Origin of the sequence: Pseudomonas sp. HMSC065H01 (genome assembly GCF_001815235.1) — a bacterium.
In the GTDB taxonomy this organism is placed as follows: domain Bacteria; phylum Pseudomonadota; class Gammaproteobacteria; order Pseudomonadales; family Pseudomonadaceae; genus Pseudomonas; species Pseudomonas aeruginosa.
In genome coordinates, this window is record NZ_KV819859.1 from 1 (window position 1) to 54,800 (window position 54,800).

Annotated in this window: 52 protein-coding genes and 1 pseudogene (1 of these 53 running past the window's edge); 33 read left to right on the forward strand and 20 right to left on the reverse strand. The window is 66.1% G+C overall.

Features of this window, described 5'->3' with window-relative positions; translation table 11 throughout:
• The 3 genes from HMPREF3014_RS07700 to HMPREF3014_RS07710 all read left to right on the forward strand — a co-directional run.
• A partial coding sequence (locus tag HMPREF3014_RS07700; protein ID WP_177344181.1) for a cbb3-type cytochrome c oxidase subunit I occupies positions 1–393 on the forward strand: 393 nt, incomplete at its 5' end.
• A gap of 2 nt (positions 394–395) precedes the next feature.
• Positions 396–617 (forward strand): hypothetical protein, encoded by a 222-nt coding sequence (locus tag HMPREF3014_RS07705; RefSeq protein ID WP_003098206.1) that lies wholly within the window; start codon positions 396–398, stop codon positions 615–617.
• A gap of 91 nt (positions 618–708) precedes the next feature.
• Complete coding sequence (locus tag HMPREF3014_RS07710; protein WP_003113608.1) at positions 709–1,866, forward strand: CBS domain-containing protein; 1,158 nt, start codon at positions 709–711, stop codon at positions 1,864–1,866.
• Here HMPREF3014_RS07710 and HMPREF3014_RS07715 read toward each other — a convergent pair.
• Positions 1,854–2,717, reverse strand: coding sequence for a LysR family transcriptional regulator (locus HMPREF3014_RS07715; protein ID WP_023087571.1), 864 nt, complete (start codon positions 2,715–2,717; stop codon positions 1,854–1,856). The genes HMPREF3014_RS07710 and HMPREF3014_RS07715 overlap by 13 nt on opposite strands.
• Positions 2,718–3,001: 284 nt before the next feature.
• Between HMPREF3014_RS07715 and HMPREF3014_RS07720 the strand changes: the two genes are divergently transcribed.
• A complete protein-coding gene (locus HMPREF3014_RS07720; protein ID WP_003098204.1) occupies positions 3,002–3,277 on the forward strand; it encodes a hypothetical protein in 276 nt (91 codons plus the stop codon).
• A gap of 48 nt (positions 3,278–3,325) precedes the next feature.
• Here HMPREF3014_RS07720 and HMPREF3014_RS07725 read toward each other — a convergent pair whose 3' ends face one another.
• Positions 3,326–4,531 carry a GGDEF domain-containing protein gene (locus HMPREF3014_RS07725; RefSeq protein WP_003098203.1) on the reverse strand — a complete coding sequence of 402 codons (1,206 nt, stop codon included), beginning with the start codon at positions 4,529–4,531 and terminating at the stop codon, positions 3,326–3,328.
• Between the two features lie 248 nt (positions 4,532–4,779).
• Here HMPREF3014_RS07725 and HMPREF3014_RS07730 point away from each other — a divergent pair, with 248 nt between their 5' ends.
• From HMPREF3014_RS07730 to HMPREF3014_RS07740, 3 genes are read left to right on the forward strand one after another with little or no spacing between them, the layout of a single operon-like run.
• On the forward strand, positions 4,780–5,784 hold the full coding sequence (locus HMPREF3014_RS07730; protein WP_003113607.1) for a GlxA family transcriptional regulator: 1,005 nt from the start codon (positions 4,780–4,782) through the stop codon (positions 5,782–5,784).
• Between the two features lie 22 nt (positions 5,785–5,806).
• On the forward strand, positions 5,807–6,049 hold the full coding sequence (locus HMPREF3014_RS07735) for a DUF1272 domain-containing protein (RefSeq protein WP_003088038.1): 243 nt from the start codon (positions 5,807–5,809) through the stop codon (positions 6,047–6,049).
• Positions 6,050–6,053: 4 nt separating this feature from the next.
• On the forward strand, positions 6,054–7,223 hold the full coding sequence (locus HMPREF3014_RS07740) for an MFS transporter (protein WP_023087572.1): 1,170 nt from the start codon (positions 6,054–6,056) through the stop codon (positions 7,221–7,223).
• Positions 7,224–7,281: 58 nt separating this feature from the next.
• On the opposite strand, the gene nfuA is transcribed toward HMPREF3014_RS07740, so the two are convergent.
• Both nfuA and HMPREF3014_RS07750 read right to left on the reverse strand, forming a co-directional pair.
• Entirely contained in the window at positions 7,282–7,866 is a 585-nt protein-coding gene (gene nfuA / locus HMPREF3014_RS07745; RefSeq protein WP_003088034.1) for a Fe-S biogenesis protein NfuA, read from the reverse strand.
• Between the two features lie 122 nt (positions 7,867–7,988).
• Complete coding sequence (locus tag HMPREF3014_RS07750) at positions 7,989–10,277, reverse strand: fatty acid cis/trans isomerase (protein WP_023087573.1); 2,289 nt, start codon at positions 10,275–10,277, stop codon at positions 7,989–7,991.
• 361 nt (positions 10,278–10,638) lie between these two features.
• On the opposite strand from HMPREF3014_RS07750, the gene tsi1 reads away from it, so the two are divergent.
• The 4 genes and pseudogenes from tsi1 to HMPREF3014_RS07770 all read left to right on the forward strand — a co-directional run bounded on the left by tsi1 (position 10,639) and on the right by HMPREF3014_RS07770 (position 16,015).
• Positions 10,639–11,157, forward strand: coding sequence for a type IV secretion system immunity protein Tsi1 (gene tsi1, locus HMPREF3014_RS07755; RefSeq protein WP_003132761.1), 519 nt, complete (start codon positions 10,639–10,641; stop codon positions 11,155–11,157).
• Positions 11,158–11,198: 41 nt separating this feature from the next.
• The gene (tse1, locus tag HMPREF3014_RS07760; RefSeq protein WP_003088027.1) at positions 11,199–11,663 is read left to right on the forward strand and encodes a type VI secretion system effector peptidoglycanhydrolase Tse1; all 465 of its coding nucleotides are present in this window, start codon (positions 11,199–11,201) and stop codon (positions 11,661–11,663) included.
• Between the two features lie 274 nt (positions 11,664–11,937).
• Positions 11,938–15,638 (forward strand): annotated as a pseudogene (gene metH / locus HMPREF3014_RS07765) (methionine synthase).
• A 14-nt stretch (positions 15,639–15,652) separates the two neighbouring features.
• On the forward strand, positions 15,653–16,015 hold the full coding sequence (locus HMPREF3014_RS07770) for a YggL 50S ribosome-binding family protein (RefSeq protein WP_017002533.1): 363 nt from the start codon (positions 15,653–15,655) through the stop codon (positions 16,013–16,015).
• A gap of 51 nt (positions 16,016–16,066) precedes the next feature.
• Here HMPREF3014_RS07770 and HMPREF3014_RS07775 read toward each other — a convergent pair whose 3' ends face one another.
• Positions 16,067–16,564 (reverse strand): prolyl-tRNA synthetase associated domain-containing protein, encoded by a 498-nt coding sequence (locus HMPREF3014_RS07775; protein WP_003122823.1) that lies wholly within the window; start codon positions 16,562–16,564, stop codon positions 16,067–16,069.
• Positions 16,565–16,577: 13 nt separating this feature from the next.
• Complete coding sequence (locus HMPREF3014_RS07780; protein ID WP_003122824.1) at positions 16,578–16,940, reverse strand: DUF1883 domain-containing protein; 363 nt, start codon at positions 16,938–16,940, stop codon at positions 16,578–16,580.
• 37 nt (positions 16,941–16,977) lie between these two features.
• Between HMPREF3014_RS07780 and HMPREF3014_RS07785 the strand changes: the two genes are divergently transcribed.
• The 4 genes from HMPREF3014_RS07785 (at position 16,978) to HMPREF3014_RS07805 (ending at position 20,860) form a co-directional block, all read left to right on the forward strand.
• Positions 16,978–18,018, forward strand: a complete 1,041-nt coding sequence (locus tag HMPREF3014_RS07785; RefSeq protein ID WP_023087574.1) for an RNA methyltransferase — start codon at positions 16,978–16,980, stop codon at positions 18,016–18,018.
• A gap of 64 nt (positions 18,019–18,082) precedes the next feature.
• The gene (locus HMPREF3014_RS07790) at positions 18,083–18,310 is read left to right on the forward strand and encodes a DUF2970 domain-containing protein (protein WP_003098182.1); all 228 of its coding nucleotides are present in this window, start codon (positions 18,083–18,085) and stop codon (positions 18,308–18,310) included.
• Positions 18,311–18,720: 410 nt separating this feature from the next.
• On the forward strand, positions 18,721–20,379 hold the full coding sequence (locus HMPREF3014_RS07800) for a nitrite/sulfite reductase (RefSeq protein ID WP_003098180.1): 1,659 nt from the start codon (positions 18,721–18,723) through the stop codon (positions 20,377–20,379).
• Positions 20,363–20,860, forward strand: coding sequence for a DUF934 domain-containing protein (locus HMPREF3014_RS07805; RefSeq protein WP_017002532.1), 498 nt, complete (start codon positions 20,363–20,365; stop codon positions 20,858–20,860). The genes HMPREF3014_RS07800 and HMPREF3014_RS07805 overlap by 17 nt, the downstream gene beginning before the upstream one ends.
• Before the next feature lie 64 nt (positions 20,861–20,924).
• On the opposite strand, the gene HMPREF3014_RS07810 is transcribed toward HMPREF3014_RS07805, so the two are convergent.
• Positions 20,925–21,506, reverse strand: a complete 582-nt coding sequence (locus tag HMPREF3014_RS07810; RefSeq protein ID WP_003098179.1) for a TetR/AcrR family transcriptional regulator — start codon at positions 21,504–21,506, stop codon at positions 20,925–20,927.
• A gap of 122 nt (positions 21,507–21,628) precedes the next feature.
• Between HMPREF3014_RS07810 and HMPREF3014_RS07815 the strand changes: the two genes are divergently transcribed.
• Both HMPREF3014_RS07815 and HMPREF3014_RS07820 read left to right on the forward strand, forming a co-directional pair.
• Positions 21,629–22,066: a hotdog fold domain-containing protein gene (locus HMPREF3014_RS07815; protein WP_003098177.1), complete on the forward strand. Its 438-nt coding sequence runs from the start codon at positions 21,629–21,631 to the stop codon at positions 22,064–22,066.
• Between the two features lie 94 nt (positions 22,067–22,160).
• The gene (locus HMPREF3014_RS07820; RefSeq protein WP_003117684.1) at positions 22,161–23,036 is read left to right on the forward strand and encodes an alpha/beta hydrolase family protein; all 876 of its coding nucleotides are present in this window, start codon (positions 22,161–22,163) and stop codon (positions 23,034–23,036) included.
• Here HMPREF3014_RS07820 and HMPREF3014_RS07825 read toward each other — a convergent pair.
• Together HMPREF3014_RS07825 and sohB are read right to left on the reverse strand one after the other, a co-directional pair.
• A complete protein-coding gene (locus HMPREF3014_RS07825) occupies positions 23,023–24,015 on the reverse strand; it encodes a YhdH/YhfP family quinone oxidoreductase (RefSeq protein WP_003087998.1) in 993 nt (330 codons plus the stop codon). The two genes, HMPREF3014_RS07820 and HMPREF3014_RS07825, sit on opposite strands and share 14 nt — an antisense overlap.
• Positions 24,016–24,073: 58 nt before the next feature.
• Positions 24,074–25,099, reverse strand: a complete 1,026-nt coding sequence (sohB, locus tag HMPREF3014_RS07830; RefSeq protein WP_003098174.1) for a protease SohB — start codon at positions 25,097–25,099, stop codon at positions 24,074–24,076.
• A gap of 233 nt (positions 25,100–25,332) precedes the next feature.
• On the opposite strand from sohB, the gene HMPREF3014_RS07835 reads away from it, so the two are divergent.
• From HMPREF3014_RS07835 to HMPREF3014_RS07850, 4 genes are all read left to right on the forward strand, one after another.
• Positions 25,333–26,043 (forward strand): histidine phosphatase family protein, encoded by a 711-nt coding sequence (locus HMPREF3014_RS07835; RefSeq protein WP_003098172.1) that lies wholly within the window; start codon positions 25,333–25,335, stop codon positions 26,041–26,043.
• A 60-nt stretch (positions 26,044–26,103) separates the two neighbouring features.
• Positions 26,104–26,418 carry an SCP2 sterol-binding domain-containing protein gene (locus HMPREF3014_RS07840; protein ID WP_003087993.1) on the forward strand — a complete coding sequence of 105 codons (315 nt, stop codon included), beginning with the start codon at positions 26,104–26,106 and terminating at the stop codon, positions 26,416–26,418.
• Between the two features lie 257 nt (positions 26,419–26,675).
• On the forward strand, positions 26,676–27,746 hold the full coding sequence (locus HMPREF3014_RS07845) for a phosphotransferase family protein (RefSeq protein WP_003098170.1): 1,071 nt from the start codon (positions 26,676–26,678) through the stop codon (positions 27,744–27,746).
• Positions 27,747–27,770: 24 nt separating this feature from the next.
• On the forward strand, positions 27,771–28,538 hold the full coding sequence (locus tag HMPREF3014_RS07850) for an SDR family oxidoreductase (RefSeq protein ID WP_003087987.1): 768 nt from the start codon (positions 27,771–27,773) through the stop codon (positions 28,536–28,538).
• A gap of 160 nt (positions 28,539–28,698) precedes the next feature.
• Here the strand turns inward: HMPREF3014_RS07850 and HMPREF3014_RS07855 are convergent, their stop codons facing one another.
• On the reverse strand, positions 28,699–29,460 hold the full coding sequence (locus tag HMPREF3014_RS07855; protein ID WP_003113599.1) for an SDR family NAD(P)-dependent oxidoreductase: 762 nt from the start codon (positions 29,458–29,460) through the stop codon (positions 28,699–28,701).
• Between the two features lie 131 nt (positions 29,461–29,591).
• Between HMPREF3014_RS07855 and HMPREF3014_RS07860 the strand changes: the two genes are divergently transcribed.
• The gene (locus tag HMPREF3014_RS07860; protein ID WP_003098166.1) at positions 29,592–30,497 is read left to right on the forward strand and encodes a LysR family transcriptional regulator; all 906 of its coding nucleotides are present in this window, start codon (positions 29,592–29,594) and stop codon (positions 30,495–30,497) included.
• On the opposite strand, the gene HMPREF3014_RS07865 is transcribed toward HMPREF3014_RS07860, so the two are convergent.
• The gene (locus HMPREF3014_RS07865; protein ID WP_003087981.1) at positions 30,494–31,138 is read right to left on the reverse strand and encodes a hypothetical protein; all 645 of its coding nucleotides are present in this window, start codon (positions 31,136–31,138) and stop codon (positions 30,494–30,496) included. The two genes, HMPREF3014_RS07860 and HMPREF3014_RS07865, sit on opposite strands and share 4 nt — an antisense overlap.
• A 100-nt stretch (positions 31,139–31,238) precedes the next feature.
• Here HMPREF3014_RS07865 and HMPREF3014_RS07870 point away from each other — a divergent pair, with 100 nt between their 5' ends.
• Positions 31,239–32,018: a TSUP family transporter gene (locus tag HMPREF3014_RS07870; protein ID WP_009876259.1), complete on the forward strand. Its 780-nt coding sequence runs from the start codon at positions 31,239–31,241 to the stop codon at positions 32,016–32,018.
• Here HMPREF3014_RS07870 and nudC read toward each other — a convergent pair.
• Genes nudC through HMPREF3014_RS07885 form a run of 3 tightly spaced genes read right to left on the reverse strand, consistent with a single transcriptional unit; the run spans position 31,986 to position 35,362 of the window.
• Positions 31,986–32,822, reverse strand: a complete 837-nt coding sequence (nudC, locus tag HMPREF3014_RS07875; RefSeq protein ID WP_003132805.1) for an NAD(+) diphosphatase — start codon at positions 32,820–32,822, stop codon at positions 31,986–31,988. The two genes, HMPREF3014_RS07870 and nudC, sit on opposite strands and share 33 nt — an antisense overlap.
• Positions 32,822–34,510: a type IV pilus/biofilm regulator FimL gene (gene fimL / locus HMPREF3014_RS07880; RefSeq protein WP_003098159.1), complete on the reverse strand. Its 1,689-nt coding sequence runs from the start codon at positions 34,508–34,510 to the stop codon at positions 32,822–32,824. The genes nudC and fimL overlap by 1 nt, the downstream gene beginning before the upstream one ends.
• 39 nt (positions 34,511–34,549) lie before the next feature.
• Positions 34,550–35,362 (reverse strand): crotonase/enoyl-CoA hydratase family protein, encoded by an 813-nt coding sequence (locus tag HMPREF3014_RS07885; protein ID WP_003087972.1) that lies wholly within the window; start codon positions 35,360–35,362, stop codon positions 34,550–34,552.
• 223 nt (positions 35,363–35,585) lie between these two features.
• Between HMPREF3014_RS07885 and nhaB the strand changes: the two genes are divergently transcribed.
• Positions 35,586–37,088 carry a sodium/proton antiporter NhaB gene (gene nhaB, locus HMPREF3014_RS07890; RefSeq protein ID WP_003113594.1) on the forward strand — a complete coding sequence of 501 codons (1,503 nt, stop codon included), beginning with the start codon at positions 35,586–35,588 and terminating at the stop codon, positions 37,086–37,088.
• Here nhaB and HMPREF3014_RS07895 read toward each other — a convergent pair.
• Together HMPREF3014_RS07895 and ldcA are read right to left on the reverse strand one after the other, a co-directional pair.
• Positions 37,072–38,427, reverse strand: coding sequence for an amino acid permease (locus tag HMPREF3014_RS07895; RefSeq protein ID WP_003117687.1), 1,356 nt, complete (start codon positions 38,425–38,427; stop codon positions 37,072–37,074). The two genes, nhaB and HMPREF3014_RS07895, sit on opposite strands and share 17 nt — an antisense overlap.
• A 23-nt stretch (positions 38,428–38,450) precedes the next feature.
• Positions 38,451–40,706 (reverse strand): lysine-specific pyridoxal 5'-phosphate-dependent carboxylase LdcA, encoded by a 2,256-nt coding sequence (gene ldcA, locus HMPREF3014_RS07900; RefSeq protein ID WP_003087961.1) that lies wholly within the window; start codon positions 40,704–40,706, stop codon positions 38,451–38,453.
• A gap of 193 nt (positions 40,707–40,899) precedes the next feature.
• Between ldcA and HMPREF3014_RS07905 the strand changes: the two genes are divergently transcribed.
• Entirely contained in the window at positions 40,900–41,289 is a 390-nt protein-coding gene (locus HMPREF3014_RS07905; protein ID WP_004349250.1) for a nuclear transport factor 2 family protein, read from the forward strand.
• A gap of 27 nt (positions 41,290–41,316) precedes the next feature.
• On the opposite strand, the gene dnaQ is transcribed toward HMPREF3014_RS07905, so the two are convergent.
• The 3 genes from dnaQ to HMPREF3014_RS07920 form a co-directional block, all read right to left on the reverse strand.
• A complete protein-coding gene (gene dnaQ, locus HMPREF3014_RS07910; protein WP_003087958.1) occupies positions 41,317–42,057 on the reverse strand; it encodes a DNA polymerase III subunit epsilon in 741 nt (246 codons plus the stop codon).
• 64 nt (positions 42,058–42,121) lie between these two features.
• Complete coding sequence (rnhA, locus tag HMPREF3014_RS07915; protein WP_003087954.1) at positions 42,122–42,568, reverse strand: ribonuclease HI; 447 nt, start codon at positions 42,566–42,568, stop codon at positions 42,122–42,124.
• Between the two features lie 2 nt (positions 42,569–42,570).
• On the reverse strand, positions 42,571–43,332 hold the full coding sequence (locus HMPREF3014_RS07920) for a methyltransferase domain-containing protein (RefSeq protein WP_003087952.1): 762 nt from the start codon (positions 43,330–43,332) through the stop codon (positions 42,571–42,573).
• A 101-nt stretch (positions 43,333–43,433) separates the two neighbouring features.
• Here HMPREF3014_RS07920 and gloB point away from each other — a divergent pair, with 101 nt between their 5' ends.
• The 8 genes from gloB to fabI all read left to right on the forward strand — a co-directional run bounded on the left by gloB (position 43,434) and on the right by fabI (position 54,300).
• Complete coding sequence (gene gloB / locus HMPREF3014_RS07925) at positions 43,434–44,210, forward strand: hydroxyacylglutathione hydrolase (RefSeq protein ID WP_003160059.1); 777 nt, start codon at positions 43,434–43,436, stop codon at positions 44,208–44,210.
• A 77-nt stretch (positions 44,211–44,287) separates the two neighbouring features.
• Positions 44,288–45,892, forward strand: coding sequence for a lytic transglycosylase domain-containing protein (locus HMPREF3014_RS07930; protein WP_003120244.1), 1,605 nt, complete (start codon positions 44,288–44,290; stop codon positions 45,890–45,892).
• A gap of 190 nt (positions 45,893–46,082) precedes the next feature.
• The gene (locus HMPREF3014_RS07935) at positions 46,083–47,912 is read left to right on the forward strand and encodes an extracellular solute-binding protein (RefSeq protein ID WP_009876257.1); all 1,830 of its coding nucleotides are present in this window, start codon (positions 46,083–46,085) and stop codon (positions 47,910–47,912) included.
• Positions 47,909–49,756, forward strand: a complete 1,848-nt coding sequence (locus HMPREF3014_RS07940) for an extracellular solute-binding protein (RefSeq protein ID WP_003098136.1) — start codon at positions 47,909–47,911, stop codon at positions 49,754–49,756. Before HMPREF3014_RS07935 ends, HMPREF3014_RS07940 begins: the two co-directional genes overlap by 4 nt.
• 6 nt (positions 49,757–49,762) lie before the next feature.
• Positions 49,763–50,845 carry a microcin C ABC transporter permease YejB gene (locus HMPREF3014_RS07945; protein WP_003098134.1) on the forward strand — a complete coding sequence of 361 codons (1,083 nt, stop codon included), beginning with the start codon at positions 49,763–49,765 and terminating at the stop codon, positions 50,843–50,845.
• Between the two features lie 4 nt (positions 50,846–50,849).
• Positions 50,850–51,869 (forward strand): ABC transporter permease, encoded by a 1,020-nt coding sequence (locus HMPREF3014_RS07950; RefSeq protein ID WP_003087942.1) that lies wholly within the window; start codon positions 50,850–50,852, stop codon positions 51,867–51,869.
• Position 51,870: 1 nt separating this feature from the next.
• Positions 51,871–53,481: an ABC transporter ATP-binding protein gene (locus tag HMPREF3014_RS07955; RefSeq protein ID WP_003087940.1), complete on the forward strand. Its 1,611-nt coding sequence runs from the start codon at positions 51,871–51,873 to the stop codon at positions 53,479–53,481.
• A gap of 21 nt (positions 53,482–53,502) precedes the next feature.
• The gene (gene fabI / locus HMPREF3014_RS07960) at positions 53,503–54,300 is read left to right on the forward strand and encodes an enoyl-ACP reductase FabI (RefSeq protein WP_003087936.1); all 798 of its coding nucleotides are present in this window, start codon (positions 53,503–53,505) and stop codon (positions 54,298–54,300) included.
• A gap of 97 nt (positions 54,301–54,397) precedes the next feature.
• On the opposite strand, the gene HMPREF3014_RS07965 is transcribed toward fabI, so the two are convergent.
• Positions 54,398–54,800, reverse strand: partial view of a SurA N-terminal domain-containing protein gene (locus HMPREF3014_RS07965; protein ID WP_023087575.1) — the final stretch only. 1,463 nt of this gene lie beyond the right edge of the window; 403 of the gene's 1,866 nt are visible here — the last part of the coding sequence; its start codon lies off the right edge, out of view — the gene reads right to left on this strand; it ends in the stop codon at positions 54,398–54,400.

Sequence of the window (54,800 nt, forward strand, 5' to 3'; positions counted from 1 at the left end):
CACGCCGGCGCCCTCGGCTGGGTGGCGATGATCTCCATCGGCACGCTCTACCACATGATCCCGAAACTCTGGGGCCGCGAGCGGATGCACAGCGTCGGCCTGATCAACGCGCACTTCTGGCTGGCCACCATCGGTACCGTGCTTTACATCGCCTCGATGTGGGTCAACGGCATCACCCAGGGCCTGATGTGGCGGGCGATCAACGAGGACGGCACGCTCACCTACTCGTTCGTCGAGGCACTGGTGGCCAGCCATCCGGGCTACGTGGTGCGCCTGCTCGGCGGCGCCACCTTCGCCAGCGGCATGCTGCTGATGGCCTACAACACCTGGCGGACCCTGCGCAGCGCGCAGGACCAGCGGCAGCCGGTCCTGGCGGCCGGCCAGGGGGCCTGAACATGCTGTTGTCCCTGCTGTGCCTCTCCACCCTGGCGCTCGGCCTCGCCCTCAGCCTCGCCGGCAGTACCCGCGAGGAACGCGAGCAGGCCGCCCTGCTGCCGTTCGCCGACGATCCCGAGGCCGCCCGCCGGGTCGCCCGGGATACCGGCAAGATCTGCCGGCAGGTGGTCCGCCCCCTCGAGGAATCCCGCGAGGCCGCCGGCCCGCCGTTCCTCGCCTGAACCGACTCCATCATCCAGGGATGGATGCCTCCAGCACGAAAGTGCCTTACGGGGCCGGCAACGGCCCCTTTCTTTCGCTTCGAAGAGTTCCATGAACGACTCCCCCAGCACCGCCGTACGCACCTGGCTGAAAGGCTTCCGCCCCCTGACCCTGAACGCTCGACCGCGCGACTGCCTGCGCGCCGGACTCGGTGCCTGCATCGGCGCGCTCGCCGCGGTATTCGCCTGCCAGGCGTTGTTCGGCAGCGAACTGGCGCTGCGCCTGGCAGCGCCGCTCGGCGCATCCGCCGTACTACTGTTCGCCCTCGCCTCCAGCCCCCTGGCGCAACCCTGGTCGATGCTCGGCGGCAACCTGGTCGCCGCCCTGGCCGGCGGCCTCAGCGCCTATTGGTTCGGACACGATCTGGCCCCGGCCCTGGTCGGCATGGCCCTCGGCATGCTGCTGATGTTCGCCCTGCGCTGCCTGCATCCGCCGAGCTGCGCGCTGGCCCTGAGCGTGGCCCTCAACCCGTCCCTGAGCGAACTCGGCATCGACGTGGTCTGGCCGATCCTGCTCTCCACCCTGGTGCTGATCGGCTGCGCGCTGCTCTACAACAACCTGATGCGCTCTCCCTACCCGCGCCCCTACCAGTCGCCGCGGGCCAATCTCCATGGCACCCGCGACCTGGCGCCGAGCGCGCGTACGGACTTCTCCGCCCGGGACCTGGACCAGGCGCTGCAGGACTTCGGCGAATACGTCGACATCACCCGCGACGACCTCGAGCGACTGATCCACCATACCGAGCGCTACGCCTTGCGCCGGCGCATGGGCGAGCTGACCGCGGCACGGATCATGTCCCGCGACGTGCAGACCGCCAGCACCGAGACCTTCATCGACGACGCCTGGAAGCAGTTGCAGGAACACCGTCTGAAGGCCCTGCCGGTGCTCGACGAGCATCGGCGGCTGGCCGGCATCGTCACCCAGAGCGACCTGCTCAAGCACTTCCGCCCCGACGGCAGCCCGTTCAAGCGCCTGCGCTTCCTGCGCGGGACCAAGCTGAAGACGATCATGACCACCCCGGTGGTCTGCGTACAGGCCGACACCCACGCCGTCGAACTGGTCTCGCTGCTATCCGACGAAGGCCTGCACTGCCTGCCGGTGCTCAACGAGGCCGGCTACCTGGTCGGCATCGTCAGCCAGACCGACCTGATCGCCGCGCTCTACCGCAACTGGCTGCAGCACCTGGGCCAGGCCGATCAGATCACGTAGTCCCAGCGCTGCGACCAGTCGCTGTCCTCGCGGACCACTTCGCGCAGCAACTGGAACGCATGGTGCAGGGTCGGCGACAGGCGCTCGCGGGAGTACACCAGGTAGGTCGGGTAGGCGAACTCCGGCGCCTGCTCGACCCGTTGCAGGGTGCCGCCATCCAGGTAGCTGCTCACCACCCGGGTACGGAAATAACCGCTGCCGCCGTTCTGCATGATGTACTGCAGGGCCAGCGGACCGAGGTTGCAGGCTAGCGCGGCCTTGGCCCGGTCCGGCAGCGCGGCATCGTGCTGGCTGCGGAAATCCGGGCCCCAGTCGACATACAGATAAGGCTCCGCGGATAGCACGGAACGCACCATCACCAGCTTTTCCTCCAGCAACTGCTCGACCTGCAGCCCCGGCCAGTATTCCGGCTGGTAGACCAGCGCGGCGTCCAGCGCGCCCTGCTCCAGTTGCTTGAGCAGGTCGGCACCCTGGCCGATCTCGACCCGCACGGCGTGGCCGGGAATCGCCTCGCGCAGGCGCCGCATCCAGTTAAGCAGCAGCGGATTGCACAGGCTGACCTCGCCGCCGAGGTTGAGCAGGTTGCGGAAGCCGTCCGGCAGCGGCAGGTCGCGTCGCGCCGCATCCCAGGTCTGCACCAGTTGGCTGGCGTAGCCGAGGAAGTGCTCGCCGTCGGCGGTCAGGCGCGCGCCCGCGCGGTTGCGCACGAACAGCCGGCAGCCGAGTTGCCCTTCGAGGTTCTGGATGCGCGCGGTGACGGCGGTCTGGGTCAGGTGCAGGCGTTCCGCGGCAGCGACGAAGCTACCGCTGCGGGCGATCTCCAGGAAGGTACGGGCGAGGTCGATATCCATGCGAAGCGGTCCGCTGCCACAGGTGGGCCGCCATTCTAGGCTGTGCAGGCGCGGGCGGCGAGCGCAAGGCGGCCTGGCCGCCCTCCTGGAGTTCTGCGACAAAACACCGCGCCTAGCCGCTTCGGCACGCTAAAACCCTTCGAAAAAGCGACAACCTGTTGCACAAACGCGCCACGCCGTGACTTTTTCGCTTTCGAAAGCATCAGTTAGCGTGACCGAACACGGTGGAGCCGGGAAGCGCCACCCATGTTCCACACAGACATGAACGAGAGAGACCGACTCCCATGAACGCTACGCTCCGTTTCAACGAGGCTTTGCTGATCACCGGGCGCGCCTTCCAGCCATACCAGTGCGTTGCCTGGTCCGAGCTAGGCAGTGACGGCGGCCTGAGCCTGTCCGTAGTCGATCGCACCGGCACCCGCCTGCTGGGCCGTGCGCGCATTCCGAGCTCCGCCTACTCCGATCCGGAGCAGCTTGCCGGCCTGCTGCAACAGGCACGCGAAGAACTCAGCCACAACGGCTACAACCTGCAGGACTGGAGTATGCCCAGCCAAGGCTGAGCCGCTCCATACGACGAAAGGCGCCCATGGGCGCCTTTTTCGTTTCCTCTATTCGAGGCGGTCGTGCTGCCGGAACGCCACGCGCACCGCGTTGCGCCCTGCATCCTTGGCCTCGTAGAGCGCGCGGTCGGCCTCGCGATAGAGCGCGTCCAGGCCCATGCCGGAGGTCGAATAGGCCACGCCCAGGCTGATGGTCAGGCAGGGGCCGGCGCTGGAGCCCAGGTGCTCGATGCCCAGCGCCTCCACCGCCTGCCGCAGGCGCTCGGCGATGGCCAGGGTGTTGCCCTCCTCGCTGTCGTAGAGCAACACGGCGAACTCCTCCCCGCCCAGGCGCGCGGCGATATCCAGCGGCCGCCGCGCGCCCTGCCGGAGCACGACGCCAAGCTGGCGCAGGGCGGCATCGCCGGCCGGATGCCCGTAGTGGTCGTTGTAGGCCTTGAAGTCGTCGACATCCACCAGGATCAGCGCCACTCCCTTTTCTTCGCGGGCGCCCTGCTCCAGGGCCCGCTGGGCGAGCAGCTCGTAGTAGCGTCGGTTGACCAGGCCGGTGAGGCTGTCCTGTTCGGCCATCATGCCCAGCAGCCGCCGGCCGAGGAACTGCTCGCGCTGGGCGTAGTCCTGCAGGTACAGGGCGAACGAACAGATCAGCACCACCAGGCCGTTGTAGAGCGTATTCAGCAGGTTGGTACGCAGGTTCTCTTCGCCGCCGAAAAGCAGGAATACCGCCAGGTTCAGGGCCAGGCACAGCAACGCCAGGCGCACGCAGGCCCAGAACGCCAGGCCGAGCGGGAAGAACACCGCGAGGATGCCCAGGGTCGCGCCCAGTTGGGTGAAGCGCGGCACCCCATGCCACTCGAACAGCACGTCGCAGGCCAGCACCGCCAGGTTGATCAGCAGCAGGCAGTAGGGCGCGATGGCATCGCCGACCTTGCGCAGGCTGGGCAGGAAGGCCGCCGGCCAGACCACCAGCAGCAGGCCGATCATTCCCAGGCGCACGCCCAGCAGTTGCTCGAACAGGCTGGGGTGCAGGCGGATGTCCACCATCATCCAGTCGGCCACGATGAACAGCGCCCAGATCAGGAACGCCACCCCGATGGCAGCGCGCCGCTGCATCAGCGAGTTCCAGCTGAGAAACTCGCGAAACTCGTTTTCCAGCTCCTTTTCGAACCGCAACCAACGAAAGCCGTTGCGCAACTGGCGCGCATACGGATTATCCGGCAGACCAGCCTGTACCAGGCTGTCGCGTGCAAGCATGCTGACTCCCCTACCTCGGACCGAACGCTGAAACAGGCCTGGACGACAATACCCTGGCGCCTCTGCAGCGATGAGTCAAAAAGCCATCACCCGTTACCAGACAATAGGGCATGCGGCGTGCCGAGGCGATACCAACCATCGGCGCAGCGGGACGCCCCGGCGAGCGAATGGCAAGATCCGTGGGCCGACTGGCATTGCGGCCAGGCCCGAAGGACGCCAGACTGCCGCCATCGCCATGAGGTTGTGCCATGCCCGAACCGCGCCTGATTGCCTGCCTGATCTATCCCGACGTGATGAGCCTGGACGTGACCGGACCGCTGCAGGTATTCGCCTCGGCCAACGTCGAACGCCAGCGCCAGGGCCTGCCGCCTTTCTACCGGATACAGGTGCTCGGCGAGCGTAGCGAAGCGGTGCCCAGTTCCGCGGGCATCCGCATCTGCGCCGACCTCGCCTGGCGCGACTGTCCGCCGGAAAGCCTGGACACCCTGTTGGTGCCCGGCGGCCTCGGTGTCGAGGCGCAGACCCGCAACGCCGACCTGCTCGCCTGGCTGAAAGCCGCCGAACCGTGCATACGGCGGCTCGGCTCGGTGTGTTCGGGAGCGCTGATCCTGGCCGCCGCCGGGGTTCTCGACGGGCGCCCGGCGACCACCCACTGGGCCGACGTGGCGACGCTGCGCCAGGGGTTTCCCGGCGTCCATGTGCAAGGCGACCGCCTGCACACCTACGACCCGCGGTGCCGCGACGGCGACGCCCACATCTTCACCTCGGCCGGCGTCACGGCGGGAATCGACCTGGCCCTGGCGCTGGTCGAGGCCGACCTCGGCCGCAGCCTGGCGCTCAGCGTCGCGCGACGCCTGGTGATGTTCCTCAAGCGTCCTGGCGGCCAGGCCCAGTTCAGCGCCTGGCTGACCCCGGAACCGAGCCGCACCCCGCGCCTGGCCGCGCTGCTGGAGTGGATTCCCGCCAACCTCGCCGGCGACCTGTCCCTGGAAGCCCTCGCCGACCAGGCCTGCATGAGCCCGCGTACGTTGTCCCGGGTATTTCTCCAGGAACTGGGCGTGGCGCCCGGTCGCTACGTCGAGCGGGTTCGCCTGGAGGCCGCGCGCGCCCTGCTGCAGGACGCCCAGGCGTCGATCGCCACGGTGTCCCGGCTGTGCGGCTTCGGCCATCCGGAAAACCTCCGGCGGACGTTCCACAAGCATCTTTCGGTCAGCCCCCAGGAATACGCCGAACGCTTCGGCATGCTGGCCTGACGCTCCCACCGAGGACCTTCCCATGCTGGAACTGCGCCCCAACTGCGAGTGCTGCGACCGCGACCTGCCCGGCGACAGCGGCGACGCGCTGATCTGCACCTTCGAGTGCACCTTCTGCCGCGATTGCGCGACGACCCGCCTGGGCGGCCAGTGCCCGAACTGCGGCGGCGAACTGCTGGCCCGGCCAAGGCGTCCGCGGGATGCGCTGGTCCGTCAGCCGGCCTCCAGCCGACGCGTCGTCAGGCCCGGCGGTTGTCCGGAGTGACGCCATGCTGCTACGCAACCCGACCCTGCTCCTGCTGTTCTGCGGCCAGGCCCTGTACTGGTCCTGCTCGCTGATCGGCATAACCCTGACCGCCCTGGTCGGCGTCCAGCTGGCGCCGTTGAACAGCCTGGCCACCCTGCCCCTGGCCCTGCTGGTGCTGGGCAACCTGCTGGCGGTGCAGCCGTTGTCGCACTTCATGCAGCGCCACAGCCGACGTCCCGGGCTGATGCTCGGCGCCGGCGGCGGCGTGCTCGGCGGCCTGGTCTGCGCCGCCGGTGTCTGGACTGGCGATTTCCTCTGGTTCTGTCTCGGCGCGCTGGGCATCGGGGTCTACCAGGCCTCGGCCATGTACTACCGGTTCGCCGCGCTGGAGGCGGTGGATGCCGGGCGGAAAGGCCGCGCCAGCGCCTACGTGCTCGCCGGCGGAGTACTCGCCGCGCTGCTGGCGCCGAGCCTGGCGCTGTGGTCGCGCAACGCGCTGGCCCAGCCCTTCGTCGGCGCCTATCTGCTGATCGCCGTGCTGGCCCTCGCCGGCCTGCTGCTGATGGCCCTGCTCCGCGAAGGCCAGGCGCCACGCCCGGCACGACTCGCCTGGCGCGACATAGGCGGCCTGTTGCGGCGGCCGGTGGTCCGCGCGGCCATCGCCTGCACCGCGACCGGACACGGATTGATGATCCTGATCATGAACGCCACGCCGCTGGCCATGAGCTTCTGCGGCCTGCCGCTGGAACAGTCGAGTCGGGTCATCCAGTGGCACGTGCTGGGAATGTTCCTTCCGGCGTTCTTCGCCGGACCGCTGGTCGACCGCATCGGCAACCGTCGCGTCGCCCTGCTCGGCGCGTTCCTGCTCGCCGCAAGTGCCGGCATCGCCCTGGACGGGCAGTCGGTCACGCATTTCCTGCTCAGTTCGCTGGCCCTGGGCAGCGGCTGGAACCTGATGCTCATCGCCGGCACTACCCTGCTCGGCGAGGGCCACGCCGAAAGCGAGCGCGGCGCCGCGCAAGGATTGATGGAGCAAGGCAACAGCCTGGTGGCGGCGCTGATGTCGTTCGGCTCCGGCGCCCTGATCACCAGCCTTGGCTGGAACGCGGTGAACCTGCTGGTCTGGCCGGCGCTGCTGGTTGCGCTGGCACTGCTCTGGCCGGTACGACGAACGCGGACGCTGTCGCGCTGAAACGCCGGCAACGAGAAAGGCGACCTTGCGGTCGCCTCTTCTGCCTTACGGAAACGCCTCAGTAGTAGGCGTTCTCCTTGTTGCTGTGGTCGGTCACGTCACGCACGCCCTTCAGTTCGGGAATACGCTCGATCAGGGTCTTCTCGACGCCATCCTTGAGGGTCATGTCGACCATCCCGCAGCCCTGGCAACCGCCGCCGAAACGCAACACGGCGATGTTGTCCTCGACCACGTCGACCAGGCTCACCTGTCCGCCGTGGCTGGCCAGCCCGGGATTGATCTCGGTCTGCAGGTAGTAGTTGATGCGTTCGGTGATCGGGCTGTCCTCGTTGACCATCGGCACCTTGGCGTTCGGCGCCTTGATGGTCAACTGGCCGCCCATGCGGTCGGTGGCGTAGTCCACCACCGCATCTTCGAGGAAGGGCTCGCTGACCGCATCGATCCAGGCAGTGAAGTCCTTCAGGGCGATGGCGGTGTCCTCGACCTTTTCCTCGCCCGGCTTGCAGTAGGCGATGCAGGTTTCCGCGTACTGGGTACCCGGCTGGGTGATGAAGATACGAATGCCGATACCCGGGGTGCTCTGCTTCTCCAGCAACTCGGCCAGATACGCTTGGGCAGCTTCGGTAATGGTGATGGCGCTCATGGCAACTCCTCGCAAATATGCCGACAGTTTACGCCAATCGGTACTTGCGGATAAAGCCCTAGTAAATTAGTAGGAATAATTCGCGATAACCGACCCGCCCCTTGTGGAGCGGGTCGCGAGACTCAGAGGTTCTCGTAGCGGTTCATGTCCAGTGCGCCCGCCTCGACCGGCTCGGTTTCGCGGATGTACGCCTCGAGATCGTGGAAGTAGCTCCAGAACTGCGGATTGCTGCGGCGCACGCCCCAGCGTTCGACCACCTTGTCGAAGTCCTCGCCGCTCTTCGCCGCCTCCAGGGCGCCGACGAAGGACTCGGCATCCGTCGCCGGCAGATCGAACATGAAGTTCGGGTAGCTGGACAGCACGACCGGGTAGATCGTCAGGGTGTCCAGGCCCGGCTGGTAGCGCAGCGACTCGCCGAGCATGAAGGCGACATTGCTGTGCGCGCGGTTGCGCAGCACGGTATAGACCTCGCGCTTGCCGCTGGACGTACGTATCCGCAGCATGGTCGCCTCGGGGAAGCGCTCGATGACCTTGAGGCCGGCCGCCGGCCGGCTCACCAGGCGACTGAAGGCCTGCTCGGCGTCCTGCAGTTCGCGGTCGATGCCCGGTCGATAGCAGTTGCCGTCCAGGCAGCGGTTGATCGGGTCGGGACGCGCATTGAGGTCGCCGTAGCGACGCAGCAGTTCTTCGGCGAAGGCCTTCTTCGGCTGCTTCTCCGGCAATCCCAGCGCGCTCGGCGTGTCGTCGTCGAAGGCCTGGTAGTCCATCCACATCTTCAGCTTGCCGCTGTTCTGGTACCAGTCGTCGAGCAACGGCTGGCGCGCGTCGACCGGCATCAGGCGGAGGAAGTTCTGCTCGGCGCCGTTGCGGATCAGGTCGAAGTACAGCCGCGTCTGCGCCTGGTGCGAGACGTTGCCGAAGACATCGAAGTTCACCACCAGCCCGTAGTAGGTTCGCTCGAACAGCGGATAGTCCATCAGCCACAGGGTCTGCGGTACCTCGCCAAGCAGGCCCTTGCGCACCGAGGCGCTGTCGAACTGGCGGAAGATGCTCAGCAGGGCGTTGTCGTTGCCGTGCCAGAGCGTGTTCCAGGTCGGCGGCGGCGCGTCGGCGTAGACGTCCTGGCGCAGGTCTTCGTACTCGTTGCGCTTGTCCCGGTAGGCGCTCCACAGGCCGAGCAGGTTCTTCAGCTCGTCGATCTGCCCCGGCAAGGCCAGCAGCGGCTCGCTCTGCGCGCGGAAGTTGGCGTCGGTGACGAACAGGTCCTGATCGGGGTCCTGGAATACCACCCAGAAGTTGTCGCGGATCACGTCGGTGGCGATCTGTCCACGGCACACCGGCCCGCGGATGAAGGTACGGGTGAAGTATTCGGCGTTATCCAGCATGAACTGGTAGCGCGCCCGTGGCGGGATCGCGGCGAAGGTGGCGAACGGGTTGGCGCGGCTCTGCACGCCGTAGCCGGGAACCTTGTCGGTGTTCCACTGGGTGCCGAAGAACAGCTCCTGGACGCGTTCCAGCTTCTTCGCCGTCAGCGGATAGGTGATGTGCGTCTTGTGTACGATCACGCCCTGGATCGGCCAGAGGCGGTAATAGAAGCTGTTGCCCGGATCGTCGTTGGGACGCCGGGTCGGGATCGGGTCGATCGGCTGGCCGCTGGGCGTGCGCGAACGCACCAGCTGGAAGAAGTGGCCGGGCGCGCCCTGCTCCGGGAAATACAGGTGCGCCAGGAACAGGTGCTCGTAGAGCCAGCGCGAGACCAGGCTCTGCTTGGCCCCAGGCTGGTTGAGGAAACGCTCCCAGCTGGCCACCTGGCGCGCCTCGGCGGCGGTCGGCCGCAACGGCTGCTGGTCGACCGGGGCGCCCGCGGCCAGCCACTTCTGCAAGGTGGCGTATTCGTCGTCGCTCAGCCCGGCCACCGCGAAAGGCATGCCGGAACCTGGGTTCTTGCGGATGAACGCATCGATGCTGGCCGGCGTCGGGCACTGGTTGGCGCGGTTGATCGAAATGTCCAGGCCTTCGGGGATCTTCGCATTCGGCTGCAACGGCTGGCTGTGGCCAAGCTCGAGCATCCGCGCCATCAGTGCGGCCTGGCCGTCCTGCGATTCGAGCACCGACCAGAAGTCCTTGCGCCGCCAGGCGTCGGCACCGTGCGCATCGAGGTACAGGCGGGTGGTTTCCTGCGCCTTGGTCCGAGTGCCGTCGTAGACCGGCAGCTGGTTGGCGCCGCGCTGCGCGCCCTCGGCGCTGCTCAGGTTGAGCTGGCAGGGCGAATCGTAGCAGGCGTGGCAGGCGACGCATTTGGCGGTAAAGATCGGCTGGACGTCACGGCTATAGGAAATTTCAGCAGCGGAAACAGACTGGATAAAAGACGACAAAACGAAGGCCAACCCAACCAACGGTCTTGGCAACATGAACCACTCCTCACTCGGCGACGGGCGATTCTAGCAAACCCGCCTCTCTGCGCCGCACTTTCACAACGGCGGGCGAACTCGCCCCGGGCCTGAGCCGCCATTTCGCCAGCATTCCACCGGCTTCGGCCGCCACGTATGCTAGCCGGGCTCCCAGGCCCGCCCTGGCGATCAAGGACGATGACTTCGAGGAAACAGGGATATGTTTCGACTCGCCGCGCCCCATCCGCGCCCGTTCGCGTGCGCCCCACGTCCCCTCTTCGCCGCTTTCCGCCTGCTGTCGCCAGGCGGCGCTTCCGTTCGCGCCCGGCGCGGCCTGGTCCATCCTTTCGCCGCCCTGGCGGCCCAACGGAGAACCCGCCCCATGAAACTGCTCGCCGGCAGCTTCGCCGCTCTCTTCCTGAGCCTTTCGGCCCAGGCGGCGGACTGTACTTTCACCCAGCTGGAAATCGTGCCCCAGTTCGGCTCGCCGAACATGTTCGGCGGCGAGGACGAGCACGTCCGCGTGATGTTCAGCAACGAGGATCCCAACGACGACAACCCCGATGCCTTTCCCGAACCGCCGGTCTACCTGGCCGACCGCGACAGCGGCAACGATTGCCGCATAGAGGACGGCGGCATCTGGTCGCGCGGCGGCGTGTTCCTGAGCCAGGACGGCCGGCGCGTGCTGATGCATGAATTCAGCGGCTCCAGCGCCGAGCTGGTGTCCTACGACAGCGCCACCTGCAAGGTGGTGCACCGCGAGGACATCTCCGGCCAGCGCTGGGCGGTGGACAAGGACGGGCTGCGCCTGGGTGAGAAATGCTCGGGCGAATCCGTCGACAGCTGCGCGAAGATCGTGAAGCGTTCGCTCGCGCCGTTCTGCCAGACCGCAAAGAAATGATCCGGGCCGGAGCGCCCCTTATCGACACGCATAGGTGATACATGGACAGTCTCGATCAATGCATCGTCAACGCCTGCAAGAACAGCTGGGACAAGAGCTACCTGGCCGGCACCCCGAACAAGGACAACTGTTCCGGCTTCGTCCAGTCGGTGGCCGCCGAGCTGGGCGTACCGATGCCCCGCGGCAACGCCAACGCCATGGTCGACGGCCTGGAGCAGAGCTGGACCAAGCTCGCCTCCGGCGCCGAGGCCGCGCAGAAGGCGGCCCAGGGCTTCCTGGTGATCGCCGGCCTGAAGGGCCGCACCTACGGGCACGTCGCGGTGGTCATCAGCGGTCCGCTGTATCGGCAGAAGTACCCGATGTGCTGGTGCGGCAGCATCGCCGGCGCGGTCGGCCAGAGCCAGGGCCTGAAGTCGGTCGGCCAGGTATGGAATCGCACCGACCGCGACCGCCTCAACTACTACGTCTACTCCCTGGCCAGTTGCAGCCTGCCCAGGGCCAGTTGATTCAGGCCGTGCTGCGAATGAGCCAGACTCATTCGCAGCACGATTCCCCACGAGCATCCCGACTCCACTCGCCCGCCCCTTCGCCACCCGCCTGCGCACTCCGACCTCCGCATTCCGCCCGTATGCTGCGACAAAACGGCGCCTGCGGCTTTTCCGGCCCGCGGATGAACATCTTTCAACTTGAATGAAATTCATGGTCCAGCCACCCCCGGTCGGAAAGCCCCTGCCTTTGTTATGCTTTTCACCTTTCCGCCCACTGACGTCAGGTCCATCCATGTCCAGCCCGCTCACCGATCGCAGCGCCCGCCTGCAAGCCCTCCAGCACGCCCTCAGGGAACGTATCCTGATCCTCGATGGCGGCATGGGCACCATGATCCAGAGCTACAAGCTGGAAGAGGCCGACTACCGCGGCGAGCGCTTCGCCGACTGGCCGAGCGACGTGAAAGGCAACAACGACCTCTTGCTGCTCAGCCGCCCGGACGTGATCCAGGCCATCGAGAAGGCCTACCTCGACGCCGGCGCCGACATCCTCGAGACCAATACCTTCAACGCCACCCAGGTGTCCCAGGCCGACTACGGCATGCAGTCGCTGGCCTACGAACTCAACGTCGAAGGGGCGCGCCTGGCTCGCCAGGTGGCGGACGCGAAGACCGCCGAGACCCCGGACAAGCCGCGCTTCGTCGCCGGCGTGCTCGGCCCGACCAGCCGCACCTGCTCGATTTCCCCGGACGTGAACAACCCCGGCTACCGCAACGTCACCTTCGACGAGCTGGTGGAGAACTACGTCGAGGCGACCCGCGGCCTGATCGAGGGCGGCGCCGACCTGATCCTGATCGAGACCATCTTCGACACCCTCAATGCCAAGGCGGCGATATTCGCCGTCCAGGGCGTGTTCGAGGAACTCGGCGTGGAGCTGCCGATCATGATCTCCGGGACCATCACCGACGCCTCCGGCCGCACCCTGTCGGGCCAGACCACCGAGGCCTTCTGGAACTCGGTGCGGCATGCCCGGCCGATCTCGGTAGGCCTGAACTGCGCCCTCGGCGCCAAGGAATTGCGGCCGTACATCGAGGAACTGTCGACCAAGGCCGACACCCATGTCTCGGCCCACCCCAACGCCGGCCTGCCGAACGCCTTCGGCGAATACGACGAATCGCCGGCGGAAATGGCCGTGGTGGTCGAGGAATTCGCCGCCGCCGGCTTCCTCAATATCGTCGGCGGCTGCTGCGGCACCACCCCGGCGCACATCGAGGCGATCGCCAAGGCAGTGGCCAAGTACCCGCCGCGGGCCATCCCGGAGATTCCCCGGGCCTGCCGCCTGTCCGGTCTGGAGCCGTTCACCATCGACCGCAGCTCGCTGTTCGTCAACGTCGGCGAGCGCACCAACATCACCGGCTCGGCCAAGTTCGCCCGGCTGATCCGCGAGGAAAACTACGCGGAAGCTCTCGAGGTCGCCCAGCAGCAGGTGGAAGCCGGCGCCCAGGTGATCGACATCAACATGGACGAAGGCATGCTGGACTCGAAGGCGGCCATGGTCACCTTCCTCAACCTGATCGCCTCCGAGCCCGACATCTCGCGCGTGCCGATCATGATCGACTCCTCCAAGTGGGAGGTGATCGAGGCCGGCCTCAAGTGCATCCAGGGCAAGGGCATCGTCAACTCGATCTCGATGAAGGAAGGCGTCGAGGCCTTCAAGCACCACGCCCGCCTGTGCAAGCGCTACGGCGCCGCGGTGGTGGTGATGGCCTTCGACGAGGACGGCCAGGCCGACACCCAGGCGCGCAAGGAAGAAATCTGCAAGCGCTCCTACGACATCCTGGTCGACGAAGTCGGCTTCCCGCCGGAAGACATCATCTTCGACGCGAACATCTTCGCCATCGCCACCGGCATCGAGGAACACAACAACTACGCGGTCGATTTCATCAACGCCTGCGCCTACATCCGCGACCACCTGCCCTACGCCCTCAGCTCGGGCGGGGTGTCCAACGTGTCCTTCTCGTTCCGCGGCAACAACCCGGTACGCGAGGCGATCCACTCGGTGTTCCTCTACTACGCGATCCGCAACGGCCTGACCATGGGCATCGTCAACGCCGGCCAGCTGGAAATCTACGACGAGATTCCGAAAGCGCTGCGCGACCGGGTCGAGGACGTGGTGCTCAACCGCACGCCCGAGGCCACCGAGGCCCTGCTGGCGATCGCCGACGACTACAAGGGCGGCGGCGCGGTCAAGGAGGCAGAGGACGAGGAATGGCGCAGCTACAGCGTCGAGAAGCGCCTCGAGCATGCGCTGGTCAAGGGCATCACCACCTGGATCGTCGAGGACACCGAGGAATGCCGCCAGCAGTGCGCGCGCCCCATCGAGGTCATCGAAGGTCCGCTGATGTCCGGGATGAACGTGGTCGGCGACCTGTTCGGCGCCGGCAAGATGTTCCTCCCGCAGGTGGTCAAGTCCGCGCGAGTGATGAAGCAGGCGGTAGCCCACCTGATTCCCTTCATCGAGGCGGAGAAAGGCGACAAGCCGGAAGCCAAGGGCAAGATCCTGATGGCCACGGTGAAGGGCGACGTGCACGACATCGGCAAGAACATCGTCGGCGTGGTGCTCGGCTGCAACGGCTATGACGTGGTCGACCTCGGCGTGATGGTGCCGGCGGAGAAGATCCTGCAGACCGCCATCGCCGAGAAATGCGACATCATCGGCCTGTCTGGCCTGATCACGCCGTCGCTGGACGAGATGGTCCACGTCGCCAAGGAAATGCAGCGGCAGAATTTCCAGTTGCCGCTGATGATCGGCGGCGCCACTACCTCGAAGGCGCATACCGCGGTGAAGATCGATCCGCAGTACAGCAACGACGCGGTGGTCTACGTCACCGACGCCTCGCGCGCGGTAGGCGTACCAGCCTGCTGTCCAAGGAGCTGAAGGCCGACTACGTGGCCCGCACCCGCGCCGACTACGCGGTGGTCCGCGAACGCACGGCCAACCGCAGCGCCCGCACCGAGCGGCTGAGCTACGAACAGGCGATCGCCAACAAGCCGGCGTTCGACTGGGCCGGCTACCAGGCGCCGACGCCTTCCTTCACCGGCGTCAGGGTGCTCGACGAGATCGACCTCGCGGTGCTCGCCGAGTACATCGACTGGACGCCGTTCTTCATTTCCTGGGACCTGGCCGGCAAGTACCCGCGCATCCTCACCGACGAGGTGGTCGGCGAGGCCGCCACCTCGTTGTTCAACGACGCCCAGGCGATGCTGAAGAAGCTGATCGACGAGAAGCTGATCAAGGCCCGCGCGGTGTTCGGCTTCTGGCCGGCCAACCAGGTCGAGCACGACGACCTGGAGGTCTACGGCGCCGATGGCGAGACCCTCGCCACCCTGCACCACCTGCGGCAGCAGACGATCAAGCCGGACGGCAAGCCGAACCTGTCGCTGGCCGATTTCGTCGCGCCGAAGGAAAGCGGCGTGCGCGACTACATCGGCGGCTTCATCACCACCGCCGGGATCGGCGCCGAGGAAGTGGCCAAGGCGTACGAAGCCAAGGGCGACGACTACAACAGCATCATGGTCAAGGCGCTCGCCGACCGCCTCGCCGAAGCCTGCGCCGAGTGGCTGCACGAGCGGGTGCGCAAGGAGTACTGGGGCTACGCCCGCGACGAGCACCTCGACAACGAGGCCTTGATCAAGGAGCAATACGTCGGCATCCGCCCGGCACCGGGCTACCCGGCCTGCCCCGACCATACCGAGAAAGGCACTCTGTTCGAACTGCTCGATCCGCAGGGCCTGTCCGGCGTCAGCCTGACCGAGCACTACGCGATGTTCCCGGCCGCGGCGGTCAGCGGTTGGTATTTCGCCCACCCGCAGGCGCAGTACTTCGCGGTCGGCAAGATCGACAAGGACCAGGTGGAACGCTACAGCCAGCGCAAGGGCCAGGAAGCCAGCGTCAGCGAGCGCTGGCTGGCGCCGAACCTTGGCTACGATGACTGACCAGGAAGGCGACGATGAAATTCCTCACTCCCGAGCAGATGGAAAAGCCGCGCAAGCGCCGCCTGCGCAAGAAACTGCGCCTGGGCGAGTTCCAGGAGTTCGGCTTCAGCTTCGAACTGACCTACGACCGCAACGCCCTCTCCCACGACGATGCGCTGGACCATCTGATCGACTTCGTCGAGGCCCAGGGCTGGGTGTTCGGCGGTGGCGGCTCGCCGGAACAGGCGGAGATCAGCGGCTACCTGTGCCTGGCGCGGGTCGGCAGCCTGGACGAGGCGGACCGGGAAAGCGCCCGCCTGTGGCTGGAAGCCCAACTCTGGTGCAAGACCTTCGAGGTCGGCCCGTTGAGCGACTGCTGGCACAACTTCTTCGAGTGAAACCGGCGCCGGCATGACCTGGCCTGGCGCCGGCAGGCGCGAAGCTGCGACCTACACCCGGATCAGGCGCGGTTCATGCCCCGTGTGGGCGAGGAAAGCCAGCAGGTCTGCGTAGCGGATGCACTCGGTGGCGGTATTCACCAACGGGTGGAAACCGAGCAACTGGTCCTGGCGGATGGCATCGTCGAGCAACACCTCGACCCTGTGCTGCGGATCGTTGACCAGCGCGAAAGGCGTCACGCAGCCCAGTTCAACGCCGAGGTATTCACGCAGGCGCTCGACCGAGGCGAACGACAGGCGGCTTTCGCCGATCTGTTCGGCGATGCCCGGCAGGTCGGCCTCCTTGCGCTCGTCGAGCAGCACCAGGTAGTGGCGAGTACCCTTGCGGTTGCGCAGGAACAGGTTCTTGATGCCCTGGTCGGGCAATTCGATGCCCTGCGCGTAATATTCCTCGATGGAGGCGATCGCGGGATGCTCGACCCGCTGGCTGTCGATGGCCAGCTCGCGGAGCAACGCCAGAAGCGCCTGCTCGTCCATTTTCGCACTCATGGGACGCGCGCCCTCAGGTGAACTGCGAACCGGAACGGCGCACGAACTTGATCGACCACTTGAAGTTCGGCTTGCGCGTCACGCTGATCGGGCGCCGGGTCACGGTATCGATGGTGATGTTCCAGAACCCGGTGCTGGGCACCTTGATCTTCGCCGGGAAGCGGTCGAAGGCGCCGCCATGGTAGCTATGCCGCCCGCCATTCTTGAAACTGCGGAAATTGGCGTCGTTCATCAGGCGGATATTGCATTGCTGCGAGCACTCGATGACCACGATGTCGTCTTCGTTGAGGTGTTCGCGCTGGTGGACGAATTTCATGGAACGGTTCCGTTGCTGCGGTGGAGCGGAGCGCAACGATAGCACGTCGGCGCCGGCCATACCGCCTCATGACGGGCAATGGTAGGATGCGCGCCCCATGCGTAGCCAAGACCTCCACCAGCGCCTCGCCGATCTCGGCGCCAAGCCCCTGCATTGCGGGAGGATCGTCCGCGCCTGGCTGCAGGGCCGCGCCCTCGATGCCTGCACCGCCCGCCAGCGGGCCGAGGACTTCCTGCCGCTGGGCGTACGCCATGGTCTGCCCCAGGTAGCAGCGGAACTGGAAGGCATCGCCCGCCTGCACAGCGAGCATCCGGCGAGCGACGGCTCGTCGCGCCTGCTGGTGGAACTGGCCGACCGGCAGATGGTGGAAAGCGTGCTGCTGCCGCGCGGTGGGCTGTGCGTCTCGACCCAGGTCGGCTGCGCGGTCGGCTGCGTGTTCTGCATGACCGGCCGCAGCGGCCTGCTGCGCCAGGTCGGCAGCCTGGAGATGGTCGCCCAGGTGGTCCTGGCGCGCCGTCGGCGAGCGGTGAAGAAAGTGGTGTTCATGGGCATGGGCGAGCCGGCGCACAACCTCGACAACGTCCTCGAAGCCATCGACCTGCTCGGCACCGATGGCGGCATCGGCCACAAGAACCTGGTGTTCTCCACCGTCGGCGATCCCCGCGTGTTCGAGCGCCTGCCCCGGCAACGGGTGAAGCCCGCCCTCGCCCTGTCCCTGCACAGCACCCGCGCCGAACTGCGCCGGCAACTGTTGCCCAAGGCGCCGCCGCTGAGCCCGGAAGAACTGGTGGAAGCCGGCGAGGCCTACGCCCGCCGGGTCGACTATCCGATCCAGTACCAATGGACCCTGCTCGAAGGGATCAACGACAGCCTGGAGGAAATGGACGGCATCCTGCGCCTGCTCAAGGGCCGCTTCGCGGTGATGAACCTGATCCCCTACAACAGCATGGACGGCGACGCCTACCGGCGCCCGAGCGGGGAGCGGATCGTCGAGCTGGTGCGCTACCTGCACAGCCGCGGCGTGCTGACCAAGGTGCGCAACTCGGCCGGCCAGGACATCGACGGCGGCTGCGGGCAACTGCGCACCAGGGCCACGCAGGGCACGGTGGAACGGCGCATCCCCGCCCGCCAGGCCTGAAGCCACCCTCCTCCCGCCAAGGGTCTAGACTCTCAGGGCAGGTATGGAAAAGGGAGGACCACCGATGGGTATCGAGACGGAAGAACCGAACCAGAAGCCGCCGACCTTCTGGCAGATGCTGCATAGCGTGATGGCTGCCGCCTTCGGCGTACAGAGCGGGCGAAACCGCGCCCGCGACTTCACCCACGGCAAGCCCGTGCACTTCATCATGCTGGGCCTGCTCTTCACCCTGGTGTTCGTGCTGTTGCTGGCCGGGATCGTGAAACTGGTGCTGAGCCTCAGCGGCCTGTGACCTCTGCGCCGCCGAGGCGGGCTTTCACTGGTGGCTGACCCAGAACACCGCGGTAGCCACCACCAGCAGGATCAGGACGAAGGCCGCGCGGGCGTCGACCACGCTGTCGCGGTTTTCCTGGGTTTTGCTCGGCTCGCTCATGACTCCCCCTGTTTCTTGTGGGTATCGGGACGAAGACATCGAAAGGCACTCTCCAGTTAAGACCAGCGCCGCCCATCGCTCAAGAAAGGCGCCGTTGCGAAGCGGTTATGCTTGCCTGGCGACTTAGTCTTTTTGGTTCTTACCATATACTCAAACATCACTTTTACGCATAAATATGAACTGGTATCGTGCGCCCACTCCGCGTGGAGCGCGTAGCCGTGCGCGCTGGTTAACGCAGTAAGCCGCATAGCCTGACAGCAGGAATATTCATGTACGTATACGACGAGTACGACCAACGGATCGTCGAGGACCGCGTCAAGCAGTTCCGCGACCAGACCCGCCGTTACCTGGCGGGTGAATTGACCGGTGAGGAGTTCCGCCCGCTGCGCCTGCAGAACGGTCTCTATATCCAGCGCTATGCCCCGATGCTGCGCATCGCCGTTCCCTATGGCCTGCTCTCCTCGCGCCAACTGCGCAAGCTGGCGCAGATCGCCCGCGACTACGACAAGGGCTACGCCCACATCAGCACCCGGCAGAACGTGCAGTTCAACTGGCCGGAGCTGGAAGACGTGCCGGAAATCCTCGCCGAGCTGGCCACCGTGCAGATGCACGCGATTCAGACCAGCGGCAACTGCATCCGCAACACCACCACCGACCAGTTCGCCGGCGTCGCCCGCGACGAGCTGGTGGACCCGCGCCCCTGGTGCGAGATCATCCGCCAATGGTCGACCTTCCACCCCGAGTTCGCCCACCTGCCGCGCAAGTTCAAGATCGCGGTGAACGGCGCGGTGAGCGACCGTGCCGCCATCGAAGTGCACGACATCGGCCTGGAGGCGGTGAAGAACGAGGCCGGCGAGCTCGGCTTCCGCGTCTCGGTCGGCGGCGGCCTGGGCCGAACCCCCATCGTCGGCAGCTTCATCAATGAATTCCTGCCCTGGCAGCACCTGCTCGGCTACCTGGATGCCATCCTGCGCGTCTACAACCGCTATGGCCGGCGCGACAACAAGTACAAGGCGCGGATCAAGATCCTGGTCAAGGCGCTGACCCCGGAAGTCTTCGCCGAGCGCGTCGAGGCCGAATGGGCCAACCTCAAGGACGGACCGAGCACCCTCACCGAGGCGGAAGTCCAGCGCGTCGCCGCGCATTTCGTCGATCCGGCCTACAAGGCCCTCGACGACCTCGACGAGTCCCTCGCCCGGCTCGACGCGGAGCACCCCGGCTTCGCCCGCTGGCGCGCACGCAACACCTTCGCCCACAAGAAGCCCGGCTACGTCGCCGTGACGCTCTCGCTGAAGCCCACCGGCACCGCGCCGGGAGACGTCACCGACAAACAGCTGGAGGCCATCGCCGATCTCGCCGACCGCTACAGCTTCGGCGAGGTGCGCAACAGCCATAACCAGAACATCATTCTCGCCGACGTCGAGCAGGGCGAACTCTTCGCCCTCTGGGGCGAACTGCGCGAACTGGGCTTCGCCACCCCCAACGTCGGCCTGCTGACCGACATCATCTGCTGCCCCGGCGGCGACTTCTGCTCCCTGGCCAACGCCAAGTCGATCCCGATCGCCGAAGCCATCCAGCGCCGCTTCGACAATCTCGACTATCTATTCGACATCGGCGACATCGACCTGAACATCTCCGGTTGCATGAACGCCTGCGGCCATCACCATGTCGGCCACATCGGCATCCTCGGGGTCGACAAGAAAGGCGCGGAGTTCTACCAGGTCTCCCTCGGCGGCAGCTCGGCGCGCGACGCCAGCCTCGGGCAGATCCTCGGCCCGTCCTTCGCCCAGGAGCAGATGGCCGACGTGATCGACAAGATCATCCAGGTCTACGTGGAACGCCGGACCGAGGAAGAACCCTTCATCGACACCTTCCGCCGTATCGGTATCGACCCGTTCAAGGAGCGCGTATATGCAGCGAATCATTAAGGACCGCCAGGTGGTCGACGACCGCTGGCACTTGCTGCCCAAGGACGCGACCCTGGAAAGCGTACCCAACAGCGACGACGTGATCATCCCGCTGGCCCTGTGGCTCGAGCACGGCCCGGCCCTGCGCGGCCGCGACGGCGGCCTGGGGGTCTGGCTGGACGCGGACGAGGAGCCGGAAAGCATCGCCGGCGACCTCGACAGGTTCCAGGTGGTCGCGGTGAACTTCCCCGCCTTTACCGATGGCCGCGGCTTCAGCAGCGCGCGCTTGCTGCGCGAGCGCTACGGCTACAAGGGCGAGATCCGCGCGATCGGCGACGTGCTGCGCGACCAGTTGTTCTTCATGCGCCGCTGCGGCTTCGACGCCTATGCCATCCGTGCCGACCGCAGCCCGGAAGACGCCCTGGCCAGCCTGGACGACTTCAGCGAGGTCTACCAGACCTCGGTGGAGCAGCCGCTACCGCTGTTCCGCCGCCGCGGCTGACCCCCGCCCTGACGGAAGAGCCCCGCAGCCGCGGGGCTTTTTCATTCCCGAGGTCACGGACGCCTCAGGCCGCCCGCACGCTGTCCCACGCCACCTGCGCCAGCAGTTCGCGACAGTCGGCCAACGCCACCCGGGTTCGCCCGGCCAGCCACTGGCGGGCAAGGTCGTGGGCCGGGCCGATCACCACCGAAGCAAAGCAGTCGTCCGGCATCTCGCGGAACAGGCCCTCGGCCCGATATCCCGCCAGCGCCGCATGGATCCGTGCGAAGTGCGCCTGGTTGTCGGCCCGCAGGCGCTCGCCCAGCTCCCCCGCCTCCACCCGCCCGCGGCTGTGCAGGATGAAGCGTGCCCAGTCGGGATTCGCCACGACCCAGTCGATGTAGCTGGTGACCAGCAACCTGACCGTTTCCTCGGCGCTGCGCGCCCTGGCGAAGCCGGCTTCGAGCAACGCCGCGTACTGGCCGATCCCGGCCAGGTACAGTTCGCCATGGATGCGTTCCTTGTTGCCGAAATGGTGGTAGAGGCTACCGATGCTCGCTCCGGAACGGTCGCGGATCATCTCGATGGTGGTGGCGTCTACGCCATGCTCGCTGAAGCAGGCCAGGGCGGCCTGGAGAATCTCGTCTTTGCGGGAAGAACGGCCCATGTCGGTCCTTGTCGTTAATCGTCGAAACGCCGACTAGAATATTTTTCTAGAATAAATTTCTAACCTTCGTATACTGCCCCGGTGCGCACACATCTTCAATCCTGAAACGCCCGGAGTTTTCCATGAGTCAGATGATGCAGATGTACCAGCAGGTCGGCCCGGCCCAGTTCAGCGCCATGATCGGCCAGTTCGCACCCTATTTCGCCAGCATCGCCCCGCAGTTCGTCGAACTGCGTCCCGGCTATGCCGAAGTCACCTTCCCCAAGCGCCGCGAGGTGCTGAACCATATCGGCACGGTGCATGCCATCGCCCTGTGCAATGCCGCCGAACTGGCCGCCGGGACCATGACCGACGCCTCGATTCCCGCCGGCCATCGCTGGATTCCGCGCGGCATGACCGTCGAGTACCTGGCCAAGGCCACTGGCGACGTGCGCGCGGTGGCCGACGGCAGCCAGATCGACTGGCAAGCCACCGGCAACCTGGTGGTGCCGGTGGTCGCCTATGTCGACGACAAGCCGGTATTCCGCGCCGAGATCACCATGTACGTCAGCCAGGCCTGACCGCCAAGGCGCCCCGGCCGTGCTTTCGGCCGGCTGGAGGCGCCCTGGCGGCCAGCTCTATTCTCGAAGCCATGAGCAGACCACGGAGACCGGCATGAACCCTCCGCAACCACGCCTCATCGATAACGGCAACGGCCATCCGCTGGCCAGCCATTGGTACCGGCCTGCCGGGGAGCCGCGCGGCTATCTCCTGATCGTCCCGGCGATGGGAGTGGAACAGCGCTTCTACGCGCCCTTCGCCGCCTGGCTGGCAGAGCGCGGCTACCTGGCCATCACCTTCGACTACCTGGGCATGGGGCAATCGCGCAACGGCTCGCTGCGCGGTCTCGAGGTCGATGTGCTGGGCTGGGCCCGTCATGACTGCAGCGCCATGCTCGCCGCCGCGCTCGCCGAGAGCGGGAGCAAGCCCCTGTACTGGATCGGCCATAGCCTGGGCGGCCAGATCCTGCCCTTCGTCGAAGGGCGCGAGCGTATCGATAGGGTCTTCAGCATCGCCAGCGGCAGTGGCTACTGGAAGGAAAACAGCCCGCGGTTGCGCAACAAGGTCTGGTTGTTCTGGTACCTCGTCGCGCCCCTGCTGACGCCGCTGCTCGGCTATTTTCCCGGGCGCCGCCTGGGCATGGTCGGCGACCTGCCGCGCGGGGTGATCGAACAATGGCGACGCTGGTGCCTGCATCCGCAGTACGCCCTCGCGGATGGCGAGGCCATCCGCCGCGCCTTCTCCGCCGTACGCACGCCCATCGTGTCGCTGTCGTTCACCGACGATGAAATGATGTCCCGACGCAGCATCGAGTCGCTGCTGGGCTTCTACCGCGAAGCGCCGAAAACCGCCTGGCGCATCGCTCCCGAGGAAATCGGCGCCCGCCACATCGGCCATTTCGGCTTCTTCCGGCCGCAGTTCGCCGAATCGCTATGGGCGGGCTACCTGTTGCCGGAGCTGGGCTCCGGCAACGCCCTCAGCCGAGGTTGACCAGCACCCGGCCGACCAGCTTGCCGGCGAGGATCTGGTTGATCGCCCCCGGCAGCTCTTCGAGGGCGATCTCGCGCGCCACCTCTTCGAGGTTGTCGAGCTTCCATTGCAGCGACAGCTTGTCCCACATGGATGCCTTGACCACCAGCGGCAGCTCCACCGAGTCCACCCCGAGCAGGTTGACCCCGCGCAGGATGAACGGCAGCACCGAGGCCTTGAAGCCGGCGCCGGCGGTCAGGCCGCAGCAGGCGACGCTGCCGCCGTACTGCAACGACTTGACCACGTTGAAGAGGATGTCGCCGCCGACGGTGTCCACCGCGCCGGCCCACTGTTCCTTGAGCAACGGCTTGTCGACGCCATCGGCCACGGTGGCGCGATCGAGGATCTGCTTGGCCCCCAGGCGGTTGAGGAACTCGGCCTGCTCCAGCTTGCCGGTGGCGGCCGCCACGGTGTAGCCGAGCTTGGCCAGCAGTTCCACGGCGATACTGCCGACCCCGCCGCTGGCGCCGGTGACCAGCACCGAGCCATGGTCGGGGCGCAGGCCGCTGCGCTCCAGCTTTTCGACGCAGAGCGCCGCGGTCAGGCCGGCGGTGCCGAGGATCATCGCCTCGCGCAGGCTCAGGCCTTGCGGGCGCTTGATCACCCAGGCCGCGGGCACGCGGATGTACTGGCCGAAACCGCCGGCGGTGTTCATGCCCAGGTCGTAGCCGGTGACGATCACCTCGTCGCCGGCCGCGAACTCGGCCACCGAGGACTCGGCGACCACACCGGCGGCATCGATGCCGGGGGTATGCGGGTACTTGCGGGTCACCCCGCGGTTGCCGCTGGCGGACAGCGCATCCTTGTAGTTCAGCGAGGAATACTGCACGCGGATCAGTACGTCGCCCGCCGGCAGGTCGCCGGTATCGCGCTCGACCACCTGCGTTTCGTAAACGCCGTGGGGCGCTTCCGTCACCCACAACGCCTTGAATACAGCCATTTCGACCTCCTCTCGTGAAAACCCTGAAGACAGCGTGTTCGTCCCTGTCGGCGCCGGCCTATTGCCAGAACTTCTGCTGGTTGAGCCGCCCCCACCAGGTCACCAGCACGCGGTCGATAACCACGCTGGCGGCCAGGCCGACGCGTTCCTGCAGGCTCTTGCGCTCGACGAATTGCACCTGGTAGACATCGCGCTCCCTGGCCTGCTCGGCCAGGTACTCGTCGCTGGTCTTGAGTTCGTCCACCAGCAGCTTGCCCAGTGCGGCCTGGCCCAGCCAGACCTCGCCGGTGGCGATCTCGTCCATGTTCAGTTGCGGCCGGTAGTGGGCCACGAAGTTCTTGAACAGTTCGTGGGTCACCTCCAGGTCCTCCTGGAACTTTTCCCGGCCCTTCTCGGTGTTCTCGCCGAATACCGTCAGCGTACGCTTGTATTCGCCGGCGGTAAGCACCTCGAAGTCAATATCGTGCTTCTTCAACAGCCGGTGGACGTTGGGCAACTGCGCCACCACGCCGATCGAGCCGAGGATGGCGAAGGGCGCGGAAAGGATCCGATCGCCGATGCAGGCCATCATGTAGCCGCCGCTGGCCGCCACCTTGTCGACGCACACGGTCAGCGGCACGCCGGCCTGGCGGATGCGCGCCAGTTGCGAGGCCGCCAGGCCGTAGCCATGGACCATGCCACCGCCGCTTTCCAGGCGCAGCACCACCTCGTCGTCCTTGCCCGCCATGCTCAGCACCGCAGTCACTTCGTGGCGCAGTTGCTCGGTAGCCGAGGCCTTGATGTCGCCGTCGAAATCGAGCACGTAGACCCGCGACTTCTGTTCAGGATGTTTCTTCGCCTGCTTCGCCGCCTTGCTCTCCTCCTTGCGCAAGGCCTTGAGGCTGGTCTTGTCGAGGACGCTGTGGCGGACCCGCTCGCGCAGGTCCTTGTAGAAATCGTTGAGCTTCTGCACGTCGAGGTGCCCGCCTGCGCCGCGCCGGCCGCGGCCGCGCAGGGCGACGATCACCACCAGCACCACGATGATCGCCGCCAGCACGGTCACGGTCCTGGCCAGAAAGCCCGCATATTCGGCAATGAACTCCACACAACCCCCTCTCTACTGTTGACGCACCCGTCTACGGGCGACACGATTGCGCAAGCATACCCAGGCCACCGACGGGCGGCCAGCGATGCCACTGCCTGGAGAGCCTTTGCAGGGCGCGCCCGGAGCAGCCGATAAAGGCAGCGAATGACATTCAAACAAGCGTATGTTTTTTCGTTGACAGCCCTGGGTGATCCTCATACCCTCGCGGAACTTTCACCCGCCGAGGTCCGCCCGTGGGCAGCATCTACCTGATTCGACATGGCCAGGCGTCGTTCGGTGCCGACGACTACGACGTGCTGTCGCCGACCGGCATCCGCCAGGCGGAAATCCTCGGCGACCACCTGCTGAACCTCGGCGTCCGTTTCGACCGCGTCCTCAGCGGCGGCTTGCGCCGCCAGCAGCACACCGCCCGCGCCGCCCTCGAACGCCTGGAGTCCTCCGGGCTGGCCACGCCGGAGCTGGAAGTCGATCCGGCGTTCAACGAATTCGAAGCCGACGCGGTGATCCGCGCGCACCTGCCGGACCTGCTCGATGAGCAGCCGGAAGCCTTGCACATCCTTCGCCATGCGGCCGAGCATCGGGCCGAGTTCCAGCGCCTGTTCTCCACCATCATCGCGCGCTGGGTTTCCGGCAACCATGAGAAAGATGGGCTGGAAAGCTGGCAGGAATTCCTCGATAAGGTCCATGACGGTCTTCGTCGTCTGCTGGCGCAGGCCAGCGGCAAGGACAGGGTCGCCGTGTTCACCTCCGGCGGTACCATTACCGCCCTGCTCCAGCTGATCGTCGGCGTTCCGCCGCTCAAGGCCTTCGAGCTGAACTGGCAGATCGTCAATACCTCGCTGACTCGCCTGAAATTCCGCGGCGAGGAAGTGTCCCTGGCTTCCTTCAACAGTCACGTGCACCTGGAACTGTTGAAGGCGCCGGAACTCATCACCTATCGATGAGCCGGCCTACCGCGACCGTTCCGGTCGCCGAAAAAACCCTAGAAGAAAGGAATAGAACCCATGACCACCGTTGCTGACATCGTCTCCACCATGAAAAGCAAGTTCAACGCCAGCGCGGCCGCCGGCCTGGATCTGGTGTTCCAGTTCAACATCGAAGACGGCGACAACCACTACCTGGTCGTCAAGGACGGTACCTGCGAAGTGGTACAGGGCGACGCCGAGAACCCCAACGTCACCCTGATCATGGACAGCGAAACCCTGAAGGGCATCACCAGCGGCGAGACCGACGGCATGCAGGCCTTCATGGCCGGCAAGCTGCGCGCCGAAGGCGACATGATGCTGGCGATGAAGCTGGGCGAACTGTTCCCGGTCTGACCGTTTCCGGCGCCATGCCAGAAGGAAAACCGGAGTCCCTCGCGGCTCCGGTTTTTTTTCGTCCGGCATTCCTCCAGGCCGACGATCAGGGACCGTGATGGAGCGGCAACACGCTTGCCCATAACGCCCGGCGGCGGCTTGTGAGGGCCGGGACAGGGCATTAGATTAGCCAATTATCGCCGGTCACCATCATTGCGCAGCCTGATGCGCGCACCGGCTCCCGCGGCTCCGCCGTGGCACCACGAGAAGGGAACCCCATGTCGCTGACCGACCAATCCACTCGCATCCGCGCCGGCGAAGAACTCGACGCCGCCGTCATCGACCCGTACCTGAAAGCCCATATCCCCGGCCTCGAAGGCACCCCGAAGATCAGCCAGTTCCCCGGTGGCGCGTCCAACCTGACCTACCTGATCGAGTATCCGCGCCAGGAGTTCGTCCTGCGTCGCCCGCCATTCGGCCACAAGGCCAAGTCGGCCCACGACATGGGCCGCGAATACCGCATCCTGAACCAGTTGAACGCAGGCTTCCCCTACTGCCCGAAAGCCTACCTCTACTGCACCGACGAGTCGGTGATCGGCGCCGAGTTCTACGTCATGGAACGGGTCAAGGGCATCATCCTGCGCGCCGAACTGCCGCCTGAGCTGAATCTCGACGAACAACAGACCCGCAGCCTGTGCAAGAGCTTCATCGACAAGTTCGTCGAACTGCACAACGTCGACTACGCCGCCTGCGGACTGGCCGACCTGGGCCGCCCGGACGGCTACGTGCAGCGCCAGATCGCCGGCTGGACCGACCGCTACGAGAAGGCCCTGACCCCCGACGCGCCGCTCTGGGAACCGGTCAAGGCCTGGCTCAAGGACAAGCAGCCGGCCGATCACCACAAGCCGGGCATCGTGCACAACGACTACCGCTTCGACAACGTGATCCTCGACCCGGAAAACCCGATGCAGATCATCGGCGTGCTGGACTGGGAACTGGCCACCCTCGGCGATCCGCTGATGGACCTCGGCAATACCCTCGCCTACTGGGTGGAAGCCGGCGACCCGGCTCCGGTGCAGCTGACCCGCCGCCAGCCCAGCCACCTGCCGGGCATGCTGACCCGCCGGGAGTTCGCCGACTACTACGCCGAGCGGGCCGGGATCCCACCGATCGACAACCTGGACTTCTACTACACCTATGGCCTGTTCCGTCTTGCCGGCATCGTCCAGCAGATCTACTACCGCTACTACCACGGGCAGACCCAGGACAAGCGTTTCGCCCAGTTCGTGCAGATGAACAAGCTGCTGGAGCAGATGAGCCTGCAGGCCATCGAGCGCTCCCGCCTGTAACCGACCACTACAAGGGGATAGCCCATGTCCAAGACCCACCTGTTCGACCTCGACGGCAAGATCGCCTTCGTTTCCGGCGCCAGCCGCGGCATCGGCGAGGCGATAGCCAAGCTGCTGGCCCAGCAAGGCGCCCACGTGATCGTCTCGAGCCGCAAGATCGATGGCTGCCAGGCGGTCGCCGACGCGATCACCGCGGAGGGCGGCAAGGCCACCGCGATCGCCTGCCACATCGGCGAGATGGAGCAGATCCAGAACGTCTTCGCACAGATCCGCGAGCAGTTCGGCCGCCTCGACATCCTGGTCAACAACGCCGCCACCAACCCGCAGTTCTGCAACGTACTGGAAACCGACCTCGGCGCCTTCCAGAAGACCGTCGACGTCAACATCCGCGGCTACTACTTCATGTCCATCGAGGGCGGCAAGCTGATGAAGGAACACGGCGGCGGCAGCATCATCAACGTGGCCTCGATCAACGGCGTATCGCCCGGCGAGTTCCAGGGCATCTACTCGGTGACCAAGGCCGCCGTGATCAGCATGACCAAGGTCTTCGCCAAGGAATGCGCGCAGTTCGGCATCCGCTGCAACGCCCTCCTGCCAGGGTTGACCGACACCAAGTTCGCTTCGGCGCTGGTGAAGAACGACGCGATCCGCAACCTCGCCCTGCAGCGCATCCCGCTCAAGCGCGTGGCCGAGCCGAGCGAAATGGCAGGCGCCGTGCTCTACCTGGCTAGCGAAGCGTCCAGCTACACCACCGGCGTGGCGCTGAACGTCGACGGCGGCTTCCTTTCCTGACGGAACGGCGAACGCGCGAAGAGGGAGCCAGGGCTCCCTCTTTTCATTTCAGGATTGCCAATGCCTCGCACCAGCGCGGGACAGGCGCCCCACGGCTATTCACCTGCGTTCTCGGGTAGCCGGACGAGTACCCCCATAGGTGTTACCCGCCGCCTCCACTTCAGTTGCCGACCCGCCAGCCACCGTTCACCGACACCACCGTTCCGGTGACGAACCCCGCCTCGGGCGAGGCCAGCCAGGCCACCGCCGCGGCGATGTCCTCGACCCGGCCGGTCCTGCCCAGCGGGGTCTCGCCGACGATGGCGGCGACCCGTTGCGGATCGAGGCCGCCGGGAAAGAACCGGGTGTCGGCGATGTAACCCGGCGCCACGCTGTTCACCGTGATCCCGCGCGAACCGAGTTCCCGCGCCAGGGCCACGCCGAAGCCATGTAGGCCGGCCTTGGCTGCCGCATAGCCCAGCGCACCGGGACTGCCGCTACCGGTCTGCGCAGCGATCGATCCGATATGGATGATCCGCCCGCCCTCTTCCGCGAAATGCGGCAACACCGCCAGCGACATGAGGAACGCGCTTTTCAGGTTGCCGTCCAGCAGCGCATCCCATTCCCGCTCGGCCTCAGCCAGCGGAGTGGTGGCGGCGATCTTTCGGGTGAACCCGGCGTTGTTCACCAGCACGTCGAGCCCCTGGAAGGTGTCGCCAACCCAGGCGGCCACCGCCTCGACAGCTTCGCGGCGGGAAAGATCGGCGGCCATCCAGGGCACACCGCCCAACTCGGCGGCAGCGCGTTGCAGGCGCTGGGAATCACGGGCCACCAGGGCGATCCGATAACCCTGTTGCCGAAGGCGCCGGGCGATGGCCAGGCCGATGCCCGACGAGCCGCCGGTGACCAGGGCGGTACGGGGGATTGGAGAATGAGTGTGCATGACGGGCTTCCTCTGTAATGGATGGAACGCCTCGTCTGGCCAGAGCGAGCGTACGGATGGATTCTCGACGGATTCGCCGCGATATATCCAATACTGTCTTTCTTAACTCACCATATCCGGGAGATATCGCAATGGCCGACTTGCGCCAGTTCCGCCAGTTCGTCGCGGTTGCCGAGGAGCTGAGCTTCCGCCGCGCCGCTGAGCGCCTGCACATGGCCCAGCCACCGCTGACCACCGCGATCCGGCGGCTGGAAGAAGAAGTCGGCGCCAGCCTGCTGGAGCGTGACAACCGTATCCACCGCCTGACGCCGGCGGGCCGCGCGTTCCTCGACGAAGCCCGGCGCACCCTGGCCCAGGCCGAACGCACCCTGGCGGCCGCGCGCAGCGCCGCCAGCGGACGCAGAACGTTGCGCCTGGCGTTCGTCGACAGCACCATCAACATTCTGCTACCGCGCATACTCCAGGCATTCCGCCAACAGCATGGCGCGCTGGACTTCCAGCTCCAGGAAGACACCACCGCGGGGCAACTGGAGGCATTGCGCGAAGACCGCATCGATGCCGGCCTGATCGTCCTGCCGGTCGACCGCCAGCCCGGCCTGTACACGCATCTACTGGTGGACGGCGACATGCGCGTGGCATTGCCCGAAGGGCATCGGCTGGCACGCCATGCGCGCCTGCGCCTGGAACAACTGGCCGGAGAACCCTGGCTGCTGTTCCCACGGCACTATGGGCCAGGCATGCACGACCTGATCGTCGCCGCCTGCGCGGCAGCCGGCTTCGTCCCGGAGGTGGTGCAGGAGGCGCGGCAGATGCAGACCATCGCCGGGCTGGTGGCCGGCGGCATCGGCGTCGCGCTAGTGCCTTCGCTGCTACAACCGTTGCGCCCGCCGGGAGTCACCTTTCGTCCCCTGCAAGGGCGGCGGGCGCGAATTCCCTATCGGCTGGCGCTGGCCTACCGCACGCCGTCGGAACTCATCGAACGCTTTCGCGAAACCGCCCAGGCGATCGCCGCCGCCCCGGCTTTTCGCATGGCCTAGCGCCAGTCCCTGAGCGCCTCCTCGGCCGCCAGGTTCATCGGCTCGGCAAGCAGCCCGGCGACGCCGTAGTTCACCGCGAACACCGCCTTGTCCGCCATCGGCAGGAAAGTCACCCGCCCCGCCAGCGGCTCGAACAGGAACAGGTCGTGCTCGCCGGCCCGCAGCCAGCGCCAGAGATCGACACCCAGCGGACTCTGCGACAAGCCCAGGCGGCGGCCCCGGGACTGCTGTTCGAGGGCCAGGAAGCGGCCGCTGAGCGCGTCGAGGCGATAGCCCGGCGCCAGACCGATCAACGCGGCCAGCCCCTTCCAACGGAAAATCCGCGCGTCCAGTTGCCAGAGTTCGCCGTCCAGCACCACGCTGCGCTCGTTGGCGCCCTCCTGGATCAGCACCCGGTAGCGCTGCGGCCCTTCGGCCTGGAAGCTCAGGGTGGCCATCGGCTGCTCGGGCTTGAGCAGCGAGTAGCTGCGCAGGTCCCAGGCGAGCACCAGCAGCAGCGCCGCCACGGCGACGAAGGCCAAGCCGCAGGTACCGCGCAGCCAGCCGAGGAACCAGGTGCGTTCGAAGAGGATGCGCACCGCGACCAGGGCGGCCAGCAAGGCCAGTAACGCGAATGCCCAGGCCAGACCGTCGTACTGCATGCAAGCGATTCCTTCTGCGTGAAATTGCGGGCATTATGCGCACCCCTCCTCCCGACGGCCAGCGAGGCCGTTTCCCGATTGGAAGCAGGTCCGGTTTTTCATGCCCTTCGAACTCGCGATAGACCCCAGCACCCTGATCATCCTGGCCGTGGTGGCCTTTCTCGCCGGCTTCATCGACGCCATCGCCGGCGGCGGCGGCCTGTTGACCATCCCTGCGCTGCTCACCGCCGGGGTCCCGCCGCACCTGGCGCTGGGTACCAACAAGCTAAGCTCGACCTTCGGTGCGGCGACCGCCAGCTACACCTTCTACCGGCGCAAGCTGTTCCATCCCGGGAAGTGGCGCAACGCTCTGCTCGCCACCGCGATCGGCGCCGCCATAGGCGCCTGGGCGGCTCACCTGCTGCCCGCCGAGTGGCTGAACCGGATGCTCCCGGTGGTGGTATTCACCTGCGGCCTCTACATGCTCTTCGGCGGCACGCCGAAGGCGCCGCTGGACGCCGATGCGCCGGTCGGACGCAAGCGCCAGTGGCCGCAGGGCCTCGTCCTGGGCTTCTACGACGGCGTGGCGGGACCGGGCACCGGAGCGTTCTGGACCGTCAGCTCGCTGCTCATGTACCCGCTGGACCTGGTCCGCGCCAGCGGTGTGGCGCGGAGCATGAACTTCGTCAGCAACATAGTGGCGCTGGCGGTGTTCGTCGCCTCCGGCCAGGTGATCTGGTTGCTCGGCCTGTGCATGGGTGCGTCGCTGATGGTCGGCGCCTATTTCGGCGCGCGCACCGCCATCGGCGGCGGGGCGAAGTTCATTCGCCCGGTGTTCATCCTGGTGGTCCTGGCGCTGACCGCGCGGCTAGCCTGGCAGCACTGGTTCAGCGGCGCCTGAGCGGCGCGCCAGGTACAGGTCGATCAGGTGCCGGGCGATCGAGCGCTGCGCCGGTAGCGGCGGCAAGGCATCGAGGGAGAACCACTGGGCGTCCTCGATCTCGTCTTCCTGCGGGACGATCTCGCCGGACACGTACTCGGCGTGGAAACCGAGCATCAGCGAATGCGGGAACGGCCAGTTCTGGCTGCCGATGTATTCGAGATTGGCGACCTCCACCCCGACCTCTTCGCGCACCTCGCGGACCACGCACTGCTCCACCGACTCGCCGGCCTCGACGAAGCCGGCCAGGGTACTGTAGACCCCCGGCACGAAGCGCGGCGAACGCGCCAGCAACACCTCGTCGCCCCGGGTCACCAGGACGATCATGCTCGGCGACAGGCGCGGGTACTGGTGCAGCCCGCACTGCGGACACTGCATCACCCGCTCGTGGTCCTGCGCCTGCATGCGTGTGCCGCAGTTGCCGCAGAACCGGTTGTGACGTGCCCAGATGCCGATCTGGCTGGCATAGCCGAGCATGCAGAACTGATCGAAATCGCCGTGCAGCATGAACTGCCGCAACGGCGCCCAGGCCATGCCCGGCAGCTCGATCGGCTCGTCCAGTTCCAGCACGTAGACCGGCTCGCCCTGCCAATGGCCGACCCCATGCTCGGCGAGCAGCGGGAGTTCCTGGCGCTTCAGCCATTCGCGGGGGAACAACAGGCCGTTGTCGTCCTGGAGGAAGCGCTGCTGACAGTGCGCGAGCACCCAGCCGCCGACCTGGGCGGTAGCCGGCCGACCTGCCTGCCAGCGGGACTCGCCGGCCATCAGGCGGCCACCGGCAGTCCGAGCGCCTTGACGCTGGCGCTGGCCAGGTCGAGGACGTCCGGCTGGCCCTGCGGACGCAGCACGGCACCGCCCTCGAGATAGTATTCGAGACTGGTCAGGGCGTCGGCGAGGGTTTCCAGCATCTGCTCCGAAGGCATCTGCGCGGTCTCGATCATGCGCTGCTGGATGTAGTCGGCGCAGCCGCCGACCAGCAGCGCGGCGCGCTCCTGACCGAGGAACCAGAGACCGCCCCGGACCGCCTGCAGGCTGGCCGGGACGTTGGCCAGGTTGAGCTTGTCGCCATTGGATTCCAGGTACGCGGTGATCGCACGCTTGGCCAGGGCCAGGCCGGCCTTGGCCTCCTCGATCACCACGATGCGCGCCTCGGCCAACTGGTGCACGGCGAACGCATCGGCTTCCTGCCCGGGCTCCGCCGGAGTCGGCCGGATGATGCGGCGCTCGCCGCGCTCGAGGTTGCCGACCATGCTTTCCACGTAGAGCACCGCATCGGCCAGGCGCAGCAACGCCGGCGGCGAATCGGCGACGCCGCTGGCAGCCCAGGCGGCCACGGTGGGTAGCTGGGTCTGCAGGGCGGTGCCGGCCGAGTTCAGGCCGACCATGCCGAGGGTCTTGCTCAGCTTGCCCAGTTGCGCATGCAGGTTGGTCAGGCTATCCGGCTGGGCCACGCCGCGCTCGATCAGGTCGAGCATGTCCTTGACCCCGGCGAGTTCCTCGCGGATCGCCGTGGACAGCGAACGCATCACCGACTGGCCGGGGCCGGACAGGCGCTGCGATTCCTCTTCCAGCAGGTGGTCGGTGAACGGCAGCGGCGCCAGCCCATGCAGTTCGCGGACCTCGCGCGAACGCGGGCCCTGGCCGTCGGACAGCGCCACCAGGTAAAGCAGTTCCTTGAGCAGATGGCGCGGCGCCTCGTAGGCCGGGCCGATCAGCAATTGCTTGAGCTCGCGGTCGATGCGCGAGAACAGTTGCTTGCGCGACTTGCGCGGCAACAGTTGGCCATCGACGATCGACTCGATCGCCGCGGCGCCGATCCAGCACAGCCGCGAACGGGCCACCCCGCCGTGCAGACTGTCGAGGCGCGCCAGCGCGCGGCCCATCAGCTTGAGGCTGGGATAAAGGTTCTGTTCGCGGATCAGGCCGAGCAGGCCGATCTGGTACATGTGGCGCATCCGCCGGCTTTCCTCGCCCAGTTCGGCTTCGGAAGGCAGGTGGTCGATGGCAGTGCTCGGCGGCCGCGGGATATCCAGGCGGGCGCTGAAGAAGAAGCTTTCCGGCAGCGCCGGCTGCCCTGCGGCACAGCGCACTTCGTTGATCGCCGGCAAGAGCAGCTCGGGGATCTCCTGGCGATTGGCCTCGACGTTCTCCAGGTAGCGGCGCAGCACGTACAGGGCGTTGCCCAGGGCTGCCAGCTGGCCGTCGCGCTCCTCGCTGACGCCGGTGGGAATGTCGGTCGCCAGCTGCAGGGCTTCCTGGGCCAGCAGCTCGGCGCCGGCCAGCTCGATCAGGTTGAGGGTGCCGCGGATCTGTTGCAGGCATTCGACGGCGTGCTGCAGCAGGCTGCCGTTCTGCCGCTCGGCAATGAACTGCTCAAGACCCTGTTCGGCCTGTTCCATGGTGGCGAACAACTCGTCGCGCACCAGACTGAGGGACGTGGCTCCTGTGACCATCGGTCTAGTGCGCCTCCCGCGCAAGAATATACAACGGCATCAATCAGCGAATTCCGGCTTCTGCTTGGCCATATGCGCGGCCATCGCCACCCGCAGGTCGGCGGACTGGAGCATGGCGGCGTTCCAGGTAGCGACGTACTCGAGGCCGTCGTCGACCCGGTGGTCGCGCATATAGCGGATCATTTCCTTGGTACCACGGATGGCGATCGGCGACTTCGCGGCGATCTGCCGCGCCAGTTCGAAGACCCCATCCATCAATGCGGCCTGGTCCGCGTAGGTACGATTGACCAGGCCGATGCTCCGTGCCTCTTCGCCGTCGACCATGCGCCCGGTGTAGGCCAGCTCGCGCATCATGCCATCGCCGATGATCCGCGGCAGGCGCTGCAGGGTGCCGACGTCGGCGGCCATGCCGATGTCGATCTCCTTGATCGAGAACTGCGCGTCGGCGGTCGAGTAGCGCATGTCGCAGGCCGAGACCAGGTCGATGGCGCCGCCCAGGCAGTAGCCCTGGATCGCCGCGAGCACCGGCTTGCGGCAGTTGTCGACCGCGTTGAACGAGGCCTGCAGCTCGAGAATCTTGCGACGCAGGGCGTCGGCGTTGCGGCCGACGTCCTTGCCCAGTTGGCTGCCGACCTGGGCCAGCAGCATCAGGTCGATCCCCGAGGAAAAATGCTTGCCCGCCCCGGACAGCACGACCACCCGCACTTCGTCTGTATCGTCGACCCAGCGGAAGATCTCGATGATCTCGCGCCAGAAGTCCTGGTTCATGGCATTGATCTTGTCCGGACGGTTGATCTGGACGTGGGCGATCTTGTCTGCCAGCTCCACACGGAATGCGTTGTACTCGGTCACGGCGATAGTCCTCGGCAGAGCAACTGCGCTGTCAGAACGCAGAGATTTTTGTTGTGCGGAAAATCCCGCAACTATAACAAGGGCGAGCCAAATGTCGATGCTGCACTATGTGATGCACGGCACGCCCATTGATACCGCAATCTCTTCGATGATTGCGCTAAACGCTTGATCCAACGAAAGTCCTGCTGGCATTTTCAGTCTTTTCCTTGCCGTGGAGTCCATCGTGAGCAGTCCCCTGAGCCAGGCTTTCGCACAGAACTTCCTCGGGCATTCGCCGCGCTGGTACAAGCTGACGGTGCTCGCCTTCCTCTTGCTCAACCCCCTGCTGCTATGGCTGGCCGGGCCGGTGACAAGCGCCTGGGTGCTGGTCGGCGAGTTCATCTTCACCCTGGCCATGGCGCTGAAATGCTATCCGCTACAGCCGGGTGGCCTGTTAGTGCTGGAGGCGCTGCTGCTTGGCCTGGCTACCCCCGAGGCGCTCTATGCGGAATTGCAGCACAACTTCCCGGTGCTCCTGCTGCTGATGTTCATGGTCGCCGGCATCTACTTCATGAAGGACCTGCTGCTCCTGCTGTTTTCCCGCCTGCTGCTCGGCGTGCGCTCGAAGACCCTGCTATCGCTCCTGTTCTGCCTGCTGGCCGCCCTCCTCTCGGCCTTCCTCGACGCCCTCACCGTGACCGCCGTGGTGATCAGCGTGGCGGTGGCATTCTTTGCCGTGTATCACCGGGTCGCTTCGGGGCAGCGCGCCAGCGAGGACTACGATCCCGCCACCGACCGCCAGGTCCCCGAGCTGCACCGGGCCCATCTCGAGGAATTCCGCGCCTTCCTCCGCAGCCTGCTCATGCACGCGGCGGTCGGCACCGCGCTGGGCGGCGTCTGCACCCTGGTGGGAGAGCCGCAGAACCTGCTGATCGGCCACGAGGCCGGCTGGCATTTCGTCGAGTTCTTCCGCCAGGTCGCGCCGGTATCCATGCCGGTACTGGCGGCCGGCCTGCTGACCTGCGTGCTGCTGGAGAAGAGCCGCCGCTTCGGCTATGGCGCCCAGTTGCCGGCGGCGGTGCGCCAGGTGCTCGCCGAGTACGCCGCCAGCGAAAGCCGCAAACGCGGAGCGCAGCAGAAGGCCGCGCTGCTGGTGCAGGCCCTGGCGGCGCTGGTACTGATCGTCGGGCTGGCCCTGCATGTCGCCGAGGTCGGCCTGATCGGCCTGTTGGTGATCGTGCTGATCACTGCCTTCACCGGCGTCACCGACGAACACCAGATCGGCCGCGCCTTCCAGGAGGCCCTGCCGTTCACTGCGCTGCTGGTGGTGTTCTTCGCGGTGGTCGCGGTGATCCACCAGCAGCACCTGTTCACCCCGATCATCCAGGCGGTGCTGGCGCTGCCGGCGGAACGCCAGCCGGGCATGCTGTTCATCGCCAACGGCCTGCTCTCGGCGATCAGCGACAACGTATTCGTCGCCACCATCTACATCACCGAGGTGAAACAGGCGCTGGATGCCGGCCACATGAGCCGCGAGCATTTCGATACCCTGGCGGTGGCGATCAATACCGGCACCAACCTGCCCAGCGTAGCGACGCCCAACGGCCAGGCGGCGTTCCTCTTCCTGCTGACCTCCTCCATCGCCCCGCTGGTGCGCCTGTCGTACGGCCGCATGGTCTGGATGGCGCTACCCTACACCCTGGTGATGGGCGGCCTGGGCTGGTGGGCGGTCAGTCATTGGCTTTGAGCGTCGGCACTCCGTTGACCTGGTTGCGCCATTGCCGCCAGGTGTACATCGGGATACCGGCCATCAGCACCAGGAAGCCCCAGAAGATCGCCTGCTGGCCGGTGCCATACAGCGCCCATAGCGAGTAGGCGAAGCCCAGCGAGCCGATCACCAGCAATTGCCGGCGTGAACGCGGCGAGAACTCGTCCGGTCGCACCGCCAGCAGTTGCAACAGCGCGGCGGTGCAGAACGCGTAGGGGACCACCCCGGTCATGGTGCCGAGCAGGATGATCACGTTGAACACATCGACCAGGTCGCCATGCCCGTCGACCATCACCAGCGCCGTCACCAGCAGCCCCGAGGCCAGCAGGCCGTGGGCCGGCGCGCCGTTCTTGTTGAGCTGGCCGAGCGACTCCGGGAACAGCCCGTCGCGCGCCGGAGCCACCGGGATCTGGCCCTGCAACAGGACCCAGCCATTGAGCGCGCCCAGGCAGGCGATGACCGCCCCGGCAGCCACCAGGTAGTAGCCCCAGTCGCCCATCAGGATCCGCGCCGCGTCGGCGAACGGCGAGGTGGAGCGGGCCAGCACCTCCGGCGGCATCAGGCCCTGCACCGCAGTGATCGAGAGGATGTAGAGGGCCGCCGCGGCCAGCGTGCCGAACAGGGTCGCACGGGGAATGGTGCGGCGCGGATCCTCGACGTCGTCGGCCGGCACGGTGGCCGACTCCAGGCCGATGAACGACCACAGGGTCAGCGCCGCGGTGGTGGCGATCGCCTGGGCATAGCCCATGTTCGGCAGCTCGCTGCGCGCCGGGATCGCCAGGTGCTCGGGATTGAAGTGGAACCAGCCGAGGATACCGACCAGCAACAACGGCAGCAGCTTGAGGATGGTCAGCAGGTTCTGCACCACGCTGAAGGTGCCGATGCCTCGCAGGTTGATCAGGGTGCACAGCCAGATCGCGGCGATGGCCACGCTGACCATCAGCAGCGGATCCGCCAGCGCCGGGATGAATACCCGCAGGTAGCCGACCAGGGTCACGGCGATCGCCGCGTTGCCGATCCAGGCGGCTTTCCAGTAGGTCCAGGCGCACAGGTAGCCGGCGAAGCTGCCGAAACCGTCGCGGGTATAGGCGTAGGGGCCGCCGGCGCCGGGGTTGACCCGCGCCAGGCGGGCGAAGGTCAGCGCCAGCAGCACCGCGCCGGTGCTCGACACCAGCCAGCCGAACAGGCTGAGCCCGCCGAACGCCGCCAGGCTGGAGGGAAGCAGGAAGACTCCCGAACCGACCATGTTGCCGATCACCAGCGCGCTGCAGGTCCAGAACCCCATGCCGCGCTTGCCGGCCTTCTCTCCCCCCGCCATCGACACCCCTTAGCCTGTCGGCTTCATTCCTTTATGCATTCAACGGTATAGCAGCGCCCGGACGGTCCGTCCTGATGCTGCAGGCCATGCACATCGGAGTCGAAACCAGGGAAGGCGCGCTCGAAGGTCCGCGCGAACTCGAGATAGTCGAGGATCGAGCGGGTCGCCTCGGTGAAGCGCTCACCCGGCATGATCAGCGGGATACCCGGCGGATAGGGTACCAGCATGACGGCCGCGATGCGCCCTTCCAACCGAGCGATCGGTACCGCCTCGACCTCGCCGCGCACCAGCTTGTCGTAGGCCTCGGACGGCCGCATCGCGACCTCCGGCAGCACCGTGTACATGCGCTTCATGGCCTTCGCCGTGGCGTTGTCGCGGTAGCTGGCGTGCATGGCGTCGCTGAGGTCGCGCAGGCCCACTCCGTTGTAGCGCTTGCCGCCGGCCTGGGCCACGGAGGGCAAGACGTCGAGCAGCGGCAGGTTGGCGTCGTAACAGCGCTTGAATTCGAGCAGTTCGGTGACCAGGGTGCTCCACTTGCCCTTGGTGATGCCCATCGAGAACAGCACCAGGAAGGAGTAGAGACCGGTTTTCTCCACCACCAGCCCGCGCTCCCAGAGGAAGCGGCTGACGATGGCAGCCGGAATCCCCTGCTCGCTGAGCTTGCCGCCGGCGCTCAAGCCCGGGGTAGTCAGGGTGACCTTGATCGGATCGAGCAGCACGTAGTCTTCGGCGATATCGCCGAAGCCGTGCCAGTCGGCGCTCGGCTCCAGCACCCAATCATGGGTGCCGACCTGATCGGTGCCCTCCACCTGCTCCGGCTGCCAGACGCCGAACCACCAGTCGTTCCGGTCCAGGTTCTGCCGTACGTTGGCCAGGGCCCGGCGGAAGCTGAGGGCCTCGTCGAAGGTCTCCTGGATCAGCGAACGCCCGGCGGGCCCTTCCATCATCGCCGAAGCCACGTCCAGCGAAGCGATGATGCCGTACTGCGGCGAGGTCGAGATGTGCATCATGAAGGCTTCGTTGAAGCGCGCCACGTCCAGCTTCCGGGTCCCGCCATCCTGCACGTGGATCATCGAGGCCTGGCTGAAGGCGGCGAGCATCTTGTGCGTGGAGTGGGTGGCGAACACCAGGGGTCCCTCCTCGCTGCGCGAGGTGCCCATGCCATAGCGTCCGTCGTAGAACTCGTGGAACGCGGCATAGGCGTACCAAGCCTCGTCGAAGTGCAACACCTCGACGCTGTCGCCGAGGGTCTGCTTGATCAGCTCGGCGTTGTAGCACAGGCCGTCGTAGGTGGAGTTGGTCACCACCGCCAGCTTCACCTTCGGCTCGCGGCCGCGCGCCAGCGGGCTGGCGGCGATCTTCGCGGCGATCGACTCCTTGCTGAATTCGCTCAGAGGGATCGGCCCGATGATCCCCAGTTCGTTGCGTTCCGGAGTCAGGTAGAGCGGTATCGCCCCGGTCATGATGATCGAGTGGAGGATCGACTTGTGGCAGTTGCGGTCCACCAGCACCAGGTCTTCGCGACCGACCATGGAGTGCCAGACGATCTTGTTCGCGGTGGAAGTGCCATTGATCACGAAGAAGGTATGGTCGGCGCCGAAATTGCGCGCGGCACGGTCCTCGGCCTCGGCCAGGGGGCCGGTATGGTCGAGCAGCGAGCCCAGCTCGGGGACCGAGACCGACAGGTCGGAACGCAGCGTGTTCTCCCCGAAGAACTGGTGGAACGCCTGTCCCACCGGACTCTTGCGATAGGCGACACCGCCGCCGTGGCCCGGCGTATGCCAGGAATAGTTGGACTGCGCGGTGTGCTCGACCAGCGCGCGGAAGAATGGCGGCAGCAGCCCGGCCAGGTAGTTGCGCGCCGCCCGGGCGACCTGGCGGGCAAGGAACGGCACGGTGTCTTCGAACAGGTAGAGGATGCCGCGCAACTGGTGCAGGTCGGCCATGGACTCGGCCGGCGCGTTCTCGATGGTCACCTGCTCGCCGAGGGCGAAGATCGGCAATTGCGGCGCCCGCACGCGGGCCACGCGGATCAGTTCGACCACATCCTGCAGCAGCCGCTGGTTTTCCCCGGCACCTTCGGCGGCGACCAGAATGCAGGCCAGGCCGTGGTGGGTGGAAGCGACGATGCGCCCCTCGGCGGAGCTGGCGGTGGAGAGAATGCTGAAGCCGTCCTGCTCCAGTTCGTGGGCGATGCCCCGCACGCGTTCGCCGGCAACGGTGTCGGCCTTGATGTCGCGATGGACGATGAGGACGGGAAATTTGAGGTCTTTATACATTGTTGATCCCGAGCAGCAGGCGGGCGAACCCCGCCGGTCGGCTCAGGGTAGAGACTTGCCGGCACGCGCGTAACCCCCGGCGGCTTGCCCTTGTAAGAAAAGGTCGCGGCAACACAAGTCGGCGCGCCGCGCTTGCCTCCGCTCCCGCCAGCGAGGAGCATGGACCTCTCTGCCCTGCTACGGAGCGACAACGATGCGCAGCGCTTATCGGATCGTCAGCGATCACTATGCGGCCTCTAGCCGTGGGAACCTCGCCGGAATGCTGGCGGACATGGACGAACGCACCGAATGGACGGAAATGGCCGGTTTCCCGCTGGCCGGCACCTATGTCGGCGCGGCCGCCATCGGCGCCGGTGTGTTCCAGGCCTTGCAGCGGGACTGGGAGGGCTTCAGGGTCGAGATCGAGCGCCTGATCGACGGCGGCGACAGCGTGGTCGCCGTCGGTCGATATGCAGCGACCCACCGTCGCAGCGGCAAGTCGTTCGAAGCGCGTGTGGCACACGTATGGACGGTAGAGGACGGCAGGATCCGCCGTTTCGAGCAGTTCTGCGACACCTTGCTGGTGGACCGGGCGACACGCTGAACGCGGCGCCCGTGGTGCATGGGCAGGCTATTCGCCGACCGGCGCCTCCAGTTGCGCCCAGAGTGACGGACCACCTGCCGACTTCTCGATCACCGCCAGCCGCGCCGCATGCGCAGCCAGCTCTTCGGCGTTGGCGCGCAGCACCGGGGTGGCTACCCGCGCCGGATCGAGCCGACGGATCGGGCTGACCATCGGCCGGCCGCTGCCGTCGCCTTCCGCGCCGCTGCCGGCCAGCGACAGGCTGGTCTGGCCGCCGGTCATCGCCAGGTAGACGTCGGCGAGGATCTCGGCGTCGAGCAACGCGCCGTGCAGGTCGCGACCGGAGTTGTCCACGCCGTAGCGCTTGCACAACGCATCGAGGTTGTTGCGCTGGCCCGGATGGCGCTCGCGGGCCATCAGCAGGGTATCCAGCACCGAGCAGTACTCGGTCACGTCCGAGCGGTCCTGCTGGCCCAGCAGGGCGAACTCGTTGTTGATGAAGCCGATATCGAACGCCGCGTTGTGGATGATCAGCTGGGCGCCGCGGATGAATTCGAAGAAATCGTTGGCGACCTCGCGGAAGCGCGGCTTGTCCTTCAGGTATTCGTTGGTGATGCCGTGGACGGCGATCGCCCCTTCGTCGACCTCGCGATCGGGTTGCAGGTAGACGTGGAAGTGGCGACCGGTCAGGCGGCGCCCCTCCAGCTCGACACAGCCGATCTCGATGATCCGGTGACCATCGGTCACCGGCATGCCGGTGGTTTCGGTATCCAGTACGACGCTACGCATCTATAGAGCCTTTCTCTGTTTCGCTGCAGCCGCGGCTGCTGAACGCTTGTTTCGGTGTGGCCGCTCAGCGCGGCAATTCGGCGACGCCACGGTTGGCCAACTGGTCGGCCCGCTCGTTGCCGGGATCGCCGGTATGCCCGCGGACCCACTGCCACTCCACCTGGTGCCGGGCGACCTGCTCATCCAGGGCCTGCCAGAGGTCGGCATTCTTGACCGGCTGCTTGCTGGCGGTCTTCCAGCCGCGCTTCTTCCAGTTCGGCAACCATTCGGTGATGCCGCGCATCACGTATTCCGAGTCGGTGATCAGACGGATCGGACAGGAACGCTTGAGTGCCGCCAGCGCCTGGATCGCCGCCATCAGCTCCATGCGGTTGTTGGTGGTGTCCGGCTCGCCGCCCCAAAGCTCTCGCTCGGCGCCCTTGTAGAGGAGCAACGCCCCCCAGCCGCCGCGCCCAGGGTTGCCCTTGCAGGCGCCGTCGGTATAGATCACTACCTGTTCTTTATCTGTCATGCCTAAATTTCGGAATCTCGCCGGCTGACTTTCGCCACCGGCATGGGCACCAGCTGACCGCGCGGTTCGCGCTTGCTCTGGCGCAACGGGCGCAACCCCACGACCAGCTTGCGTGCCACCAATAGATAGAAGCCGGCGCCCGAAGACTGCCAGGCGTCGCCCCAGCGCTCCAGGCGAGCCAGGCGCGATTGCCAGGCTGCCGACGCAAGCGGCGGACGATAGCACCCGAAGCGCCGTTTCTCCAGCGCGAAGCCCAGCAGGTTGAGCCAGTCGCAGGCCCGCGACGGAGGAATGCAGCGGGCCTGGCGCAAGGCATCCCCGGCGAAATAATGACGGATGCCCCACAGGCTCCATGGGTTGATGCCGATCAGCAGCAGGTGGCCGCCCGGACGAACGGTACGCGCGGCTTCGCGCAGGAGACGGTGAGGCGACAGGCAGAAATCCAGGCCGTGTTGCAGCAGGACCACGTCCGCGGCATGTTCGCTGAGCGGCCAGGCGCCCTCTTCGCAGGCGATGTCCACGCCCGGCAGCGGCGGCCCCAGGCGCACGCCGCGCTGAATCTGTCCGGTGCTCGGCGGCAGTTCGGCATGCGGCCCGTAGTGCACCAGGTAGCCACCGAAGTAACGGGTCAGCTCGTCGCACAACAGGCGTCGCTCCTCGGCCAGCATCAGGCTGCCCAGCGGCCCCTGGAACCAGTCGCGCGCCCGGTTGATCGATGCCAGCCACTCGGCATCGGTCTGGGCGAAGGCTTGCGGTTCGTTCATGCGTACCTCCAGCGTCTTCCCCTTCGCGGCGACGGACGCCGGCACGACGGGAAAATAAGCAATACTATGCGCCAATGACTTCTGCTTAGCGACATCGACCCATGATACAGATCGACGCCCTGCCCGCCTTCAACGACAACTACATCTGGCTGTTGCAAGATGCGACAAGCCGTCGCTGCGCGGTGGTCGACCCCGGCGACGCCAAGCCGGTGGAAGCCTGGCTGGCCACCCATCCCGACTGGCGGTTGAGCGATATCCTGGTGACCCACCACCATCACGACCACGTCGGCGGCGTCGCGGCCCTGAAGGAACTGACCGGCGCGCGGGTTCTCGGCCCGGCCAACGAGAAGATCCCGGCCCGCGACCTGGCGCTGGAGGACGGCGAACGGGTCGAGGTGCTCGGCCTGGTCTTCGAGATCTTCCACGTGCCCGGCCATACCCTCGGCCATATCGCCTACTACCACCCGGCGGAGACGCCGCTGCTGTTCTGCGGCGACACCCTGTTCGCCGCCGGCTGCGGCCGTCTCTTCGAAGGCACCCCGGCGCAGATGCACCATTCCCTGGCGCGACTGGCCGCGCTGCCGGCCAACACCCGGGTCTACTGCACCCACGAGTACACGCTGAGCAACCTGCGCTTCGCGCTGGCGGTGGAGCCCGACAACGCGTCGCTGCGGGAACGCTTCGAGGAAGCGACCCGGCTGCGCGAACGGGACCGCATCACCCTGCCGTCGGAAATCTCGCTGGAATTGTCGACCAATCCATTTCTTCGCGTTTCGGAAAAATCTGTTAAGAAAAAAGCCGACCAGCGGAGCGGCCAGCAAAACCGCACCCCGGAGGAGGTTTTCGCCGTCCTGAGGGCCTGGAAGGACCAGTTCTGAAGGTTGGCGAAATCTTGACCACTCTTGAGGTCATTTCTAGAATCGGCTGAATTTTTGCCCGGAACAGCACTCAGCCGATGCCGCCACAGACACGTAAAACCCCCGATCTAGACGCCCTGGCTCGCGCCGTTCGGGTGTCCATCCTGCTCATCGCCGGTGCGCTCGCCGGCTGCCAGGGCAGCGGCCAGATCAAGGGGGAGGCCCAGGCCAAAGCAGCACGTCCCGGCGCCCGAGCCGTCGACGTCCAGTTCAACCCCTCCTGGCTGCATACCCAGCCCGGCCAGAACGCCGCCTACAACGACATCTGGGACCGCATGCGCGACGGTTTCCAGCTCCAGGATGCGATCAGCACCAACCCGCGCATCGAACGTCAGCGCCTCTGGTTCCTCAGCAACCAGTCGTTCCTCGAACAATCGAGCGCGCGCGGCAGCCTCTACATGCACTACGTGGTCGAGCGCCTGGAAGAACGCAACATGCCGCTCGAACTGGCGCTGCTGCCGGTCATCGAAAGCGCCTACAACCCCTTCGCCCTGTCGCGCAGCAACGCCGCCGGCCTCTGGCAGTTCATTCCCGCCACCGGCCAGCATTTCAACCTGCGCCAGACCAATTTCTACGACGGTCGCCGCGACATCACCGCCTCGACCAATGCCGCCCTGACCTATCTCGAGCGCCTGCACGACATGTTCAACGGCGACTGGATGCTCGCCCTGGCGGCCTACAACGCCGGCGAAGGCACTGTCAGCCGCGCCATCGAACGCAACGAGAAACTGGGCCTGCCGACCGACTACTGGAACCTGCCGCTGCCGCAGGAAACCCAGGACTACGTACCCAAGCTGCTCGCCCTCTCGCAGATCGTCATGGCGCCGGATTCCTACGGCATCAGCCTGAACCCGATCAACAACGAGCCCTACTTCCAGGCCGTCCGGGTCAAGCGCGGGATCGACCTGTCCAGCGTCGCCGCACTGGCGAACCTGGACGAGGACGAGCTGTACCAGCTGAACCCGGCCTACAAGCGCCGCGTGACCATGGACGGCCCCCAGCAACTGTTGGTGCCGATGGAGAAAGCGGCGTTCCTGACCGCCTCGCTGGACACCCTCAAGCCGAAGGAAGTCACCGCCTGGCAGCAATACCGGGTGCGTAGCGGCGACAGCCTGCACAGCATCGCCAACCGCTATCGGATCACCGTAGCAGAGCTCAAGAGCGCCAACCGCCTGTCCAGCAACCACCTGCGCAAGGGCCAGCAACTGAGCATCCCCGGGCAGATCGCCGGCGGCGCCGTCAAGCCGGTCTACCAGCAACTCGCCCGACAGGCTTCCACCCCGGCCAGGACCCGCTCCTATAAGGTCAAGAACGGCGACAGCCTGTGGCAGATCGCCCGCAACAACGGCGTCGACGTCAACGACCTGAAGCGCTGGAACGGCCTGGACAAGCACGCCCTGAAGGTCGGCCAGACCCTCAAGCTGCAAGGCGGCACCCAGGCCCTGGCGGCCCGCAAGGGAAACGCCGCCGGCAAGCGCGACAGCGCCACCTACTACAAGGTCAAGCAAGGCGACTCGATGTACCTGATCGCCAAGCGCTTCAATGTCGAGATGAAGCACCTGCAGCGCTGGAACCCGCGCAGCAAGCAGGCGCTCAAGCCCGGCCAGACCCTGACCCTGTACCTGGACACCGCGAGCCGCTGACAGCCCATTGCAGGCCGTCCCGAAACGCCACGCCCGCTCCTGCCGGCGTGGCGTTTTCGCAAGCGCGGCCAGAACCCCGGACCCTAGGCCGGACAGGCCCGCGCTCCCTCTTTTTTCCTGTGCGGGCAAGGTGTTACTGTTGCCTGACGATTCGTTGTCAAAAATAGCCAAGGACCCGGACACACGCCTGATGCGTCGCCTCTCCTTCCTGATCCTCGGCCTGGCCGTGAGCCTGCCCAGCTTCGCCGCGATTACCCAGAGCCATGGTTATGCCCAATTCGGCACGCTCAAGTATCCGGCCAATTTCCAGCACTTCGACTGGACCAATCCCGACGCCCCCAAAGGCGGCACCTTGCGCCTGATGGCCTCGGGCAGCTTCGACACGCTCAACCCCTACACCCTGAAAGGCACCAGCCCGATCGGCACCGGCGATTTCCTCCAGTACGGAGTCAACGAGCTGAACGAACCATTGATGGTGGGCACCGGCCTGTACGACCCGTCCGGCGACGAACCAGCCTCCAGCTATGGCCTGATCGCGAAGAGCGTGGAATACGCGGAAAACCGCAGCTGGGTGGTATTCAACCTGCGGCCGGAAGCGCGCTTCCACGACGGCAGGCCGATCACCGCCAGCGACGTGGCCTTTTCCTATCGCACCCTGGTCAAGCAGGGGCACCCGATGTACCGCACCTACCTGCAGGAGGTGAAGCGGGTCGATATCCTCACCCCCCACCGGGTGCGTTTCGTCCTGCGGCGCTCCGGCAACCCGCTGCTGATCCTGCGCCTGGGCGAGCTTCCGGTGCTGCCGCAGCATTACTGGAAGGATCGCGACTTCCGCGCCACCACCTTCACCGCGCCGCTGGGCAGCGGTCCCTATCGCATCGTCGAGGTCGATCCCGGACGCCGCCTGGTGTTCGAACGCGTGAAGGGCTGGTGGGGCGAAAAACTGCCGGTGAACCGCGGCAAATACAATTTCGACCGGGTCGTGGTGGACTTCTACCGGGACAACGGCGTCGCCTTCGAAGCCTTCAAGGCCGGCGAGTTCGACTTCTACATCGAGCACCAGGCGAAGAACTGGCTGAACAACTATCGCTTCCCCGCGGTTCTGCGCGGCGGTGTGATCCGCACGGAAATCCCGCACCAGATCCCCAGCCAGACCCAGGCGTTGTTCATGAACACCCGTCGCGCCGTGTTCAAGGAGCGCGCGCTACGCCAGGCGCTGGGCGAGATGTTCGACTTCGAATGGACCAATCGCGCCCTCTTCAGCAATTCCTACCTGCGCTCGCGCAGCTACTACCCGAACAGCGAATTCGCCGCCAGCGGCGTCCCGGAGGGCCAGGAATGGCTGTACCTGTCGCCGTACCGCAAGCAATTGCCGGCGCAGTTGTTCAAACAGCCGTTCAGCCTGCCGACCACCGAGGGGCGCGGCATTCCCCGTGAAACCCTCAGGCATGCACTCGGTCTACTGGCCGATGCCGGCTGGAAGCTGTCCGGCGACCGACTGCTGAATAAAAAGGGCGAACCGCTGCGCTTCGAAATCCTGCTGGTCAATCCGAGCCTGGAGCGTATTCTCCAGCCCTATCGCGAAAACCTCGCCAGCATCGGCATCGACGCGCGCCTGCGTACCGTCGACCGCGCCCAATACAAGCAGCGCCTGGACCAGTTCGACTACGACATGATCCTCATGACCCTGCCACAGACCCTCAGTCCCGGCCTGGAACAGTGGCAGTACTTCCACTCCAGCCAGGTGAAGGTCAAGGGCAGCAAGAATTACGCGGGCATCGCCAACCCGGTGGTCGACGCCATGCTCAACCGCCTGCTCGGCGCCCACAGCCGCGACGAACAGGTCGCCGCCGCGCGCGCCCTGGACCGGACCTTGCTCTGGCAGTACTACAGCATTCCCAACTGGTACCTCAATTCGCACCGTCTGGCGTACCGCAACCGCTTCGCCTTCGTCGCCACCCCGCCCTACACCCTGGGCCTGCGCGCGTGGTGGCAGAAAAACCTGGAGACGTCCCGATGATCCGTCCCCGCTTCACCCCTCTGCTGGCAGCCCTGCTGCTCGGCTGCTGCGGCCCGCTCCTCGCCGCCCCGAAACATGCACTGACGCTCTACGATGAGCCTCCGAAGTATCCCGCCGATTTCAAGCATTTCGACTACGTGAATCCGGATGCGCCGAAAGGCGGCATCCTCCGCCAGGCCGACTTCGGCGGCTTCGACAGCCTCAACCCGTTCATCGGCAAGGGCGTCTCGGCCCCTTCGCTGGGCCTGATCTACGACACCCTGGCCTTCCAGTCGCAGGACGAGCCGTTCACCGAATACGGCTTGCTCGCGGAGAAGATCGAGAAGGCACCGGACAACAGCTACGTGCGCTTCTACCTGCGCCCCCAGGCCCGTTTCAGCGATGGCACGCCGGTCACCGCCGAAGACGTGGTGTTCACCTTCGAGACGCTGGTGAGCAAGGGCGACCCGATGTACCGCAACTACTATGCGGACGTCGACAAGGTGGTCGCCGAGGACAAGCTTCGCGTGCGCTTCGACTTCAAGCACGCCGGCAACCGCGAACTGCCGCTGATCCTCGGCCAGATCGCGATCCTGCCGAAACACTGGTGGGCCGACCGCGACTTTTCCAAGACCGGCATGGAAATCCCGGTGGGCAGCGGCCCCTACCGCATCGCCAAGGTCGATCCGGGACGCTCCATCAGCTACGAGCGAGTCAAGGACTGGTGGGCCAAGGACCTTCCGGTCTCCCGCGGACTCTATAACTTCGACACCATCACCATCGACTCCTATCGCGACATGTCGGTCGCCCTGGAAGCCTTCAAGGCCGGCCAGTACGACGTCAACCTCGAATATTCGGCGAAGGACTGGGCCACCGGCTACGAGTCGCCGGCATTGCGCGACGGGCGCTTCATCAAGGCCAGCATCCACAACCACAACCCGGTGGGGATGCAGGGCTTCGCCTTCAATATCCGCCGCCCGGTGTTCCAGGACCGCCGGGTACGCCAGGCGATCAGCCTGCTGTTCGACTTCGAATGGTCGAACAAGCAGCTGTTCTTCAGCTCCTACAAGCGCACCAACAGCTATTTCGAGAACTCGGAGATGGCCGCCCACCAGTTGCCCAGCGAAGCCGAGCTGAAGATCCTCGAACCGCTGCGCGGCAAGATTCCCGACGAGGCCTTCGACCAGGTCTTCCAGAATCCGGTCAACGACGGCAGTGGGGTGATCCGCGAGCAGCGACGCAAGGCCTACCAGTTGCTCACCGAGGCCGGCTACAGGATCGAGAACAACCGCATGGTAGGTCCCGACGGCCAGCCACTGAGCTTCGAGTTCATGCTGTTCCAGGCCAACATGGAACGGGTCATCCTGCCGTTCAAGCGCAACCTGGCCGAACTTGGCATCGACATGCAGATCCGTCGCGTCGACGTCTCGCAGTTCGTCAACCGCCTGCGCTCGCGGGATTTCGACATGACCTCGGCGACCTGGCCGCAATCCAACTCGCCAGGCAACGAACAGCGAGAGTTCTGGCATTCCAGCAGCGCCGACAAGGCCGGCAGCCGCAACTTCATCGGCCTCAAGGACCCGGCCATCGACAGCCTGGTGGAAAGCCTGATCCAGTCCGACTCGCGGCAAAGCCTGATCGACCATACCCGCGCCCTCGACCGCGTACTGTCGTGGGGCTACTACGTGGTTCCCAACTACTACGTCGATACCTGGCGGGTCGCCTACTGGAACCGTTTCGGCCGGCCGAAGGTGACGCCACTCTACGACTGGGGCCTGATGACCTGGTGGCAGACCAGCGACAAGGCGCTGCCGAGCAAGGCGCAAGCCGAAGCCACGCAAGACGCCGAGCCGGAACGGGAGTAACGCCGCATGCTCTCCTATATCCTGCGGCGCCTGCTGCTGATCGTCCCTACCCTGTTCGGCATCCTGCTGATCAACTTCATCATCATCCAGGCCGCTCCCGGCGGTCCGGTGGAGCAGATGATCGCCAAGCTGGAAGGCTTCGACGCCGCTTCCGGCGGCGCCACCGGGCGCATCTCCGGCGGCGGCGGCGAAGTCGCCGTGGCCGGCTCGCAATACCGCGGCGCGCAAGGCCTGGACCCGGAGCTGGTGAAAGAGATCGAGCGCATGTACGGCTTCGACAAGTCGGCCCCCGAGCGCTTCATGATCATGCTGAAGAACTACCTGCACCTGGACTTCGGGCAGAGCTTCTTCCGCGACGCCAAGGTCACCGACCTGATCATCGAGAAATTGCCGGTGTCGATCTCGCTCGGGCTCTGGAGCACGCTGATCATGTACCTGGTGTCGATCCCGCTGGGGATCGCCAAGGCGGTCCGCCATGGCAGCGTCTTCGACATCTGGACCAGCTCGGCGATCATCGTCGGCTACGCCATTCCCGCCTTCCTCTTCGCCATCCTGCTGGTGGTGCTGTTCGCCGGCGGCAGCTACTGGGACTGGTTCCCCCTGCGCGGCCTGACCTCGAACAACTTCGACCAGCTCAGCCTCGGCGGCAAGGTGCTCGACTATTTCTGGCACCTGGCCTTGCCGGTAACCGCCCTGGTGATCGGCAACTTCGCCACCATCACGCTGCTGACCAAGAACAGCTTCCTCGACGAGATCGGCAAGCAATACGTGGTCACCGCCCGCGCCAAGGGCCTGACCGAACGCCGCGTGCTCTACGGGCACGTATTCCGCAACGCCATGCTGCTGGTGATTGCCGGCCTGCCGGCTGCGCTGCTGGGGATCTTCTTCACCGGTTCGCTGTTGATCGAGGTGATCTTCTCCCTCGACGGCCTCGGCCTGCTCAGCTTCGAAGCGGCGATGAACCGCGACTACCCGGTGGTCTTCGGCACGCTGTTCATCTTCACCCTGTTCGGGCTGGTCATGAAGCTGATCAGCGATATCGTCTACACCCTGGTCGATCCGCGCATCGACTTCGAGAACCGGGAGTAATCCGATGCGCCTGTCTCCCATCAACCAGCGCCGCTGGGCCCGCTTCAAGAGCAACAAGCGTGGCTGGTGGTCGCTCTGGCTGTTCCTCATCCTGTTCGTCGGCAGCCTCGGCGCCGAACTGATCGCCAACGACAAACCGCTGGTCGTGCATTACGACGGCGGCTGGTATTTCCCGGTCTTCAAACGCTACCCGGAAACCACCTTCGGCGGCGAATTCCCCCTGGAAGCCAACTACAAGAGCCCCTACATCAGCCAACTGATCGCCGAGAAGGACGGCTGGGTGCTTTGGCCGCCGATCCCCTACAGCTACGACACCATCAACTACGAGCTGAAGGTTCCCGCCCCCGCCCCGCCGTCGGCGGAAAACTGGCTGGGCACCGACGACCAGGCCCGCGACGTGCTCGCCCGGGTGATCTACGGCTTCCGCGTGTCGATCCTCTTCGCCCTGACCCTGACCGTGCTCAGTTCTCTGATCGGCGTCACCGTCGGCGCCCTGCAAGGCTACTACGGCGGCTGGGTCGACCTGCTCGGCCAGCGTTTCCTGGAAGTCTGGTCGGGGCTGCCGGTGCTCTACCTGCTGATCATCCTGGCCAGCTTCGTCCAGCCGAACTTCTGGTGGCTGCTGGGCATCATGCTGCTGTTTTCCTGGATGAGCCTGGTGGACGTGGTCCGCGCCGAGTTCCTCCGCGGGCGCAACCTGGAATACGTCCGCGCCGCCCGGGCCCTCGGCATGCGCAACAGCGCCATCATGTTCCGTCACATCCTGCCGAATGCGATGATCTCGACCCTGACCTTCATGCCGTTCATCCTCACCGGCGCCATCGGCACCCTCACCTCCCTGGACTTCCTCGGCTTCGGCCTGCCGCCCGGCGCGCCGTCGCTGGGCGAGTTGGTCGCCCAGGGCAAGTCCAACCTCCAGGCACCCTGGCTGGGCATTTCCGCCTTCGTGGTGCTGGCGGTCATGCTGAGCCTGCTGGTGTTCATCGGCGAAGCCGCCCGCGACGCTTTCGACCCGAGGAAATGAGATGAGCGAGAACATTCTGGAAATCCGCGACCTCGCCGTCGAATTCCTCTCCGGCGAGCAACGCCAGCGGGTGGTCGAAGGCGTCAGCTTCGACATCCGCCAGGGCGAGACCCTGGCCCTGGTCGGCGAAAGCGGCTCGGGCAAGTCGGTGACCGCCCACTCGATCCTGCGCCTGCTGCCCTACTCCGTCGCCAGCCACCCAGCAGGCAGCATCCACTACCAGGGCGAGGATCTGCTCAAGCTCCCGGAACGGCGCCTGCGCGGGATCCGCGGCAACCGCATCGCCATGGTCTTCCAGGAACCCATGACCTCGCTCAATCCGCTGCATACCATCGAGAAGCAGCTCGCCGAGGTCCTCGCCCTGCACAAGGGCCTGGGTGGCGCCAAGGCCAGCGCGAGAATTCTCGAACTGCTCGAGCTGGTCGGCATCCCCGAGCCGGCCAAGCGCCTGAAAGCCTATCCACACGAACTCTCCGGCGGCCAGCGGCAGCGGGTGATGATCGCCATGGCCCTGGCCTGCGAGCCGCAACTGCTGATCGCCGACGAACCGACCACCGCGCTCGACGTCACCGTCCAGTTGAAGATCCTCGATCTGCTCAAGGACCTGCAGGCACGCCTGGGCATGTCCCTGCTGCTGATCACCCACGACCTCAACCTGGTCCGGCGCATCGCCCACCGCGTCTGCGTCATGCAACAAGGGCGGATCGTCGAGCAGGCTTCCTGCCAGGAACTCTTCGCAGCCCCGCGACACCCCTATACCCGCGAGCTGCTCAACGCCGAGCCCAGCGGTGCGCCGGCGAGCAACCCGCCCGGTGAAACCCTGTTGGCGGTGGACGACCTGCGGGTCTGGTTCCCGATCCGCAAAGGCGTGTTCCGCCGCACCGTGGACCACGTCAAGGCGGTCGACGGGGTCAATTTCGAACTACCCCGCGGGCAGACGCTGGGCATCGTTGGCGAAAGCGGCTCGGGCAAGTCGACCCTTGGCCTGGCGATCCTGCGGCTGCTGGAAAGCCAGGGCGGCATCCGCTTCGAAGGCACCCGGCTGGACGGTCTCGCGCAACATGACGTGCGCCCGCTGCGCCGCGAGATGCAGGTGGTGTTCCAGGACCCGTATGGCAGCCTCAGCCCACGCATGTGTGTCGGCGAGATCGTCGGCGAAGGCCTGCGCATCCATAGGATCGGCAGCGAGGCCGAACAGGAGCAGGCGATCATCGACGCGCTGGTGGAGGTCGGGCTCGATCCGCAGACCCGCTACCGTTACCCCCACGAATTCTCCGGCGGCCAGCGCCAGCGCATCGCCATCGCCCGGGCACTGGTGCTGAAACCGGCACTGATCCTGCTCGACGAACCGACCTCGGCGCTCGACCGCACCGTGCAGCGCCAGGTCGTGGAATTGCTGCGGCAACTGCAGGGCAAGTACAACCTCACCTACCTGTTCATCAGCCACGACCTGGCGGTGGTCAAGGCGCTCAGCCACCAGCTGATGGTGGTTCGACATGGCAAGGTGGTGGAACAGGGCAGCGCCGAAGCGGTTTTCGCCTCGCCGCAACATCCCTATACGCAGCAATTGCTGGAGGCTGCCTTCATGGCCCCGGCAAGCGCGGAAAACTGAGTAGCAGACAAGGAACGGACCATGGGATTTCTCACAGGAAAACGCGCCCTGATCGTCGGAGTCGCCAGCAAGCTCTCCATCGCTTCCGGCATCGCCGCCGCCATGCACCGGGAAGGCGCCGAACTGGCCTTCACCTACCAGAACGACAAGCTCAGGGGCCGGGTGGAGGAGTTCGCCAGTGGCTGGGGCTCGCGGCCGGAGCTGTGCTTCCCCTGTGACGTGGCCGACGACAGCCAGATCGAAGCGGTGTTCGCCGCCCTGGGCAAGCACTGGGACGGCCTGGACATCATCGTCCACTCCGTCGGATTCGCTCCAGGCGATCAGCTCGACGGCGACTTCACCGCGGTGACCACCCGCGAGGGCTTCCGCATCGCCCACGACATCAGCGCCTACAGCTTCATCGCCCTGGCCAAGGCCGGACGGGAAATGATGAAGGGCCGCAACGGCAGCCTGCTGACCCTCTCCTACCTGGGCGCCGAACGGACCATGCCGAACTACAACGTAATGGGCATGGCCAAGGCCAGCCTGGAGGCCGGGGTCCGCTACCTGGCCGGCAGCCTGGGCGCGGAAGGCACCCGGGTCAATGCGGTTTCCGCCGGGCCGATCCGAACGCTCGCCGCCTCCGGAATCAAGAGCTTCCGCAAGATGCTGGCCGCCAACGAGCGGCAGACGCCGCTGCGGCGCAACGTCACCATCGAGGAAGTCGGCAATGCCGGCGCCTTCCTCTGTTCGGACCTGGCCAGCGGTATCAGCGGCGAGATCCTCTACGTCGATGGCGGCTTCAACACTACCGCCATGGGCCCGCTGGACGACGACTGATCACCCCGCCCATGAAAAATGGCCGCTTCGAGCGGCCTTTTTCATGGGCGGAATAAAGAAAAGGCCGCGTAAGCGGCCTTTTCTCTGCATCTCGGTCTCAGTATTTCTCGACTTCCGCCTTGTCCTGCAACTGACGGCGGAAGGCGGCGAAGTCTGCCTGTCCGCTGCGCGAAGCCAGGAAGCGGCGGTACATGGCCTTCTCGTCGTCGGAGATAGCCTCCTCCGGCTCGCTGACGCCATTCAGGCGGATCACCACGTAATCGCCATTGGCCAGGGTCACGCCAGAGAGCGAAGGCTTGTCCTTGGCCTCCGGACGCTGCATACGGAACACCGCCTGGAGCAGTTTCGGATCGACGCCTTCCTGGCCGCGGGAGGCCGCCTCGACCACTTTCCACGACTCCCCCGCTGCGGAAGAGGTACGGCCTTCACGCAGCTCTGCGATCAGGGCCTCGCCACGCTTCTGCGCCTCCTCGGCGGCCTTTTCGGCGGCCAGGCGCTCG

What these genes read in the sequence shown, in the direction of transcription:
- HMPREF3014_RS07780 (WP_003122824.1), bottom strand. Translation starts at nt 16,940, where the DNA reads ATGGCCGGCGCCGACGTGCTATCGTTGCGCTCCGCTCCACCGCAGCAA.
- HMPREF3014_RS07840 (WP_003087993.1), top strand. Translation starts at nt 26,104, where the DNA reads ATGACCACCGTTGCTGACATCGTCTCCACCATGAAAAGCAAGTTCAAC.
- HMPREF3014_RS07950 (WP_003087942.1), top strand. Translation starts at nt 50,850, where the DNA reads ATGCGCCTGTCTCCCATCAACCAGCGCCGCTGGGCCCGCTTCAAGAGC.
- HMPREF3014_RS07860 (WP_003098166.1), top strand. Translation starts at nt 29,592, where the DNA reads ATGGCCGACTTGCGCCAGTTCCGCCAGTTCGTCGCGGTTGCCGAGGAG.
- rnhA (WP_003087954.1), bottom strand. Translation starts at nt 42,568, where the DNA reads ATGACAGATAAAGAACAGGTAGTGATCTATACCGACGGCGCCTGCAAG.
- fimL (WP_003098159.1), bottom strand. Translation starts at nt 34,510, where the DNA reads ATGGTCACAGGAGCCACGTCCCTCAGTCTGGTGCGCGACGAGTTGTTC.
- HMPREF3014_RS07955 (WP_003087940.1), top strand. Translation starts at nt 51,871, where the DNA reads ATGAGCGAGAACATTCTGGAAATCCGCGACCTCGCCGTCGAATTCCTC.
- HMPREF3014_RS07735 (WP_003088038.1), top strand. Translation starts at nt 5,807, where the DNA reads ATGCTGGAACTGCGCCCCAACTGCGAGTGCTGCGACCGCGACCTGCCC.
- HMPREF3014_RS07820 (WP_003117684.1), top strand. Translation starts at nt 22,161, where the DNA reads ATGAACCCTCCGCAACCACGCCTCATCGATAACGGCAACGGCCATCCG.
- fabI (WP_003087936.1), top strand. Translation starts at nt 53,503, where the DNA reads ATGGGATTTCTCACAGGAAAACGCGCCCTGATCGTCGGAGTCGCCAGC.
- HMPREF3014_RS07905 (WP_004349250.1), top strand. Translation starts at nt 40,900, where the DNA reads ATGCGCAGCGCTTATCGGATCGTCAGCGATCACTATGCGGCCTCTAGC.
- HMPREF3014_RS07720 (WP_003098204.1), top strand. Translation starts at nt 3,002, where the DNA reads ATGAACGCTACGCTCCGTTTCAACGAGGCTTTGCTGATCACCGGGCGC.
- HMPREF3014_RS07730 (WP_003113607.1), top strand. Translation starts at nt 4,780, where the DNA reads ATGCCCGAACCGCGCCTGATTGCCTGCCTGATCTATCCCGACGTGATG.
- tse1 (WP_003088027.1), top strand. Translation starts at nt 11,199, where the DNA reads ATGGACAGTCTCGATCAATGCATCGTCAACGCCTGCAAGAACAGCTGG.
- HMPREF3014_RS07805 (WP_017002532.1), top strand. Translation starts at nt 20,363, where the DNA reads ATGCAGCGAATCATTAAGGACCGCCAGGTGGTCGACGACCGCTGGCAC.
- gloB (WP_003160059.1), top strand. Translation starts at nt 43,434, where the DNA reads ATGATACAGATCGACGCCCTGCCCGCCTTCAACGACAACTACATCTGG.
- HMPREF3014_RS07940 (WP_003098136.1), top strand. Translation starts at nt 47,909, where the DNA reads ATGATCCGTCCCCGCTTCACCCCTCTGCTGGCAGCCCTGCTGCTCGGC.
- HMPREF3014_RS07790 (WP_003098182.1), top strand. Translation starts at nt 18,083, where the DNA reads ATGGGTATCGAGACGGAAGAACCGAACCAGAAGCCGCCGACCTTCTGG.
- HMPREF3014_RS07710 (WP_003113608.1), top strand. Translation starts at nt 709, where the DNA reads ATGAACGACTCCCCCAGCACCGCCGTACGCACCTGGCTGAAAGGCTTC.
- HMPREF3014_RS07920 (WP_003087952.1), bottom strand. Translation starts at nt 43,332, where the DNA reads ATGAACGAACCGCAAGCCTTCGCCCAGACCGATGCCGAGTGGCTGGCA.
- HMPREF3014_RS07740 (WP_023087572.1), top strand. Translation starts at nt 6,054, where the DNA reads ATGCTGCTACGCAACCCGACCCTGCTCCTGCTGTTCTGCGGCCAGGCC.
- HMPREF3014_RS07870 (WP_009876259.1), top strand. Translation starts at nt 31,239, where the DNA reads ATGCCCTTCGAACTCGCGATAGACCCCAGCACCCTGATCATCCTGGCC.
- HMPREF3014_RS07935 (WP_009876257.1), top strand. Translation starts at nt 46,083, where the DNA reads ATGCGTCGCCTCTCCTTCCTGATCCTCGGCCTGGCCGTGAGCCTGCCC.
- HMPREF3014_RS07800 (WP_003098180.1), top strand. Translation starts at nt 18,721, where the DNA reads ATGTACGTATACGACGAGTACGACCAACGGATCGTCGAGGACCGCGTC.
- HMPREF3014_RS07775 (WP_003122823.1), bottom strand. Translation starts at nt 16,564, where the DNA reads ATGAGTGCGAAAATGGACGAGCAGGCGCTTCTGGCGTTGCTCCGCGAG.
- dnaQ (WP_003087958.1), bottom strand. Translation starts at nt 42,057, where the DNA reads ATGCGTAGCGTCGTACTGGATACCGAAACCACCGGCATGCCGGTGACC.
- HMPREF3014_RS07945 (WP_003098134.1), top strand. Translation starts at nt 49,763, where the DNA reads ATGCTCTCCTATATCCTGCGGCGCCTGCTGCTGATCGTCCCTACCCTG.
- HMPREF3014_RS07770 (WP_017002533.1), top strand. Translation starts at nt 15,653, where the DNA reads ATGAAATTCCTCACTCCCGAGCAGATGGAAAAGCCGCGCAAGCGCCGC.
- HMPREF3014_RS07865 (WP_003087981.1), bottom strand. Translation starts at nt 31,138, where the DNA reads ATGCAGTACGACGGTCTGGCCTGGGCATTCGCGTTACTGGCCTTGCTG.
- HMPREF3014_RS07850 (WP_003087987.1), top strand. Translation starts at nt 27,771, where the DNA reads ATGTCCAAGACCCACCTGTTCGACCTCGACGGCAAGATCGCCTTCGTT.
- ldcA (WP_003087961.1), bottom strand. Translation starts at nt 40,706, where the DNA reads ATGTATAAAGACCTCAAATTTCCCGTCCTCATCGTCCATCGCGACATC.
- HMPREF3014_RS07855 (WP_003113599.1), bottom strand. Translation starts at nt 29,460, where the DNA reads ATGCACACTCATTCTCCAATCCCCCGTACCGCCCTGGTCACCGGCGGC.
- HMPREF3014_RS07845 (WP_003098170.1), top strand. Translation starts at nt 26,676, where the DNA reads ATGTCGCTGACCGACCAATCCACTCGCATCCGCGCCGGCGAAGAACTC.
- tsi1 (WP_003132761.1), top strand. Translation starts at nt 10,639, where the DNA reads ATGAAACTGCTCGCCGGCAGCTTCGCCGCTCTCTTCCTGAGCCTTTCG.
- nfuA (WP_003088034.1), bottom strand. Translation starts at nt 7,866, where the DNA reads ATGAGCGCCATCACCATTACCGAAGCTGCCCAAGCGTATCTGGCCGAG.
- HMPREF3014_RS07895 (WP_003117687.1), bottom strand. Translation starts at nt 38,427, where the DNA reads ATGGCGGGGGGAGAGAAGGCCGGCAAGCGCGGCATGGGGTTCTGGACC.
- HMPREF3014_RS07725 (WP_003098203.1), bottom strand. Translation starts at nt 4,531, where the DNA reads ATGCTTGCACGCGACAGCCTGGTACAGGCTGGTCTGCCGGATAATCCG.
- HMPREF3014_RS07715 (WP_023087571.1), bottom strand. Translation starts at nt 2,717, where the DNA reads ATGGATATCGACCTCGCCCGTACCTTCCTGGAGATCGCCCGCAGCGGT.
- HMPREF3014_RS07930 (WP_003120244.1), top strand. Translation starts at nt 44,288, where the DNA reads ATGCCGCCACAGACACGTAAAACCCCCGATCTAGACGCCCTGGCTCGC.
- HMPREF3014_RS07815 (WP_003098177.1), top strand. Translation starts at nt 21,629, where the DNA reads ATGAGTCAGATGATGCAGATGTACCAGCAGGTCGGCCCGGCCCAGTTC.
- HMPREF3014_RS07750 (WP_023087573.1), bottom strand. Translation starts at nt 10,277, where the DNA reads ATGTTGCCAAGACCGTTGGTTGGGTTGGCCTTCGTTTTGTCGTCTTTT.
- HMPREF3014_RS07705 (WP_003098206.1), top strand. Translation starts at nt 396, where the DNA reads ATGCTGTTGTCCCTGCTGTGCCTCTCCACCCTGGCGCTCGGCCTCGCC.
- HMPREF3014_RS07785 (WP_023087574.1), top strand. Translation starts at nt 16,978, where the DNA reads ATGCGTAGCCAAGACCTCCACCAGCGCCTCGCCGATCTCGGCGCCAAG.
- nudC (WP_003132805.1), bottom strand. Translation starts at nt 32,822, where the DNA reads ATGGCCGGCGAGTCCCGCTGGCAGGCAGGTCGGCCGGCTACCGCCCAG.
- HMPREF3014_RS07810 (WP_003098179.1), bottom strand. Translation starts at nt 21,506, where the DNA reads ATGGGCCGTTCTTCCCGCAAAGACGAGATTCTCCAGGCCGCCCTGGCC.
- HMPREF3014_RS07825 (WP_003087998.1), bottom strand. Translation starts at nt 24,015, where the DNA reads ATGGCTGTATTCAAGGCGTTGTGGGTGACGGAAGCGCCCCACGGCGTT.